Raw genomic sequence first — 57,671 nt, forward strand, 5'->3', positions numbered from 1 at the left:
ACACATCTTCTCAAACTGCTCGGTTCCGAGACCAAGTGTCACCGTAACAAACGGATAATCACCTCTGGAAGAACCGACGGTATTCAGCTTGTACTCAATTCCCTGCCAGCCCTGGTCATAATCCCTGCGGACCTTATCAAGAGCATACTCAATAGCTCTCTCCTCACGGCCACTCCAGCTCTCATCCGAGTATTTCATAAATTCGGAAATATATTTATCATAGCTCTTCTTTGCATACGGTGCCAGGATCTTATCAACCTCCGGCACTGTAAAGCCACCATACTGCTGTGCTGCTGTACTGAGAATGATATCCCCCATAACATCAAAGGCTGTATCCAGAGTCTTCGGCTCGTTATACCAGACATTGCCCATCTCAAAACCGCCACTTAAAACAGCTGCCACATCGAACAGACAGCAATTCATGGTATCCAGACGTGCAGACTGGTCATGAATATAAATGTAGCCGTCCTTACATGCCTGAAGCTCATTACGGTTCATAAAAAACTTCCGATAGAGTTCCTTGTTCAGCTCATTAAAGATCAGGCTTCGTTTCGTGGCAACAAGGGCGCTGTCTGTATTGGCATTACTTTTATCACCGATATAACGGATCGCCTGACTCTTGGTATAGACATCATCCATCATATGGATAAAATCCAGCTTGTAATTCCGATAATCACGGTAGCTCTTGGCAACTGCCGGATTCACACGCTCCAGAGCCCCCTCCACGATATTGTGCATCTCCTGGATCTCAATCTCATTCTTTCCAAGGGAATCCGCATGCTCCTGGGCAAAACGGCAGATAAAATCCTTCTCCTCGTCTGAAAAAGTATAAAGAATACGCTCTGCGGATTTGTTCACGGCAGCCACGATCTTCTGCGGATTAAACTCCTCTCTTGTCCCGTCTTTCTTGATCACATATAACATTGCTCATCCCTCCCTGTGCTATATATAAGTCGCTATGCAAAATACTATATATAGTACCTATATCTTCTATATATTGTTTTTCATCTATATGTTGTGCTAGGCATGAGTATAACACAGCTGAGGAGAAAAGAAAAGGGATATTTCTGTATACACGAAAATACAGACACTTAGCACTGCCTGATCTCACTGCAGAAATATTCTCACAAATTCGTTCCGATCCAGTCTGCAAGAAAATCCCATAATTTTGGAAGCAGAATGGCCAGTGTCACTATAAACCATATGATCCAGCCTGCCCCACTGCTTTTCTGATCTTTTTTTTGCTGTTTTTTTCCCTGATCTAAAACTTCTGCACGATTTCTGCCCACCGTTGTTTTATTCCTGGTATTAACTGCCGCTGCAGTCTTACGTCCGGCTGCTGCACCTGTATTCCGGCTTCCGGTTAGATTCCGATTCAAATCGGTATTGCGGCTTGCATTCGTATTCCGGTTTATGTTTGTATTCCGGTTCGCGTTCGTATTCCGGTTTACGTTCGTATTCCGGTTTACGTTTCCGTTATGTTGTGTTGTTTGATCAGCATCCTTTCCATACTGCCGCATCATATCCCTCACTTTGGCGGAAGCATGTTTATAATGTATCTCCCGGGGCTCATTCAGATGATATAACACCTCATCATTTCTGTAAGGCATCCCACATAATGAACACCTGCCATTTACAACCTTACCCCCACAAACCTGACACCTTTGACCTGCCATAAGCTCCCTCCATTCTATCCGTCAAAACGGATATTTATATTTCCATCGTAAACATAAGCATTCTTTTTTCAGTATATCACACTAGGCATTTAATACCCAGTATTTTTCTACGATACCTCAAAAGACTTCCCCTCTCATTATATTGCCACTCCACCCATTTTCTGCTATAATACCCCACAGAGCAATAAGCCTAAAAATCATCAGGAGGAGCCGATAATGAATACAATCACAATCCCCGCAACCTATCATGCAGACCTGAACCTCCATGACACACAGATTGCGATCAAAACAGTAAAAGATTTCTTCCAGCAGACACTCTCACAGAAGCTGAACCTTCTTCGAGTATCCGCTCCAACATTTGTAGCACCGGAATCCGGCCTTAACGACAACCTTAATGGTGTAGAGCGCCCGGTAAGCTTTGATATCAAGGCTATCGAAGGAAGCAACGCCGAGATCGTACACTCCCTTGCCAAATGGAAACGCTACGCACTGAAAAAATACGGATTTTCTCACGGAGAAGGTCTTTACACAGATATGGTAGCCATCCGCCGGGATGAAGATCTGGACAATATCCACTCTGTTTACGTAGACCAGTGGGACTGGGAAAAGATCATCTCCAAAGAAGAACGTTCCATGGAGACTCTCAAGGAAACCGTACGCACCATTTACAGTGTCCTTCGTAAAACTGAGAAATACATGGCTGTACAGTATGACTACATCGAGGAGATCCTTCCGAAGGATATCTTTTTTATCACAACTCAGGAGCTTCTTGACATGTATCCGGACTGCACACCGAAGGAACGTGAATATCGGATCACCCGTGAAAAGGGCGCTGTCTTCCTTATGAAAGTCGGCAAAACCCTCACCAACGGCGAGCGCCACGACGGACGTGCCCCGGACTATGATGACTGGGAACTGAACGGTGATATCCTCGTATACTATCCGGTACTTGACATTGCCCTTGAGCTTTCCTCAATGGGAATCCGTGTTGACGAGGACGCACTTGACCGCCAGCTTACCGAAGCAGGCTGTGATGACCGAAGAGAGCTTCCATTCCAGAAGGCCATCCTGAACAAAGAGCTTCCGTACACCATCGGTGGTGGTATCGGACAGTCCAGGATCTGTATGTTCTTCCTTCGTAAAGCACACATCGGAGAAGTACATGTCTCTCTCTGGCCGAAGGAGATCACAGATGCTGCAGAGACACACGGACTTCAGCTTCTCTAAAACAGCCTACAGATTTATTTATAATTTTCGCGGAAATGAGGTAATAACGTGAACATTCTGTTTTTTCTGATTCCCAAAAGCGAAGTAGCCTACATCTTTGAGGATGAAACTCTTCGCCAGACCCTCGAAAAAATGGAGCACCGCAAGTACTCCTGCATTCCTATCCTCACCATGGACGGCAAATATCTCGGCACCATCTCAGAGGGAGATCTCCTCTGGGGCATGCGCCGTGCAGATATCCACGACATCAAGGAAACAGAGGGAATCCCAATCATGGCGATTCCACGCCGTGCCACCTACAAACCGGTCCATGCAGATTCCAATATGGAAGATCTCCTGGATCGCGCCATTAATCAGAACTTCGTACCGGTGGTAGATGACCAGGGCTCCTTCATCGGAATCATAACCAGAAAATCTATCATCAAATACTGTTACAACGAAATAAAAGCCGCACAAAAAACTGCCGGTGAAGAAATCCACTGAGCAGCGGAAAGAAAAAGGATGGCTTCCGTTCCTGCACAGGTAGGAATCGGAAGCCATCCTTTTTTGATCCGGCAGTTGTATTCCGGATTTTTATTTTATTTTTTCGCGGATCATACTCAGTGCATCTTCATCTGCCACAACCGTGAGATCCGGGTGAAGCTGCAGGATAGATGCCGGAACCTTCGGTGTGATCGGTCCGTACAGGGAATTATACAGGGCTTCTGCCTTGGATGTTCCCGTTGCCACAAGAAGGATCTTTTTTGCAGCCATGATATTCCCGATTCCCATAGTGTAGGCCTGTTTCGGGACCTCATCCATGCTTTCAAAAAACCTTGAATTGGCCCTGATGGTACTTTCTGTCAGATCCACACAATGGGTTTCTTTTTCAAAGGCATCTCCTGGTTCATTGAAGCCGATGTGTCCGTTCCCGCCGATACCAAGCAGCTGCATATCCACACCTCCGGTTTGCCGGATGATTTCGTTATACTGTGCACATGCCTTATCGCTATCCTCTTCCAGTCCGTCAGGCACAAAGGTCCGTGCTTTGTCAATATTTACATGGTCAAAGAGATTATGATCCATAAAATAGCGGTAGCTCTGGTCATTGTCGCCGGAAAGTCCCTTGTACTCATCCAGATTCACACTTGTCACCCTGGAAAAATCCAGATCCCCTTTTTTGTACCATTCTACCAGTTGTGCATACATGCCCACAGGCGTGGAACCGGTAGCCAGTCCAAGAACTGCATCCGGTTTCATGATAATCTGTGCAGACATGATATTGGCTGCTTTTCTGCTTACATCCTGATAATCTTTTCCTGCGTAAATAATCATAGTTTTTTCCTCAGCTCTTATTCTGCGATCAGTTTATCCAGAAGCTCCTTGGCCATACGGATATCTTTTTTCTGTTCCTCACCGGAGATCTCACGCTCAATGGTAATATCTCCCTGATAACCGATCTCTTTCAGCTTTGCAATAAATGCAGAATAATTTACTTTACCCTGGCCAAGGGGAACCTCATCACCCAGATGATGTCCATCTGTTGGATATTTTCCATCTTTTCCGTGAATTCCCATGACATACTCACCGAAAACCTCCAGAGCATCTACCGGATTTGCCTTTCCGTACATGATCAGGTTTGCAGGATCAAGGTTAATTCCCACATTTCCTTTTCCGACAGCTTTCTCAATATCCTGGATCGCACGCTTTAATGTTACAGGAGTCTCCTGTCCTGTTTCAAACAGGAAGTTCTGACCATTTTCCTTACATTTTTCCACAATAGCCTTACATGCAACCAATACTTCCTCGTATTTCGGGTCGTATGGATTTTCCGGCATATAGCCAACGTGTGTTGCCAGGTCTGTCACATGGATCTTTTTCGCAAAGTCAGAACCTTCCATAAGCATCTTCAGTCTCTCAACTCTGTAATCAGACGGAATCAGGCCAAGTGTCAGCTGTCCTTCATAGAAATCCCATACTCTGCGGCCTTCCCATCCGCACCAGAATGCGGTTGCGTGGATCCCGTATTTCTCCAGACCTTTATTAATAGCCTCTGCCATAGCATCGTCCTGAAGTGTTGGACGATCCCAACATACCAGCTGGCAGCTATCCACACCCATTTCCTTCAGCTCCGCAAATTTTGCATCAATATCTGTATTGCTTGTAAATTCGATCAAAACTCCAACTTTCATAGGTTCTGTTCTCCTTCCAGTATTATCTCATATTATACTACTTATAACACCAAGATCAGCCTTTTACCGCACCGGCAGTAATACCACCTACAATATGCTTCTGCATCACAACAAAGAAGATAAGACTCGGTATCATGGACATTACGATTCCGGGAAGTGCATGCTCCCAGTCTGCTGTCTGTGCGGAAAACTGCATGTACAGTGCATTCTGGATATTCATTGCCACTGTGTTTCCGCCAACGATCAGCTGGTTGGTGATGATATCATTCCAGGTTGCCAGTGCATCCAAAACAACGACCGTCGTGAGGATCGGTTTCAGAAGCGGAAGTACAATGCTGAAATAGGTGCGGATCTTACCTGCGCCGTCAATACATGCACACTCTTCCAGATCGATAGGAACATTTTTTACAAATCCATGGATCATGTATACTGCCAGAGGCATACATAAGCCCACACTTACCAGAATATATCCGGTTCTTGTTCCAGTCAGTTTCACGTTGGAAACCAGTCTTGTCAAGGTGATCATGTAAGACTGGAACGGAACCATCATCGGCATGATGATCAGAACAAAGCATATTTTGCTGAGTCTGCTTTTTGTTCTTGCGAGCTTATAGGCTGCCATCGGCGCCATGAGCACTACCAGGATGACAGTGCAGAATGTATAGAGCAGTGTGTTAAAGATCAGAGACGGGAAACCGAATTTCGTCCAGGTCTCCATATACATCTTCAGGCTCCATGACTTGGGCAGAGCCAGAAAGTCCTGCAGCATATCATTATAGGGTTTAAATGAGTTTATAAAGATCAATACCAGCGGCATCAGCCAGAAGATCGCACATACAAAAATAATGATCGTCAGTGCATTCACCTGCCGCAGGTTCTTTGGTTTCTTCTTCATTATGCCTCAACCTCCTTACTCTTGGTAATCTTCATCTGAATTGCTGTAATGATCAGAACAAATACTACAAATACAAGAGATTTGGCAGTAGCAAGACCATATTTGCTGTTAACAAAAGCTTCCTTATAAATATTATACGCAACGGAAACAGTTGAATTCGCAGGTCCGCCCTTTGTAAATACCATGATAATATCGAATAACTTAAACGCAAATGTCATTGATGTCAGCATACAGATCGAGATCGCAGGCATGATCATCGGAATTGTGATCTTGCGGAATACCTGGAAAGAGGTTGCTCCGTCGATTCTTGCCGCTTCCAGAAGCTCTCCCGGAACTGCAATGATTCCTGCGATATAATTGACCATGTAAAAACCAAGATTCTGCCATACTGCCATGACAACAACTACATAAAAAGCAAGCTTCGGTGTTCCAAGCCAGCTCCAGTTAAAGAATTCCCATCCTGTAACACTGTAAAGAGCCTCAAAGCCAGGTCCCAGGATAAATTTCCAGATCAGACTGATCGCTGTCAGACTGATGATATAAGGAATATAATAAAAAGCACGACCAAGACTGTTCACTTTGTTCTCACGTGCCATTACGACAGCGACTGTGAGAGAAACAATGTTTACGATAACAACATAAAATACTGCAAATTTAAGAGTAAATCTAACACCTTTCCAGAAAAGCGGGTCAGCAGTAAAGATCTTCACATAGTTGGCAAGTCCTACAAATTCCATGTTCTTGCCGATTCCATTCCAATTAAATACCGAATAGTACAGATTCATTACAAATGGAATATCTGTGGCAAACAGTACAAAAACGACTGCCGGAAAGACAAACAATGCAAAAATTGCCAGATCCTTTGTTTTTTTGTTTTTCAATCCTATCCCCTCCAGAAATTCATTTTTTCTTTGGTTTATATTTGGGAAACAGGCAAAGCTGCTGCCTGTCTCCCTCTTTTGTCAGTTACATTCCGTCAGCCCAAAATCAACAAATCTGTTTCTCTTCGGCTCCTGGAGTTCCTTGTTACTCTGCTGATGTCCAGAAATCCTGGAAGAGCTGTGTTACTTCATCTGCGCTCATGTCTCCAAGCATGTAAGACTGGAGATACGGACCACACTCATCTGCGTAGCTGCCAGGAGCAATCGTGTGGATCCAGCCGTTTGTCTTTCCAGCGTCGATATAGGTCTTGGCATCATTTGCAAGAGCGCCGGTCACTTCCATATCAGACTTTGCACCAGGAACAGCTCCTACACCTTCTGCCATCCATTTCTGGCCTTCTTCGGATGTAAGGATAAACTCACAATACTCTTTTGCAAGATCCAGATTCTTGGAATCTTTATTTACAATATAAGTCCAGTTACAGGAGGATAATACAGTTGCATCATCTTCACCGGCGCCTACCGGGAATGGAAGAAATGCAAGATTTGCATCCGGATTAAAGGAATCCAGTGTAGACTGGCACCAGTCACCCATATGGATCATAGCTGCATCGCCGTTTGCAAGCATATTCTCTGATGTCTCCCAGTCAACCTCAAGCGGCTTGTCCGGACCATACTCTACAGCAAGATCAAGGAACTTGTAAAGGTTCTCCCAGTTAGGCATATCTGCAAATGCTGTCTCACCGGATTTGATCGCATCTACTGTCTCAGCAGCTGTTTTGTCTTTGTCGATCATGAAATGTGTTGCAACCTGTCCTAATACCCATGTTTCCTTTGCAGCAAGTGCAAACGGAGTGATGCCTGCATCCTTCAGCTTCTTGCATGCCTCTTCCAGCTCATCCATGTTTGTCGGAAGCTTGTCGATACCAGCTTTCTCAAAGCAGTCCTTGTTGTAGATCAGGCCCATGTTCTCATAGGTCCATGGAAGAGATTTTACATTTCCCTCGTCATCTTTTCCAAGGTTTACAGCGTCCTCATTGAACTTGTCCAGAACTTCTGTATCATTGCTCCAGTCGTAAGCATAATCATAGTACATTTTCGCTTTTGTTCCGGCCTCAGCATCAAATACGTCTGGTGTATCACCGGAGTTTACTCTGGACTGAAGCAGTGTGTCGTAATCGTTGGCTGCATGCTGTACATCAACAGTCACACCCGGATGTGATTTCTCGAAGGCTTTTACCATCTCGTCATATTCTTCCAGACCATAAGCATGTGCATCAAATACATTCAGTGTTACATTTTCTTCAGCATGTGCAGTTACCCCTCCTGCAACTACCATTGATGAGATCATTGCTGCTGATAACAGAATAGAAATCACTCTTTTTTTCATTTGCATATCCTCCTTTTGAATAGCTTTTTTTATTTTTCTCACTGCCTTTCAGTGAAAATTTCATTATTTGTTTTCGTGTGTGTTTACATACTCTTTTGCCGCATTCCACTCTTTAATCCCAAGCTGTACGGATCTTACTCCTTCGATCAAAGGAGCAACCTCTACAGGTTTATCTTCTCTGACGCATTCCTGGAAATATTTGATCTCTGTATAATATGGTCCCAGATTGGAGACATTGATTCCCGCCACATCACTCTCGCCTTCATATTCAGCTTTGAGCTCTGGCGTCTCCACAGTTCCGTCTTTCTTATATACTGTCAGGCTCGGTGACTGAGCACCGTTAAATTCTATCGTAGCATCCTCAAAATGTGCACGGAACGCTGCATGGAACTTCATTGCCGATGACTCATCCCAAATACCCTCTGCTGTAGCAAAAACATCTCCGAATTCATACTCCGTGATGATATGATTGATCATGCCACTTTCAAATCTGCTGGCTTTTACCTGGAAGCTGTCCGGCTCACCCAGCATATAACGCAGAAAATCAAGATCATGCACGTGAAGATCCAGCACAACGGAACCACTCTTTTCTTCATTATGGAACCAATCCTCAAATCCCCATTTCACATCTCCGCTGATACGCTCCATAGTAATGGATTTCAGCTTTCCGAATTTTTCTGTGTCGTAAGCTTCCTTCAGATATTTATATTCCTCAAAGGAACGTACTACCTGTCCTACCATAACCTTCTTCCCGGATCTTTTTTCTGCTTCAAGAAGCATCTGGCAATCCTCTTCGGTCAGACATACCGGTTTTTCCACCAGTACATTCATCCCTTTTTCCAGTGCCTTCACTGCATGTTCTGCATGCAGATAGCTTGGAAGACAGATATGTACAATATCCAGCTGCTCCTTTTCGATCAGTTCCATTCCGTATTCATATGTGGCAGCTTCCGGAAAATATGATGCCGCTTTGTCCAGAAATTCTTTTCTGCAGTCAGACAGGGCAACTACCTCAACATCATCCTCTTTTTCTGATAAGACTTTCAGGGATAAGTAATGAGTCGTTCCCATTCCGCCGCATCCAATCACGCCTATTCTCATCTCTCTACCTCTCTTTATTTGTCCAGTGGCCTAACTAATATTTCAAAAAATAAAAGTTTTTTGCAAAAACATCTGTGTTTCTTGTTACAAACTCTCTTTTTTGCTGTTCTTAGCTTGGATTTAGGATAGCATTCTTTGCCGTATCTGTCAACATTCTTTCCCGTTTTTTCGTCTTTCAATGTGCATTTCTTCTATAATAAACAATATCTCGAGTATTTTTTGTGCATTTTGCACATTTGTAATCAATTATTTCTATCACTGTACTATTTATCTCCGTTTTTTTACCAGTCTTCCGAAAAAATGCCTGTATTATATTGCTCTTCATTTTAGAATTGTCGTATTTTTATATTTTTCCTTCTATAAATAGTCAATATTTTCTTTGTACAGCCACATATTGATTATTTTCTGCATCTATGATAGGATATATTTAGTACGGAGACTTTACCATTTTTCGGTACCGTTTATTTTTAAAGGATTGGAGATGAAAAGAAACTATGAAACTTGTTAATCAGCAGGTTATTAAGAACACGAATATGAAACGGCTCTATACTTCCATCTATTCCAGTCCCGGAATATCCAGAGCACACCTTGCCAAGCAAACGAAGCTCAGCAAAACAACCGTATCTACTCTTGTAGATGAACTGATCGAACGGGGATTCATTGTGGACAACGGTATCGGAGAATCCGACAGCATCGGACGTAAGCCGAACTGCCTTCAGGTCCGGATGAACAGCTACTACGTTGTTGTCATGAACTGGCATGAAAATGCTGTCGAAGCTTATCTTGTGGACATTGCCGGTACTTCCGTCTTTCATGAATCACGGAAGCTTTCCGAAGACGAAAATCATGTCGCATGCTCCGGCTCCTGTTTCCAGGAATCCATTCTGGAACACTGTGCTCCTGACCGTATCCTTGGCATCTGCATAGTAATGTCCGCCATGATCGACGCCTCCAGCAATGAAGTATATTCCACGACCCTGAATCTGCCTTCCATGGAAAGCACTCAGATCATTAAATCTCTGAAGACTGCATTCCCGGGATACCCGGTTGATCTTCTCAATGATACCGCCTGCTATTCCTACGCGGAAAAGGTCTATGGCAATATAAAAGAGAAAAATTTTGCTTTTCTCAATTTCGGCCGCGGCATCGGTGCCACCCTTTTCACAGAAGGAAGCATGCTTGGAACTGCCAGTGGTTCCTCTACCCAGTTCGGCCATTATTCCATCGATCCTCACGGTCCGGAATGTATCTGCGGAAATCACGGATGTCTGGAAGTTATGATCTCGGAGCAGGCTCTGAAAAACAGGATCCCGGAATTCGGACAGATTCCATCCTTAAGCGCACTTTCAGAAATCACCTTCTCAGATCTGGGAAAGGCTGCCACCTTCCGCGATCCAACCGCTCTTGCTATGGTAAAGGAGATGGCATGGGAGCTGTCCATCGCCCTGAGTAATCTGATCAGTACCGTAAATCCATCTCTGATCGTTCTTGGCGAATATTTTCTCAATGAAGTACGGGAAGACCTGAAAAAAACCGGGTTCCGCAGGATGGTAGATAACGTGACTGTCCGTTACTCCCAGCTCCAGAGTGATTCGTTCCTGAACGGAGCCATGAAATACTTTTTTGATATCCACTATTCTTTTACAAATCAGGATCCGACGAATTTTTTTATCGGATGATATAAGGAGGAAGCCATGAAAAAACTGAAAGCTGCTATTGTAGGCTGCGGCCGTATTTCCGTCTCTTATGCGGATGCATTCCATCGTCTCAGCGATGAAGTAGAATTAGCATATGCCGTTGACAAAGATCCAGCTCTTGCCAAAGCCTTTGCAGAGGAATTTAACTGTTCCTGGACTACGGACTTTGATGAGATCCTGGATAAGGATATTGATGTGGTACATCTCTGTCTGCCGCATTTCCTGCACCCGGTCATGGCCATCAAAGCCATGAAAGCCGGCATTAACGTCCTTACCGAAAAGCCCATTGCCACCTGTCTTCAGGATGCAGACAGAATGATCCGTACCGCCGAAGAAACTCATGTAAAGCTGGGCGTTATCTTCCAGACCCGTTACACAAAAAGTGTAGAAAAGCTCCGCGAAATGATCCAGCGGGGTGATTTCGGAAAAATCCTTACCGCACGTTCCTATCTGACCTGGAACCGTCCGCTCGACTATTACAGCGGAAGTGACTGGAAGGGAACATGGGACAAAGAGGGCGGCGGTGTTCTCATCGACCAGGCGATCCACAGCATTGATCGTGTTCGATATATGCTGGATTCCGATGTGGAATGGATCGACGGAAGTGTTCATAATTATGTTCATCATTTTGTAAAAGTGGAGGATGCCGCAGACGCTGCTATCATGTTTAAAAACGGCTGTCTTTACAATCTCTATGCCTGCAACATTTACGGAGCCGATTCCCCGATCAATATTGAACTGATCGGAGAAAAAGGACGCCTGGGTCTTAAGCAGGACATGGGCTATTACGAGCTGGACGGCACCTATGCCGAGATCCGAAACACTTATGAGACCACAAATGTGGGCCCTGATTACTGGGGAAGCAGCCATCACCTGCAGATCCGTGACTTCTACCGTTCTGTCCGTGAGGATCTTCCTGTTGCCATCGACGGACTGGAAGGCAGAAAAACCCTTGAAATGGTAAAGGGCATCTACCTTTCCTCTGCCAGAAGAGAACGCATCTCTCTCCCCTTTGAGGATGTAACCTACAGTGATCTGAACCAGCCGGTGAAATAACTACGTCACTATTCTGTAACTATAAAAAACGGATGCTTTATCTCCTGCAGCATTTCCACAGGAGGATAAAGCATCCGTTTTTAATATTCTTATATTTATAATGTCTTTGAAAGAAACTCTCGAAGTCTCTTATTCTTTGGATTTGCAAAGAATTCCTTAGGAGAATTTTCTTCCTGGATCTTTCCTTCATCAATGAAGAGGACTCTGGTTGCCACCTCGCGGGCAAAGCCCATCTCATGAGTTACCACAACCATGGTCATGCCGGATCTTGCAAGCTCCTGCATCAGTTCCAGGACCTCTCCTACCATCTCCGGATCAAGAGCAGATGTAGGCTCATCAAACAGCATCACGTCCGGGTTCATGGCAAGAGATCTTGCAATGGCGATACGCTGCTTCTGACCGCCGGAAAGCATGTCCGGATAGGAATCTGCCTTATCCGGAAGACCTACTCGCTCCAGAAGCTCCAGTGCCGTTTTTTCAGCCTCTTCCTTACTCATAAGATTCAGAGTCACAGGTGCGAGCATAATGTTCTCTTTTACTGTCTTATGTGGAAAAAGATTAAACTGCTGGAATACCATTCCGATCTTCTGACGATGACGGTTGATATCCACCTTGGAATCTGTGATGTCGGTTCCCTCAAAGAGGATTTTTCCCCCGGTCGGCTCCTCAAGGAGATTCAGGGAACGGAGGAATGTAGATTTACCACAGCCGGATGGTCCGATAATGGCTACTACTTCACCTCTGCGGATCTGTGTGGTGATCCCGTTGAGAACCTGATTGCCGCCATAGGCCTTTTCAAGTCCCTGTACATCCAGAAGCACTTCATTACTTACGCTCATTGGTTCTCAGCCTCCTTTCAAGTCTTCCTACCAGATAGGTAAGGAAGCAAACGATCACAAGATAGATCGCAGCTACTACCAGCAGCGGGAACAGTGCACTGTAGGTCTGGCTTCGGATAATGTCTCCGCCACGGGTCAGATCCATAAGTCCGATATAACCACTGATGGATGTCTCCTTCAAAAGTACGATCAGCTCGTTTCCAAGGGCCGGCAGGATGTTCTTGACCGCCTGCGGAAGAATGATCTTGATCATAGTCTGTGTATAGTTAAGACCCAGGCTCCGTCCTGCCTCAAACTGTCCCTGATCAATAGACATGATACCGGAACGGACGATCTCAGCCACGTATGCAGCAGAGTTCATACCAAAGGCGATAATGGCAACAACTATCTTACCCGGATCTATGGTTGCAAAAATAACATAAAATACGATCAGCAGCTGTACCATCGTTGGGGTGCCACGGATCACAGTCAGATAAACACGACAGATCACATTAAGGATCTTAAGCTTACCTGTCTTATCATGTGTAGAACGGACAATAGCAATGACAAATCCCAGAAAAATACCAAGAAGTACAGCAAAAAAAGTAATGATGATGGTATTTTTCAGACCGGACAAAATGAACTGCCAGCGATTGTCGTCCAGAAAGTTAAACTGAAACTGTTCAATAAGACTCAAAATTTCCACCCTTTCCAAAACTACAGGTTCCGAAATCCGGAAAACATACCCGGATATCCGGAACCTGATCATTCGCTACTGAACCCTGCAACGAATATCTGTTTCTCAGCTTATCCGTTCAGAATCCTCTGATTTCTCTGTGCAAAATTATTTCTTTACAATAACAACCTGCTCTGCAGTTGTGTACGGATCAGTGAAATCAACGCTCTTTTTACGATCCTCTGTTACTGTCATTCCTGCAGCACCGAAATCAGCTTTTCCGGATTTAACAGAATTTACGATCGCATCAAACTCCATATCCTCGACCTTCAGCTCATATCCAAGCTTGTCGCAGACAGCCTGAGCGATATCAACATCAATACCTACGATCTTATCTCCGTCATAGTATTCGTATGGCTGGAAGGTTGCGTTTGTTGCCATGGTAAGAGTTCCCTTGGAGTGATCTGCATCCTTAGGAGTCTCATACGGTGTCTTACCTGCATCATCACCGATGTAGTTATCTCTGATGGAATCCAGAGTTCCGTCATCCTTCAGCTCCTTCAGCGCTTCGTTGAACTCTTTGGTAAGGTCTGCATTATCTTTGGAAAGACAGATTGCATACTCCTCTTTATCAAAAATATCCTCAACGATCTCAAGATCATCGTTTTTCTCAACAAATTTCTTAGCAGGCTCGCTGTCGATCACTACGCAGTCAATCTTACCCTGTTTCAGAGCCATAACAGCGTCATTACCTTTGTTGTATCTCTCTACTGTTGCGTCTTTAACCTCTGTAGCGTCTGCATCACCGGTTGTTCCAAGCTGAACACCGATCTTCTTACCCTCCAGATCATCTGCGCTCTTGATCTCATCTGCTGCAAAAACAGCGGATGTCATAGAAACTGTCATAGCTGCTGCAAGTGCAAGTGCCATAAATTTTCTCTTCATTTTTTCTTCCTCCTGAATTCTATGTACTTTACGTTAACTGTCTCTCTGCTTGTGTCAGTCCAATTCGTAATGTACAGCATAATTATACATCTCCATGCATATTACTTTGTTTTATGATACCATGTTTCTGACAAAATGCAAGCACATAAAATCCATAAATACGAAAATCCACTTCTAATTTACCGGAATTCCACAGGGAAAATTCACTTTTCGATAACAATTGTCCAATATACTATACTATTAAAGGCAACAAATGGAAAAAACCTGCGTGTTTTTTCCATGGGGTCTTGTGTTCCAACAGAAAAAACAAGTATAATATTCAGAAACAAGAGGAGGTTACTATTATGAAATTCACGAAAATGCACGGCATTGGAAACGATTATGTATATGTAAACTGTTTCGAGGAAACTGTTAAGGATCCGGCCGCAGTGGCAAAATTTGTCAGCGACCGTCATTTTGGCATTGGTTCCGATGGTCTGATCCTGATCCGCCCGTCTGAGATTGCAGACTGCGAGATGGATATGTACAATCTGGACGGCTCTCAGGGTGCCATGTGCGGAAACGGTATCCGCTGCGTTGCCAAATATGTCTATGACCACGGCATTGTGGACAAAACTTCTTTAAGCATCGCCACAAGAAGCGGTATCAAATATGTGGATCTTACTATCCGCGACGGCAAGGCCTCCATGGTAAAAGTCAACATGGGCTCCCCGATTCTCACTGCAAAAGAGATCCCGGTGGTTGCCGAAACCGAGCAGGTGATCGACGCTCCCATCACCGTCGACGGAAAAGAATATCACATGACCGCAGTTTCCATGGGTAATCCTCATGCCATCATCTACGTAGACGATGTGAACAGCCTTGACCTGGAAAAGATCGGCCCGTCCTTTGAAAATCACGTATGCTTCCCGGACAGAGTCAACACTGAGTTTGTTCAGGTGATCGACCGCCACACCGTAAAGATGCGTGTATGGGAGCGTGGCTCCGGAGAAACCCTTGCCTGCGGCACAGGCGCCTGCGCAGTTACGGTAGCTTCCATCCTCAATGACAAGGTTGACGGCAGCAAACCGGTTACTGTACAGCTTCTTGGCGGAGACTTAAACATCTCCTGGGAAAGAGATGAAAACCTTGTATATATGACAGGACCTGCAACTACGGTGTTTGACGGAGAGATCGATCTTGGATTTTTAGGTGAATAAATGAAAAAGGAGGGAGCTTTTCGAAGCTCCCTCCTGCATATTATACTTTTCAGATAAATACCAGAACCCTCTCCACGATAAACACCGCCGCACACGCCAGCAGGGCTACTGTGATCAGGCTTTTTTCCTTATATGCAGCAATAAGTGCTACCAGGAAACCTGCTGCACCGGAGATGATGCTGTCTGTGGCCTTCAGGATGGCCGGGAAGGTCATGGCTGCCAGACAGGCATATGGCACATAATACAGAAAGGACTTGATAAACGGGCTTCTGATCTCGTTTTTTGCAAGAGCAAGGGGCAGCATACGGATGAGATAGGTGACAATTGCCATCACCAGGATATAAAGATATACATTATGACTCATGAACGGCTTCCCCTTTCTCTTCCAGCGGGCAGAAATAAGCTGCCAGGCCTGCTACCAGAAGTGTTGTGATAATGATCATAAATCCGGATGATACCTGTTTTAACACCGGTGTCACCGCAAAAACAGTACTGACTGCCATGGATGCCACAACCACCCCAAGAACCGGTCTGCTCTTTTTGGACGGCGGGATGATGATGGCCAGGAACATTCCGTAAATGGCAACGCTCAACGCACTAAGCATAAAATCCGGCAAAAGGCTTCCGGAGATTCCTCCTGCCAGAGTTCCAAGAGTCCATCCGGGAATTGCCACGCACATGGCTCCGTAATTATAAAATACGCTGACCTTTCCCTCCTGGGCCGCACTGATCCCGAAAATTTCATCGGTGATACCAAAAGCAGCGATGTATTTCAGGATACCGGACTCCTCACGCCGGAATTTCTGGGACAGGGAAAATGACATCAGGCAGTATCTCAGGTTGATGATCAGCTGGGTCATTGCCATCTCCCACATGGAGCCTCCCGCAAAAATAATGTCCAGTCCCGCAAACTGACCGGCCGATGTCAGGTTGGTCAGGGAGATCAGAACTGCCTGCCAGATACGCAAGCCGCCGGCAACAGCCATCATGCCAAAGGTAAAGGATACCGCAAAATATCCAAGAGCGATGGGAACTCCATCCTTCATACCTTTTCTGAAACTTTCTCTTTTCATCGATTTCCTCCATTGTATGTACATTCCGTTATAAAACGCAACTATGAAAAGCACCTTTGCAGGCTTCTCCGATCTGTGCAGCGATCACCAGCGTCTCGTCTTACAGCGATCCAATAAATTAGTGCATCGCTATAGTTCGTTGTACATGTAAATAAGAGCGTGTCCGGAAACTTTTCTGCTTCCTGACACGCCCCTTTATTGTAGCATTGCCATATCAAAACTTCAATACTTCACAGCAAACACAGCTGTGCTTTTTCACCGATTTTATGCTTTTTCCACTATTTTATAGTAAGATCTGGCTGTCATGGAGTAGATCAGTCCATAGACCAGCGCAAAGGCCAGAACCGTTCCCGCAGTGCAGCCCACGTACAATTTTGTATTGGCCATTCCGAACAGCAGCAGGAGCCGGCGGATCAGCGGAAATGCCATGGAAATATGCACCATTGCCATCACAAGCGGGATAAAAAATACCAGAAGGATCTGTCTGCGGATAGCTCCTTTCACCTCTCTGCGGCTCATACCTACTTTCTGCATGATCTGGAACCTTCCCTGATCTTCGTAGCCCTCTGAGATCTGTTTGTAGTAAATGATCATCGCCGTTCCCATAAGGAACAGTGCTCCCAAAAAGATTCCAATAAACAGGATCGTTCCATTATCTACATAATACGTTTCGTACTCACTCTGGCGGACACCACCGATCACGATGGTATTCTCTGAAAAGCCACCGCTTCTGCAGTAATCTTTCAGTGCCTGATAAACAGCCTGGCCATACCGGATCTTTTCCTCCCCGCTGCCACGGATATCTACACCCAAATGAACTGTGAGATCTTTTCCAGCCTCGTAGGCATCAAGACCTTCATACATCTTTGTCCGAAGCCCGTCAATATACTCGAAATCGGAATCCGTCACAACAATTGCCGCCATATTGGATACCAGATTGTTCATGGCACTTAAAGGTGCTTTTTCCAGCCATTTTTTTACTGCAAAATCCCGGTCATCAATTTTTAATATGTCTTTTTCCTTTTCAGACGGATACCAGGCAAAGATCTCGCCGTCGTGAAGATCTGTTTTTTCACCGGTAAGTTTCTCATACTCAGACTGACGGATCGTATACAGATCTACGGATTTTCCATCTTCTGAGTAACTGTAAGCCTGTCCGATCATAATACCGTTTTTTTCCTGCCTGCAGCCGATCTCGAGATAAGTTTCGTCCACTGTTTTTTCTGCCGGCACCTGATCATTTTTGATTGCCTGTGCAAAAACTTTCTGAATCTGTTCACTCTGTTCCTGGCTGATGCCCGAAATCCTGGCATCCGTATCAAAAGGATACCGGTTCACCATGATGTCACCCATTCCAAAATACAGCGACACAGTCATAGAAAGAAGCAGGAGCACTCCTGTACTTAAAATACAGATGCTGGCCAGGCCTGCCGCATTTTGTTTCATACGATAGATCATGCCGGAGACACTGATAAAGTTGCCGGTTTTATAGTAGAACTTTTTGTTCTTTCGCAAAAGTTTCAGGATTACAATGCTTCCTGCGGTAAAAAGAAGATACGTTCCTGCCATAACCAGAATCACTGCCAGAAGAAAAATGAAAATTGCCTGGATTGGGGATTCCGTGGTTACTGCCAGATAATATCCCACTCCAAGAGAAATCATCCCCAGAAGTGCCATGAGCCATTTTGCCCGGGGCTCCTTCTCTCCTGTGTTTCCGCCTCTCAGAAGTTCTATGGGGTTATTCATCCTTACTCTGGTAAGATTCAGTGCCAGAATAACAAGAAAAATCCCTCCAAATCCTGCGATGCAAAACAGGATTCCTGTAATGGAAACATAAAATCCCAGCACTGCCGGAACATGAAGAAAACGGAAAAGCAAAAGCAGGGAGAGCTTGCTTCCAAGGATGCCAATCCCGATCCCTGCCGTCAGAGAAAGCAGCGAAGTCATGCTTGTTTCCAGAAACATCACTTTTCCGATATGGCCTTTTTCCAGTCCCAGAATGTTGTAAAGCCCGATTTCTTTCTGTCTGTGTTTCATGAGAAAACTGTTGCTGTAGATCAGAAAGATAACGCAGAAAATTCCAACAACCACTTCACCGGTTCCTACGATCATCCTCACTTCTGCTGCCTGGGGCACTGCTTTCTCCAATGTGGGACAGTCCCGCAGAAATTCCATCATATACATCATGGCAATGCAGAAAATGCAGGTAAGCATATAGGGAACATAGGTGCTCCGGTTATTCCGGATGTTCTGCACTGCCAGTTTTCCAAACATTCCTTTACGCATAGGTCTCACCGCCTGTCGTAAGGATCGTCAGGGTATCTGCAATCATCTGGTACATTTCCTGTCTTGTTTTTGTGCCACGGTAGATCTGGTGGAACACTTCGCCATCCTTGATAAAAAGTACTCTGGATGCGTGGCTGGCGGCCTGCGCGCTGTGAGTTACCATGAGAATGGTCTGGCCTTCCCGATTTACCTCATTGAACATGGAAAGAAGATCGGAGGCTGCACGGGAATCCAGGGCTCCGGTCGGTTCGTCCGCAAGGATCAGCTTCGGATCTGTGATCAGTGCCCTTGCAACTGCTGCTCTCTGCTTCTGTCCGCCGGAAACCTCGTAGGGGAATTTTTCCAGAAGCTGGTTGATGTGAAGGGCTTTTGCAATGGGACGGATCTTCTGCTCCATCTCCTGATAATCTTCCCCTGCCAGCACGAGAGGAAGATAAATATTGTCCCGGAGGCTGAAGGTGTCCAGAAGATTGAAATCCTGGAACACGAAGCCTAAGTTCTTCCGACGGAATGCGGAAATTTCTTTTTCTGTCAGGTGAGTAATGCTTTTTCCTTCCAGAAGCACTTCGCCGGATGTGGGGCGGTCCAGGGCTGCCAGAATATTCAGAAGTGTTGTTTTTCCGGAACCGGACTCTCCCATGATCGCCACATATTCTCCTTCTTCCACCGAAAATGTCACATTGAAAAGTGCCTGCACTTTATTTCCGCCGAAGCGGGTGCTGTATATCTTTTTTACATTTGTTACTTCCAGTAATGCCATACGCTAATTCCTTTCTTATCTGTATTTACAGCGATCCAGGGAGTCGTGCATCATGTTCTAAAGCGATCGAACCTGATGTAAGAATTACCCGAAACGCTATGTTATGGTTTCAGTATAAGAAAATTCTCCGGCGGCTGCCATCGAAGTGGCTTACATTTTACGGAGGAAGCTTACATTTGTGTAAGGTTAATACATCTCCAGATCTTTTTTCCACAGGCTCATCCGAACTTCCGTGCCTTTATCCACCTGGGAATCCACAGTGATCTCGTGACCCAGTTTTCTCAGGATCTTCCGGCTTAAATACAGACCGATCCCGGTAGCACGGTTGTCCTCCCGTCCATTGACGCCTGTGTAGCCTTTTTCGAAGATGCGCGGAAGATCCTCCGGCTGGATTCCGATGCCGGAGTCTGCGATGACCAGAGTTGCCGGGGCCGTATTACAAATCCCCGGAGCCGTATTCTGCTTCAAATTTGGATTCTCAGATACCCTGTTTCCACGCTCATCCTCCAGCCAGATTTCAATGCCGCCCGTTCTTGTATATTTCAACGCATTGGAAAGAATCTGTCCAATGACAAAACCAAGCCATTTTTCATCGGTAAGAACGATCGCATCTGTCCCCTCATATGATAACGAAAGCTTTTTTGACACAAAGATCCCTGCGTATTTATGGATCTGCTCCCGGATGATCCGATCCAGCGAGCATCGGGTCAGCTTCAGATCGGCGGACATGTCCTCCGTGCGAAGGTAGCCCAACACCATCTCCACATACTGTTCAATGCGAAAAAGCTGTGCCCCGGACTCCCGGTTCTCCTCCGGCTCCTCCCGAAGCAGCAGGCGTAGAGCAAAGATCGGCGTCTTGATCTGATGTGCCCACATAGTGTAGTAATCGGTCATTTCTTCCAGAGAACGCTGCCGTTCTGTCTCCGCACCCATCCGCATGCCGTCCAGTTTCCGGATGATATCCCTGTAAAGAAGCTCCACCTCATCGGTGGTCTCGCCCAGCCGGTCCAGATTAATCTCCGGAGCTTTTTCCACCAGGATTAAGTTCTGCACCTTCTGTCTGTAACAGGCATAACCGTATAAAAAAACGGCAGCTCCTGCTCCCAGCCACAGAACTGCCAGATAGACCGCCGCCTCCAGGGGAAGCTGGTACAGGCAGATCACTGCTGTCGACACAGCCGCCATAAAAACACAGGCGATGAAAAAAATTTTTGTCTGTTTTAAATATGCTCGAAATGATTCCATAAAAACCTCACACCATATATCCAAGACCTTTTCGCGTGATGATAAAATCCACAAGGCCTGCCGCCTCCAGTTTTTTGCGAAGGCGTGTAATGTTTACGGTCAGGGTGTTGTCATCCACAAAGCTGTCACTTTCCCACAGTTTTGTCATAATGGCATCTCTGGATACCGGTTTCCCTGCCTGGGAAAAAAGCAGTTCCAGGATACGCAGTTCATTTCTGGTCAGTTCCGTCTCCTCCCCGTTCCAGGTCAGTGTCGCTCTGGAAAGATTGAGAACCGCGCCTTTATGTTCCAGGACATTTCCCGGGTTTCCGAAGGAATAGGTTCTGCGGAGGATTGCCTGGATCTTGGCCACCAGTACGTCCATATCAAAAGGCTTGGCAATAAAGTCATCGGCTCCACGGCTCATGGCCATGACCATGTTCATGTTATCCGCTGCGGAGGAGATGAAGATCACCGGCACCTGGGAAACCTTTCGGATTTCCTCACACCAGTGAAAGCCATTATAAAATGGAAGTTTCAGATCCAGAAGAACAAGCTGAGGATCTTTCCCCGCAAATTCCTGCAGTATATTGGAAAAATCCTCAGCCAGAAAAACGTCATATCCCCAGGAACTGAGATGCTTTTTCAGAAGATTCGCGATTGTTTCGTCATCTTCTACAATAAAAATACGATACTTCATTCCTGTTTGTCCCTTTTATGCGATTGATTACGCCTCTGCTTCTCCATCCGGATCTACCAGGCGGTTCAGAACCTGGAATCCATTGTTACGGAGAACACTCTCTGCAACCAGAAGATCCTCACAGTGCATGATCGCTACCGGAACTTTCAGGCCTCTGTGGAAGAAGGTGTAGATGTAATGAAGGTTTACGTTGCTGTCGCCCATGACACTAAGAAGCTTGTCTAACCCACCGATCTCATCCTGAAGGTCTACCAGGATAGCCTGTGTGATACGAGTCATGTATCCATGCTCAGCCATGATCTCATCTGCTCTTTCCGGATTGTCGCATACCATACGGAAGTTTGCAAACTCCGGTGCGTCAAAGCAGCCGAAACCGTAGATATCGATCTGATTCTCTGCAAGAATCTTTGTAACTTTCTGAAGACTGCCTGGAGTGTTTTCTACGAAGACGATGTTCTGTTTTACCATAATAATTTTCCTCTTTTCTGTTATTCTTTTTTATTTTCTTTTTTTATTTTAGCATGAAATTTGGTGGAAGTGAATCCCTTCCCCAGCGGGGCCCTTCCGGGATGGAGCGTTTTGCGTATACATTCATACATTAAAGCGTAACGCTTTTAATCATTAAATTCAGGTATAAGTATACCCATCTCGACATGAAATGTCAACCATCTTTTCCAGGCCCCAAATCTCAAACATAAAATATCATAACATAAAATTCCCAATATAAAAAAGGCCAGACACACATCCAACAGACATGCGTCCAGCCATCCATTTTTTACTTACAGTTATTTTGGCAAAAAACTCAATCCAACTCTTCGTCTACATACTTCTGTATATTAGAAGCATTCACATACTTCCTAACCTTCGCCCCGTCAGTAATGACAAGCGTCGGGGCCTGACGGATCCCATACTGCTTGACAAGCTCGGGATTCTGCTCAGCATCGATAATCTCCAGCTCTTCGCCTTCCAGCATTTTCTTTGCCATACGGCAATTCGGACAAGTGCTAGTCGTAAAAAGATATTTATGAGATTCCACAGGCTGGATCTCCACCTCGTCACCCTTCATGGTCATCACACTGGTATGGACCTTTTTCAGATGGGAATGGGTAATATCATAGAGGGTACGGTTCTTGTACTCCTGGGTCTTACCATCGTTCCAGTTCTGTACAGGACGGTAATATCCTGTGATACGGCTGTAAACCTCAGCCTTCTTTCCACATTTCGGGCAGGTGAAATGCTCGCCGCTGATGTAGCCATGCTCCTGACATACGGAATAGGTCGGTGAGATGGTGTAATAGGGCAGGCGATAATTCTCTGCGATCTTACGTACCAGCGCTGCCGCTGCCTTCCAGTCCGGAAGCTTCTCCCCAAGGAATGCATGGAATACGGTTCCTGAAGTATACAGAGTCTGCAGATCGTCCTGAATATCCAGTGCGTCAAAAATATCCGCAGTGTAATCAACCGGCAGATGAGAGCTGTTTGTGTAATACGGAGTGTCGCCCTCTTTTCCCGCTGTTTTGATATCCGGATAACGGCTTCTGTCGTGTTTGGCAAGACGGTATGCAGTGGACTCTGCCGGTGTTGCCTCCAGGTTGAAAAGCTCTCCCGGATACTGCTCCTGATAGTCTGAAAGACGACTTCTCATATGCTCCAGAACCTCTTTTGTAAACTTCTGGGTTTCCGGATCTGTCATGTCTTTTTTCAGCCAGCAGGCATTTAAGCCCGCTTCGTTCATTCCCACAAGACCGATGGTGGAAAAATGATTGTCAAAGCTTCCAAGATATCTCTTCGTGTACGGATACAGTCCCTCATCCAGAAGCCTGCTGATCACATCTCTCTTGATATGAAGAGATCTTGCGGAAATATCCATCATGTGGTCCAGGTGCTGATAAAATTCCTTCGGCGTTCTGGAAAGGTATGCGATACGCGGCATATTGATGGTAACAACGCCTACAGAACCTGTACTCTCACCGGAGCCAAAGAATCCACCACTCTTTTTGCGGAGCTCACGGAGATCCAGACGGAGGCGACAGCACATGCTGCGGATGTCGCTTGGCTTCATATCACTGTTGATATAATTGGAAAAATACGGAGTACCGTACTTGGAAGTCATCTCAAAGAGAAGACGGTTGTTCTCGGTATCAGACCAGTCGAATTCCTTTGTGATGGAGTAGGTCGGGATCGGATACTGAAATCCACGTCCGTTGGCATCTCCCTCGATCATGGTCTCGATAAATGCCTTATTGACCATATCCATTTCTTTCTTACAGTCTTTGTATTTGAAATCCATGTCCTTGCCGCCTACGATAGCCGGAAGCTCTGCAAGGTCGTCCGGAACGGTCCAGTCCAGTGTAATGTTGGAAAATGGTGCCTGAGTGCCCCAGCGGCTTGGAGTATTTACGCCATATACAAAGGACTCAATGCATTTCTTAACCTCCGGATAGGAAAGGTTGTCTGCCTTTACAAAAGGTGCCAGATAAGTATCAAAGGATGAAAATGCCTGTGCGCCCGCCCATTCGTTCTGCATGATACCCAGGAAATTCACCATCTGGTTGCAGAGTACACTTAAATGCTTTGCAGGTGCAGAAGTGATCTTACCCTCAATACCACCAAGTCCCTCTCGAATCAGTTGCTTCAGGGACCAGCCTGCACAGTAACCGGTCAGCATGGACAGATCATGGATATGGATATCTGCATTTCTGTGTGCATCTGCGATCTCGTTGTCGTAGATCTCAGACAGCCAGTAGTTTGCGGTAACTGCTCCGGAGTTGCTTAAGATCAGACCTCCTACAGAATAAGTAACCGTTGAGTTCTCCTTTACACGCCAGTCCTCAACCTTTACATAGCTGTTTACGATTTCTTTATAGTCAAGGATGGTGGATTTCATATTGCGGATCTTCTCACGCTGCTTACGATAAAGGATATACGCCTTGGCAACATCAGAATATCCGGCCTGGATCAGTACGTTCTCCACACTGTCCTGGATATCCTCAACAGAAATCCGGTTGTTCTCGATCTTATTCTGAAAATCCGCTGTAACACGAAGTCCCAGAAGATCGATCATATCCGAACTGTAATTCTTACCTTTGGCATCAAATGCCTTATCAATTGCCGCAGTGATCTTCCCCATTTTAAATTCGTCTAATTCACCGTCTCTTTTTACTACCTGAAACATAAGAAAATGCCTCCCTCATGCATTTATTTATAAGCGGATATTTCATTCCGCCTCACTTGCCTGCTTACGAACACACTCCGTTTCACGATCTGTGTTCAAAGCGCTGTAGGCTTATTGTATCAGACACGCCTCTTTGCGTCAACATAAAAAGTACCATATATAGTGCCCGTTTTGTTCACGGTACTATATATGGTACTGAGTAGATATTTTAACATTATGTGACTTTCGGATAGATTTCCCGCGGAACTCTTGCTTTTACAGCAATCCCTCCTTCGGTATACTCTTCCGAAAGAAGCTGTCCATACTCACGGATCAGCTGGATCTGACCGGCCTCCGAATAAGGAAAAAGCCGTTCCATATAAATCTGTCCTTCTGCCAGTATCTCAGAAAGAAGCTGCTTAAATTCCTCAAGCCCCTCTCCTGTCCGTGCGGAAATCTTCAGCGTATGGTCTGCTCGGAGATCCCGAAAGCTCTCCCCGGAAACACGGTCCTGCTTGTTAAAAAGTGTGATCGTCTTTTTTCCAAGGGCACCAAGCTCTTTCAGGGTTTCATATACGATATGCATCTGCATCTCCGCCTGAGGATTGGATGCATCTACCACATGAATGATATAATCCGCATATTTGGCTTCCTCCAGGGTACTCTTGAAGGCTTCCACCAGATTGTGGGGAAGCTTGCGGATAAAGCCTACGGTATCCGTAAGAAGAAGCTGCTGTCCGTCATCCAGTGTCAGAAGACGGGTAGTCGGATCCAGTGTGGCAAACAGCTTATCCTCCGAAAGCACCGAAGCGCCTGTCAGTGTATTCAGAAGTGTTGACTTTCCTGCATTGGTATAGCCAACAATGGCTGCTGTCTTCAGATTTCCCACAGCTCTTCTGGAACGGATCAGCTCTCTGTGCTTTTCTACCTGGGAAAGCTCCTGCTTCAGTGCGGATATCCTGTTCCGGATCAGACGACGGTCTGTCTCCAGCTTTTTCTCACCAGGGCCTCTGGTTCCGATTCCTCCTCCAAGTCGCGAAAGAGAAGAACGTAGTCCCACAAGACGTGCAGACCGGTAACGAAGCTGTGCAAGCTCTACCTGGATCTTGCCTTCACTTGTGACGGCACGCTTCGCAAAAATGTCAAGGATCAGCAGGGTACGATCCATAACCTTACACTCCAGCTCCCGCTCCAGATTATTCATCTGGGCAGGAGAAAGCTCATCGTCACAGATCACACCATTGGCATCCAGGGCATAGAGAAGACCTTTTACCTCTTCGATCTTGCCTTTTCCGATATAGGTGCCCGGATGTACGGCCTCACGATTCTGAATGATCCTGCCTGCAACCGCCGCACCTGCCGTAGCCGCAAGTTCTCCAAGCTCATCCAGGGATTCCTCCATGTCATCCCCCCGATCTGCCTGGACACCGATCAGGATAACCCTGTCCTGTATTTCCTCAAAATATTCCATATCAGCCCTCCGAAGACGTTCTGGTTTTCAGGAAAGCCCGCTCTTTTTTTGCAGCGGAATCTTCAGGGAACATCTCAATATATTCCTGGACCTTGGTCAGTGCAGTAGCAAAATCCAGCTTTTTTTCATAGGCTACGATCTCATTGAACAGAAGACTCTGCATCTCGTCTGTGGTAGCTGTCGGAAGGCCTTTTGTGATGTTATCAAGAGCGGAATCATAATCTCCGCTTCGGATATCGCACAGTGCCAGACCATTATAGCCCTTGGCGGAATCACCCACTGCGGAAATATACTGTTTGTACATTGCCTGAGCATTTTCCACATCATCCTGGGCCAGATATACCATTCCCAGAAGAAGCAATGCTTCCGTATTATCCTTCTTGGTTGCTTCCAGAAGCTCTTTTTTTGCGTTGCTGTAGTCTTCCATATAGTAGTAGACACGGCCTCTGTCACAGTGGTCCTGGGCATCCTTGGCCTCAGAAGAAAGAGCAGCTTCCAGATATCTGGTTCCGTCCGCTTCCATATCCTTGTCCAGATATGCCTCATAGATCTCGATCGCCATATCATAGGTGGAATCTTCTCCATAGGCCTGTTTGAAGTTAGATGCGGCTTCTTCGTAGGAATCCATGGCAAGGGCAACCTTTCCGGTGAGGAAATAACTGCCTGCATCCATGGAAAAATCTTCTCCAAGTGTCTGGCAGTCTGCCATGGCATCCTCGTATTTTCCAGACTTCAGCTCTGCAGTAGCCCGGTAGGACAGGATATCCTTACGAAGGCTTTTGCTTACTTTATCGCAGTTCAGAGCTTCCGTGAAGCTATTCACCGCATCCTCATATTTACCAAGACGCAGGCTTGCGATACCTGCCCCGCGATAGGACTGTGCCAGCTTCACTCCGTTCTGGATCGAGCTCTGGTACTCCTCCAGGGCATACTTGTAGCTTCCCTGGGAAAGATCCTTTCCGGCCTGTTCATATATTTTTGTTTTTTCACTGCCACAGCCGCCCAGAAGCAAGGCTCCTGTAACGGCTGCAAGAATCAATACGGTCTTTGTTTTTTTCATGGAATTCCTTATTCTACAACAAGCCCTTCGGCTTCCATCACATCAACAACACTATCTACATATTTATGGCAGAGATCATCCGTTCCCGCTTCTACCATAACACGGATCAGCGGCTCTGTACCACTCTCACGTACCAGGATACGTCCGTCATCGTCAAGTGCCTCTGCGGCTGCCTCAATGGCTGCTTTTACCTTTTCGTTCTCCAGTGCTGTTTTCTTGTCGGAAACACGCACATTCCGGAGAAGCTGCGGATAAACCTTCATCTCCTTTGCAAGGTCGCAGAGTGTGGACTTCTGATCCACACATGCCTCCATGATCATAAGAGAAGTCAGTATCCCGTCACCGGTAGCGGAATAGCGGCTAAAGATGATATGTCCGGACTGTTCACCACCGATACTGTAATTGTTTTCCATCATGTTCTCGGCAACGTATTTGTCACCAACTGCAGTCTGCTCATAGTCAATGCCTTCACGCTCCAGAGACTTGTAAAGACCAAGATTGGACATAACGGTTGTTACAACTGTATTTCCGTTGAGCTGGCCTTTCTCTCTTAAATATTTGCCGCACACATACATGATCTTATCACCGTCAATGATGTTTCCGCGGTGGTCTACGGCGATACAGCGGTCTGCGTCACCATCGTATGCAAAACCGATATCCAGACCTTTATCTACCACGAACTGTCTCAGAACTTCAATGTGTGTGGAACCGCAGCCACGGTTGATGTTGATTCCGTTTGGCTCATTGTTGATCACATAGGTTTTTGCACGAAGTGCGTCAAAAACGCTCTTGGCAATGGCGGATGAGCTTCCGTTGGAGCAATCCAGCCCAACCTTGATATTTTTGAAATCATGGCATGGGATAGAGATCAGATGTCCGATATAACGGTTTCTTCCGGATGCAAAATCCACAGTACAGCCGATATCTTCTCCGGTTGCCAGCGGAAGCTCCTCGATCTCGCCGTCCAGATATGCCTCGATACGTGCTTCAATATCTGCGGAAATCTTCTGTCCGTTCTCATTAAGGACCTTGATTCCATTATCATTAAACGGATTATGGCTTGCGGAAATCATGATACCGCAGTCAAAATCTTCTGTACGTACCACATAGGATACACTTGGAGTTGTGGTTACATGAAGCAGATAGGCATCTGCTCCGGATGCGGTAAGTCCTGCCGCAAGGGCATACTCAAACATGTAACTGCTTCTTCTTGTATCCTTGCCGATCACGATCTTCGCCTTGTGATCTCTGCCGTAATACCAGCCGAGATAACGTCCCACACGAAATGCATGATCTGCTGTAAGTTTTACATTTGCTTCACCACGAAAACCATCTGTTCCGAAATATTTACCCATAATGTTCTCCTTTATTACTGATACAGTCCTTCCGGATAAACGCCGTCATCTGTAAGTTTTTTGAATGCAGCCTGTACAGATGCCTTATCCTCCTGATAGGTAACACCGAACCACTCGTCCTTTGTCTCAAGAACATCTACCGCTGCTTTTCCGGAATGGATCAGCTGGTCGATAAGCTCAGGAAGAAGATACTCTTTTTTGATGTCTCCCTCTTTGATCCCGCCAAGAAACTCAACGAAGCCTTTCTCAAGGATCTCCATAAATTCCGGTGTCAGTCCCCACATATTCATGGAAACAAGGCTCTTTGTATCCAGTGTTTCTGCTGTACCATCGTCATTTCTTGTCTCTGCGCCGCCTGCTGTCTTGAAGATGTTATGTGTCTCTGTAACGCCCACAAGCTTGCCGTCCTCAATATGGCACACTCCTCTTGTGACGCTTCCGTTGTCACTTAATGTATTTCCAAGGCGGAAACCTGCCATGCAGATGTGCATCGGGCCATCCTGCGGATGATCCTGTACCAGGTAGTCATGCACCTTTACGTAGGCTTCTTTTCCGTAGTAGTCATCTGCATTGATCACAGCGAATGGCTCGGAAAGGACTTTCTTTGCTGCCAGTACAGCATGTCCGGTTCCCCATGGCTTGGTACGGTCCGCCGGTTTTGTAAAATTGCCCGGAAGATCGTCGATCTCCTGGAATGCATAAGCAACTTCTGTAATGTTGGAGATACGGTCTCCGATCACTTTTTTGAATTCATCTTCAAGGTCTTTGCGGATGATAAATACGACCTTGTTGAATCCTGCCTCCAGTGCATCATGGATGGAATAGTCCATAATGATCTCGCCCTTCGGGCCTACCGGTGCAAGCTGCTTGATTCCTTTTCCAAAACGGCTGCCGATACCGGCTGCCATGATCACCAGTGCTGTCTTTTTCATTTTCGTTTCCTCCTGATTTATTATAATTTTTTGAACTCTGTAGCTGTAATCAGCGCTTACTCCTGTTCATTCAGCTTTGTCAGCTTTACTGCCTGGTCTGCTGCGATCAGACTGTCAATGATCTCATCCAGATCTCCGTTAAGGATATTCTCAAGACGATGAAGGGTAAGCTTGATCCTGTGGTCTGTTACACGTCCCTGAGGGAAGTTGTAGGTACGGATCTTCTCGGAGCGGTCACCTGTACCGATCTGGCTTCTCCTCGCCTCTGCCTCAGCGTCATGCTGTTTTGCAAGCTCCATCTCATACAGACGGGAACGGAGCACACGAAGTGCTTTATCCTTATTCTTAAGCTGAGACTTCTCATCCTGGCAGGAAATCACGATTCCTGTAGGGATATGAGTAAGACGTACTGCGGAGTCTGTGGTGTTGACACACTGACCACCGTTTCCGGATGCACGGAACACATCGAATTTACACTCATTGAGATCCAGATGGAAATCAATTTCTTCTGCCTCCGGCATGATTGCTACCGTACAGGTAGATGTATGGATTCTTCCGCCGGACTCTGTCTCCGGTACTCGCTGTACACGGTGAACACCGCTTTCGTATTTCAGTCTGGAATATGCACCCTCACCCTTGATCATGAAGGTAACCTCCTTAAAGCCGCCGATGCCGTTCTCATTGAGGCTGAGCATCTCGGTTTTCCAGCGGCGGGACTCCGCGTATTTCACATACATACGATAAATCTCTGCTGCAAAAAGTGCTGCCTCATCACCGCCTGCACCTCCACGGATCTCAACGATAACGTTCTTGCTGTCGTTAGGGTCCTTCGGAAGAAGAAGGATCTTCAGCTCATGCTCCAGCTCCTCCACTCTCTTTTTTGCATCGGAAAGCTCTTCCTTCAGCATTTCACGCATCTCTTCGTCCTTCTCGCTCTCCAGCATGGAAAGACTGTCCTCGATGGTTTCCTTATTTTTCTTATATTCTTTATATGCGTCAACGATTGGCTGCAGGTCGCTCTGCTCCTTCATCAGCTTCTGAAAATGTGCCGGATCGTCGGTTACTCCCGGTTCTCCCAGCTCATTGAGAAGCTCTTCAAAACGTACCAGCAGATCATCCAGTTTATCAAACATGTATTTCCTCCTGTTTCTGTCCAAGCACCACACGGTCAAGACCCGGCAGATCCTTTACGATCTGAACCCCGGTAAAACCGGCTGCTTTCATCATTGTACTGACCGCCTCCCCCTGGGTGCAGCCGATCTCATACAGAAGCCATCCGCCTGGTTTCAGGTACCTTCCGGCCTCTGCTGTGATCTTTCTGTAAAAATAGAGCCCGTCTTCCATTCCGTCAAGGGCCTTCCTCGGATCATGAAGGCGGACTTCTTCCATCAGTGTTTCAATTTCTTCTGTTGCGATATAAGGCGGGTTTGAAATAAGGATATCATATTTCCCACTATCTTTTCCACCTTTTTCACAAAAATACGGTGCTGAGAACAGATCGCTTTCCACAAAATCCGCCCGGTTCTCCACCTTTAGAATACCTGCATTCTTTTTTGCCACTTCCAGTGCTTCCGGCGAAACATCCACACCGGTCCCACAAGCATCCTGCCGTTCCAGAAGAAGGCTGAGCAGGATGCAGCCGGAGCCGGTACACATATCCAGGATCTCCGGTTTTTCCACATCCCCAAGGTGTTTCAATGCCTCTTCCACCAGAGTCTCCGTATCCTGTCTCGGGATCAGCACGTTTTCGTTTACATAAAACTCATAGCCCATAAAAAAAGCCTGATGAGTCAGCTGCTGTACAGGAATATGTCCTGCCCGCCTGTCGATCAGCGTAAGATACTCTGCTGCGGTCTCATCAGACACCGGTTCATCTCCATGCGCAAAATAATATGCCCGATTCTTTCCGGTCTTAAATTCCAGAAGGAGCCAGGCATCCAGCCCGGCTTCTTCCAATCCGTTATCTTTCAGTATTGTTGTACCTTTTTTCAGAAGGGACTCAAGAGTCTGCATTTTCTGTCTCCTCTGTCTCATATGGGATGTCCAGGTCAAATTCCTCTTTCAGATAGGCGCGCCAGTCAAAAACAGCCTCAACTGCTTTGATGGCTACCTCTGCCATATCTGCTGTAGGCTCCTTTGTTGTGAATTTCTGCATGGCAAGACCTGGTTTACTCATAATGTTCGCAAATTTACTGTCTGTTCTTCCTGCCCACTGGATGATCTCAAAGGAAATCCCCGCAACTACCGGCACCATGAGAAGTCTTCCCAGCAGTCTCACCCAGTAAAACGGCACCGCCACAAACACAAAATGCAGCACAATACTTACCAGCATGACCAGAAACAGAAAGCTTGTTCCACAGCGCTTATGAAGCCTGGAGCTCTTTAACACATTCTCTACCGTCAGAGGCAGACCATGCTCCACACAGTTGATACATTTGTGCTCCGCACCGTGATACATAAATGTCCTCTGGATATCCTTCATTCTGGAGATCAGGAACATATATCCTATAAACAATGCCAGCTTCACAAAGGCTTCCACTATGGTGACCAGAAATTCCGAAGCACCTACCTCTCGGATCAGACTGGCCAGTACATACGGAAGAAACATAAAAGCAGCCACAGAAACCACCATGGAGATAGCTACCGTAATGTAAAGAAGCCACTTGAACTGCTTATCCTCTTTGGCTTTCTTTGCAGAACGCTCTTCTTCTGTAAGCTGCTCATTCTTCCTGACTGTTTCCTCATCTTCCTCGTCTCCTGCGATCTCCGCAGAATACATCAGGCATTTCGTGCCTACCACAAGAGAATCCACAAAGCTTACCACACCACGGATGATCGGTTTCTTCAGAAATGCGTGATTTCCGAAGATACATTTATAATCCTCTACCTTCAGCTCGATCTCCTGGTCCGGGCGGCGCACTGCGATAGAATATTTGTCCTTGTGGCGCATCATGATGCCTTCCATGACCGCCTGTCCGCCGATATTCGATGATCTCATTCATTCTCTCCTGTGCAAATTAAAAATTTTTCAGTTAAAGAAAGGTTGAGATTTCCCAACCTCAACCTTCTCATTTCCTGTATTCGCAATAATTACTTATTCAGGCCGTATTTCTTGTTGAACTTATCGATACGTCCACGAGCCTGTGTAGCCTTCTGCTGTCCTGTGTAGAACGGATGGCATTTGGAACAGATCTCAACATGGATGTCCTCTTTAGTAGAACCTGTTACGAAAGTGTTTCCGCAGTTGCAGGTTACAGTTGCCTGATAGTAGTTCGGATGGATTCCTTCTCTCATGATTTTCACCTCTCTATATATTTAATATTATTCGTATTCAATTGACGAATTCCATTTTAAACAGCTTGCTAAGTATAACATAGCTTTCCGTAAAATGCAAGGACTTTATAAAAATTTCTGTTTCTTTACAGTCTGTACCAGTTCTGCATTGTTCCTGGTTCTGGCAAAGGTATTCAGGATCTGTTCTACTGCCTCATCCGCTTTCATTCCGTTAAGAGCTTTTCGCATAATATAAACCGCTTCCTGTTCATCCTTGCTGAGAAGCAGATCCTCTCTTCTGGTTCCGGATTTCTGGATATCAATGGCCGGGAATACCCGTTTCTCCTGTAATTTACGATCCAGGACAAGCTCCATATTACCGGTTCCCTTGAACTCCTCATAAATAACATCGTCCATCTTGCTTCCAGTATCCACAAGTGCGGTTGCCAGAATCGTCAGGCTTCCGCCCTCGCGCATATTACGGGCTGCGCCAAAAAATCTTTTGGGCATATGGAGAGCCGCCGGGTCAAGACCACCGGATAAGGTTCTTCCGCTTGGCGGGATGATCAGATTATAGGCTCTGGCAAGTCGTGTGATCGAATCCAGAAGAATAATCACATCCTGTTTATGCTCTACAAGACGGCGCGCACGCTCCACAACCATCTCGGAAACTCTCTTATGATGTTCCGGAAGTTCATCAAATGTAGAATAGATCACTTCCACATTCGGTCCCTGGATCGCCTCTCTGATATCGGTAACCTCCTCAGGACGCTCATCGATCAGAAGAATGATCAGATGCATATCTCTGTTATTCCTGAGGATAGACTTGGCAACGTCTTTCAGAAGGGTTGTCTTACCTGCCTTTGGCGGAGATACGATCATTCCTCGCTGGCCCTTTCCGATAGGACTGATCAGATCCACGATACGCATGGCCGTTGTACCGCCTGCACGCTCCATGACAAGTCTCTCATTCGGAAAGATCGGTGTCATATCTTCAAAATTATACCGTCTCTGTCCCTCACTCGGATGGAAACCGTTAATGGAAGATACGTAGAGAAGGGCACTGAACTTCTCTCCCTGGGTCTTGATGCGGATATTTCCCTGGATGATATCACCTGTCTTTAAATTAAAGCGGCGGATCTGGGAAGGAGAAACATAAATGTCGTTCTCACCCGGCATATAATTCTCACATCGGATAAAGCCATATCCATCCGGAAGGACCTCCAGGATCCCGTTAGCCTTTTCACCACTGTCCAGCTGGGTGGATTCTGACGGAACATTCCCGTTCTCCCTTGTAGCTTCCCGGTTATATTCACGGTTGTACTCTCTGCGGATATTTGTGCTTCTGTGTTCCTGCTCATTCTTATCACTACGATATTCCTTCCGCTGCTCCTGAAGTCCTTCCCCTGCCGGACGGGTACGATATTCTGTTTTTTCCGAATCATAGCTTTTTTCTTTTACAGTATTTTCTGCCGGTGTACTTTTGTGTACTTCTTCGGGATTTCCTCTGTCGGACTCTTTGGCGTCCTCCTCCAGCATCCGCTCAATCAGTGCCGGTTTTCTCAGAGTAGAAATTCCCTTCATCCCTCTCGCCTTTGCCAGATCCTTCAGCACCGCCAGAGATAATGATTCATACTTTTCTCTCATATTAAATCCTCTATTCTTAAATCTGATAAATTATATATTTGTTGTTTATGGAATCAGATACAACCTGACATGGCTGCACTTTTTTTGAATGAAAGCGTGTTTTCAGCTTATGTTTCATTATACACACCTTATAGAGTCTATTGCAAGAAATATTTATCGACATTTTTTTTATACTTTTCTCACAAAAAAGAAAAAATCTGCCCGGGAGATCTCTTCCCGGACAGATCCAACGTTCCTGTATGCTTCTTTTTTAGCTCCAGAACGGTCCGTATATATCCATGACCCTCTGGATACGTTCATCAGTAATTTTATTCAGAGCCGCCACGATCGCTGCATACGTTTTTGGTCTCTGTCTCTTAAGTGTTGACGGACTTGTTACATACTCAAGCACTGATTCTGCAAAATATTCTGAACTGTTCTGCGTTGCATAGCTTCTGTTGATACCTGTAAATTTGGATTTTTCGCTGTTATAAACTGCGGCAAAATCACTTGTTCTGTCTACGTTTCCCGCAACAAAAGCAAGGAAATGTCCCAGTTCATGGTAGATTGTCTCATTCTCAAAACGAAGGATGATGCTTCTTGAATGTGCGTTAAAGCAGCCTCCGTAGTTAACAGACGGATCGATCGTTACAGTAAATCCAAGCTTCTTGTAGGCTTTGAGCACCCTGCTGTCCATCTTCGGTGCAATGGAAGCAATATTGCTTACTGAATATTTGCTGTCCATGTTGATGCTTTCTACTTTTTTTGTGGAAGCTGCATTCGCTTTGCCGGCAGTAGCTGAAGCCGCCATGACTGTTGTGGTCGTCTGAATGGTTGTAGTTACTTTCCGTGTCTGAACGGCTGTTTTTGATTTCTTTGTGTATTTCTGTGTTGTTGCAGTCTTAACTGTCTTTAATGTTTTTACGGTTGTATTTCTGTTTGTTTTCTTTGTGGTCGTACTCTTCTTATTGGTAGTCGGAAGCTTCTTGGTATAAGTCTTGGTCGCCGCTTTTTTCAGCCTAACTTTTTTTCTGGTTGTCTTGGTATTTGAAGTCGTTTTGGTAGTCACCTTCGGTTTTGAAGCAAGTGGAGTGTCGTCCTCTGTGATGGTAGTCTCCACTACCGGATCTGTAAAATCCGGAAATTCCGGAACCTGTGACGACTGCCAGACATTAAAGCCACCTGCCAGTACAATAACAGCTGCAAGGCATCCTGCTAAAGCTTTTTTCCTGCCTGTAAAAATTTTACGGATATCTGTTCTTTTCATATCATTCACACCTTTCTGAAAGCCGACGTTTCAGTTTCCAACCTAAACCGGATTTTAGGCATCAAAAAAGCCGCTTATTCTAACGAAATAAACGGCCGCATTAACACACAGATTCTTGTTCATAGATGTTATCTGAATACGTCATTAAATCGGAATTTAATGCGGCAACCGGCTGTCATAGTCATCCTTCGGACCTCAGACCCATGGCTTTGCGTCCCTGTCTTTCAACAGGTTTGCCTTTATATATAGAGTATATGTTTTTTTCCCTGAAATGTCAACATTTTCCACTGCATTTTGAGCCCTGCTCCTGTCTTTTTTTCACGGAATCTGCTATACTGTTCAAAAAGAAAGCATGATATAACAGGAGAACGGAAACAATGTCAAAATTTTTACCAGTCCGTCTCTTTTTTGTATGGCTGCTTTTCGGAATCCTGCTGGCAGGCTGTGGAAATTCTCCTTCCTCCGATGAAGAACCTCCGGTATATTCTCCGGCCAGAGTCCTCACCCCGGAGGCCCCCGGCAAAAAAACACTGGGCAGTTCCCCTCTGATCCTGGATATTTCCAATCAGGATCAGGGATATCTGACTGCAGAATCCGATTCCGATGATTCCCGCATGAACATTCAGCTTACTGCTCCCTCCGGTGTGGTCTATTCCTATTTTCTGGAACCTGATGAACAGACGGTACTTCCTTTTTCCGAAGGCTCCGGTGAGTATCTCATCACCTGCTATCAGCAGGTTGATGGAAACCAGTATGCCGCCCTTTACACGGAAACGCTCACAATAAAGCTTCAGAATGAATTTCTTCCGTTTCTATATCCAAACCAGTACGTGGACTTTTCTTCCAAAAGTGAAGCCTGCAAACTGGCAGCCTCTCTTGTCAAAGAAGACATGACCGATATCGACATCCTGAAAACCTTCTATACATATGTTACCAGTCATATTTCCTACGATTATGACAAAGCTGATTCTGTCGAAGCCGGTTATCTTCCTGATGTAGATGATACGTTAAGCACCGGCACGGGGATCTGTTTTGATTACGCTGCACTGACTACTGCAATGCTCCGCAGCCAGGACATTCCCTGCAAGCTTCAGATCGGCTATTCCGGTGATGTAAAGCATGCATGGATCGATGTTTATATCCGTGGCAGAGGCTGGGTGACAAAGGCAGTATCTTTTGACGGCGACACCTGGAAGCTGATGGATCCCACCTTTGACGCCAACAGTGATGGTGATGAAGCGATCCAGGAATATATCGGTGATGAAAGCAATTATACGGTACAGTTCACGCGCTGACCAACTAAAGGAGACCTTATTATGAAAAACAAACTGACAGCCCGGGAATTATCCAGTTTCTGCGGGCAGATGGGAATGCTTCTGCATTCCGGCATATCCACAGCGGAAGGACTTCACATCCTCTGTGACGAAAGCAAGACCGATGTAGACCGGCAGATCCTCACACCCCTGATCCGTTCCGTGGAAGAAAACGGTTCTCTTTCCCGGGCTCTTGACGAATCCGGGATCTTTCCCACATCCATGACCGCCTATGTCCGGACCGGTGAGGAAACCGGCTGCCTGGATGAGATCATGGAAAGTCTCAGTTCCCACTATGAACAGGATGAAGAAATCTCAGGACAGATACGGTCTGCAGTCACTTACCCGCTGCTCATGCTTGGCATGATGGCTGTTGTGATCCTGGTCCTTCTGATAAAAGTCCTGCCGGTATTTCAACAGGTATTTAACCAGATGGGAATGGAAATGAACGGGGTTTCCCGGGGACTTCTGAATGCAGGCAACGTGATCAGCCGGTATTCCTCTGTTTTTCTGATCCTCGCCGCAGCCCTCATTGGCTGCATCCTGTTTTTCAGTCTTACGGAAAAAGGTCACAGCCTGCTGCGAAAAATGGCCATCCATCTCCCGTTTTTCCGTGAGATCCCGGTTGCCATGGATTACAGTCGTCTGGCCCAGGGCCTTTCCCTGGGGCTTCGGAGCGGACTTTCCCCGGAAACCAGCCTGGAGCTTACAAAGGATCTGATCTCACAGCCGGTGATACTCGAAAGACTCCGGAAGGCTTCCTCTATCCTGGATAGCGGAGAAACTTTTTCCAAGGCTCTTACAGAATCCGGTCTGTTCGGCGGCATGGAAGGCCGTCTCATCACGATATCCTTCTATTCCGGTTCCAGTGACGAAACCTTCCGCAGGCTTTCCCGGCAGTACACCGAAAGATCCATAGATCTGATCTCACAGGCAGTCTCCATTGTGGAGCCTACCATCGTGATCCTGCTGTCTCTTCTTGTGGGGCTGGTCCTTTTATCCGTCATGATGCCGCTTCTGGGGATCCTCTCAGATTTTGCAATGTAAGGTGGTGACCGCATGGAACTTTTCGAAAGCCGCAGAACAAAATTTCTCAGAGCATTTTTTCTTCTCTTTCCGGCGCTGCTTCTGGTTTTATCCTGCACCTTGTTTGTGGCAGGTGTCAGCAGCACCTCCGATCAGGCCGTACACAAAGAACAGGATGCTCTGGAACAGGCACTGAAAAACGGTGCCATCCGCACCTATGCCCTCACAGGCACATATCCCAAAAGCCTGTCCCAGCTTCTCTTGGATTATCATATTACTTATGACAAAACCAAATTCGTAGTAGAGTATGTTCCTAACGGTTCCAATCTCCTGCCGTCTATCAGCGTGATCGCTCTGTCCGGCAGTACGAAAGGAGGGAATGCCTCATGAATCACCGGAAGAACACCGGACATTCCGTTTCTTCTCTTTTTTCGCTTCTTCTTTTTGGTGTTTTTGTTCTGTTCCTTATACTGATGCTGCTATTTTCCGCCCGGATTTACCAGCAGACTGTGAAACAGACTGACTCCGATTCCGAGCTTGGGACCGCAGCAACTTATCTGACTACCAAATTCCGGCAGCACGACCGCGGCGATGAGATCTTTTCCGGTTCCCTGGATGATATTCCTGCCCTTTGTTTCCGGGATGATATCAAAGGAAAAGAATATATCACGTATATTTACCTGAAGAATGACAGTCTGATGGAGCTTTTCACTGCAAAAGGCTCTCAGGCCAGTTCCGATGCAGGAACCGTCATCTCACAGCTTTCCGATTTCCGGTTTTCGGAAATGGAAAATGGTTTTTACCACTTTTCCCTGGAAAGTACCACGGGAGTCTGCTCGGAATTCCTGCTTCATCGCACTGGCAAAAAGGAGGCATCATGAAAGAATCAAGACATAATTCCGGTACCAGCCTTTTTCTGATGGAAATGATCCTTGCCCTTTTGTTTCTGTCACTTTCCTCAGCTGCCTGCATCCAGATCTTCGCGGCAGCACGGAAAAACCGGCTCCAGGCAGAACAGTGGAACCAGATCCAGGCTCTCACAACCTCCGTGGGCGAGATACTGGAAGGCACTGACGGAACCGATGAACAGTTCCTCTCCCTGCTTCCGGGGGGTATCAAAAAGAACACCAACCTGATCTGGTATTATGACCGTAACTGGCAGAGCTGCTCTTCTGGAGAAGCCGCCTGTGAAATGATCCTGGAAACAGATATTTCTTCTTCAGAAAAATCCGGCGAGCTTTCTTTCCGGCAGCTTTCCAACTGCAGTGAGCTTTACCGGATCACCCTGCGTTTTCCTGTTGATGACTACAGAAGGGAGGCTGTACATTGAAACAGAAGCATACGTTTTTTGTAACTGTCGGCATTCCTTCCCTGTTTCTTATCTTCTCTGTGCTGTGTCTCTGTGTACTTGCTCTGCTTACTCTTGGAAGCTCCAGATCCAGTCTTAACACAGCCAGACATTCTATGAAACAGACCGAAAATTATTACACCGGCTGCGCAAGCGCCACAGAAACCGTTTCAGAAATCCGTGATGATCTGGAGCAATACAGGGAAAAAGCTTCCGATGAGACCAGATATTTTTCCATGATACAAACGCTTGCGGACACAAGGAACGATCTCAGCTGGGATTCCCACAGCCACACCCTTTCCTTTTCCGTTGGAATTTCCGAGACACAACAGCTTTCTGTAGTGCTTGAGATTTTTTATCCGCAGAAAAAAAGCTCTTCCGCTTATCAGATCCTGCAATGGAACACAGAGCTTACCGGATTCTGGCAACCTGACAACCACCAGAATGTATTTAAAGGAGAATAAACCTATGGATACCCCTATTCCTGAATTTTTAGCAGAAGCTGCCAACCGGCGTGTCTCTGATATCTTTATCATCGCAGGCCGCCCCCTGGCAGAAAAGATCGACGGTCATCTTTTGGACCGTGGTGACAGGCTGATGCCTGATCAGACAGAAAATTTACTCCGCACCATTTACGGCCTTGCGGAAAACCGCGATATATCCCGTCTTATGGAAACCGGTGATGATGACTTTTCTTTTTCCATTCCCGGTGTTTCCAGATTTCGTGTCAATGCCTACAAGCAGCGTGGTTCCCTGGCTGCCGTGATCCGCGTGATCGCCTTCCGGCTGCCGGATCCTGCAGAGCTTTCCATTCCGGAGGATGTGATGAATATCTCCGACTATACCCGTGGCATGGTCCTTGTTACCGGTTCTGCCGGAAGCGGTAAAACCACCACTATGGCCTGCCTGATCGACCGGATCAACCATACCCGGGAAGGCCACATCATCACTCTGGAGGATCCTCTGGAATATCTCCACCGCCATGATCGCTGTATCGTCAGCCAGCGCGAGATCTGTACCGACACCGAAAGCTATCTGACTTCTCTTCGTGCCACACTACGCCAGAGCCCGGATGTAATCCTTCTTGGAGAGATGCGTGATCATGAAACCATCCAGACTGCCATGACCGCTGCGGAAACCGGTCATCTTGTCCTTTCCAGCCTGCATACTCTGGGAGCAGCCAACACCATCGAACGCATCATGGACGTGTTTGAGCCATCCCAGCAGCATCAGATCGCCCTCCAGCTTTCCATGGTCCTTCAGGCTGTGATCTCCCAGCAGCTGATCCCGGATGTGGACGGACGCAACATTCCTGTTTTCGAGATCATGCGCCTGACTCCTGCCATCCGCAATATGATCCGCGACAATAAAGTACACCAAATCGAAGGCGTGATCTCCACATCCGGTCAGGAGCAGATGCGTTCTATGGACCAGAGCCTTCTGGAATTATATAAAAAAGGCCGTATCACCAGGGATACAGCTCTGAAATACGCTTTAAACGCGGACATGCTGAAGCGCAGATTTATGTAAGGATCTTCTCGGTATACCTCTGCCTGATATGTAAAAACACATAAAGAAATCCCTTACCGATCTCTGATATGTTTCCGGAATACAGAACACATATTATTTTACAGATCCGGTAAGGGATTTCTTTATTTTCAATCCGATCTCGATCAAAAAGACATTCCTTCTCTGCGATCGATCAATGCACTACATTTCCTACAATTCCATAAGAAACAATATACATAATGGCACTTGCCATAAAAAGTCCGCACAGGATCGCAATGGAGGATTTTTTGATATCCACCTCAAGAAGAGAGGCGATCAGTGCACCTGTCCAGGCTCCTGTGCCCGGAAGAGGGATTCCCACAAACAGCAAAAGTCCCAGAAATTCATATCTCTTGATCTGGTCACTCTTTCCCATAGCTCTGTTTTCCAGCTTTGTGATCAGACCTCTGAACGTCTTTGTTTTTTTCATCCATTTAAAGATCTGCCGGATAAAAAGCAGGATAAACGGAATCGGAATAATATTTCCCACGATACAGATCGGCAGTGCCTTCGCAGCCGATATCTTCAGCAAAGAAGCTGCCAGAAGGCCGCCGCGAAGCTCCAGTATCGGGATCATAGAAATGATGAACACAGCTCCCTCGGGAGAGATAAACTGTGCAAGGTGGTGTGAAAACCATTGTACCAGTACTTCCATAGTACCTCCTTAACTGTTATTTCTGCAGATATTCCGTCAGGAATTCTACCAGCTTTTTCATCTCCTCATCGGTACCGATGGTGATACGGAGATGATTGTCGATCCTGTCCTTCGGGAAATATCTTACATAGATATGTTTCTCCCTCAGTGCTGCGAAAAGCTCTTTGGCCGGACAGCTCTCATGTGTGGCAAAGATAAAGTTGGATCTGGAATCCTGGAAGGAAAATCCAAGCTTCCTGAGCTCTGCCTTTGTCCACTCTCTTGTTGTAATGATCTTATGGCAGCATTCCTCAAAATATGCCTTATCCTCCATAGATGCCACACCAGCCGCGATGGTAGTACGATCCATGGTATAGGAGTTAAAGGAATATTTCACATCATTGAGATATTTGATCAGCTCCGGATTTCCGAAGGCATATCCGATACGCATTCCTGCCAGGGATCTGGACTTGGAGAAGGTCTGCACAACAAGCAGATTATCATATTTTTCGATCAGCGGCAGTGCGGATGCTGCTCCGAAATCCACGTACGCCTCATCTACAATCACGATACTCTCCGGATTCTTTGCCACGATCTCCTCGATCTCAGAAAGAGGCATTTCCACGCCGGTCGGTGCATTGGGATTAGGGAATACGATTCCGCCGTTTTCACGGAAATAATCTTCCTTACGGATATGGAACTCCTCATCTAATGCCGGGCGCTCATATGGGATCCTTAAAAGATCTGCCCATACATCATAGAAAGAATAAGTGATGTCCGGGAACAGGATCGGTTTCTCTGAATTAAAAAATGTGAGAAAACACATAGCCAGTACGTCATCGGAACCAACGCCTGTAAATACCTGCTCGTCCTTCAGGCCGTAGAACGCGGCAATACTGTGTACCAGGTCTCCTGCTGTCGGATCCGGATAAAGTCTCAGGGTATCGGCATCAAGGGCCTTCAGCGCCTTCTCCACACCCGGAGCCGGTGAATATGGATTCTCGTTTGTATTCAGTTTGATCATGCCGCTCTCATTTGGCTGCTCGCCAGGAGTATACGGCACTACTTTTCGTATATTAGCTTCCCATGGTTTCATGCTGTGCTTAACCTCCTATCATATTCTTTTGCTATTGTACTCACTGCGAGGACATTTGTCAAAGGGTAATACCACCTGCTGGGAAACAAAAAGACACCCGTACCGGGTTACAGAGTACGGGTGTCTGATATATTCTTCTTAATGAAGGGCTGTTTTGGTTCGTATCAGGCGCTTAAGATCAGATACGTGCTACGCCTGTTGCTTTTGCTGCCTCTGCTACTGCTTTTGCGACAGCCGGTCCGACTCTCTTGTCGAATGCCTTCGGAATGATATACTCCGGAGAAAGCTCCTCATCTGTGATCAGATCTGCAAGAGCCTTGGAAGCTGCGATCTTCATCTCATCGTTGATATCACTTGCTCTTACATCAAATGCACCACGGAAGATTCCAGGGAATGCAAGAACGTTGTTGATCTGGTTCGGGAAGTCACTTCTTCCTGTGGAGATAACCTTTGCTCCGCCTGCTTTTGCGTCATCCGGGAAGATCTCCGGTGTCGGGTTTGCGCATGCGAAGATGATGGCATCTTTGTTCATGGTCTTAACCATCTCTGTTGTAACTGCTCCAGGAGCGGAAACACCGATAAATACATCCGCGCCAACCAGCATCTCTGCAAGAGATCCCTGTTTCTTCTGAAGGTTTGTGAGCTTGCTCATCTCTTCCTTAACCGGGTTCATTCCTTCTGTACGTCCCTCATAGATGGCACCCTTTCTATCGCAGAGTGTAACATCCTTGAAGCCTGCTTTCAGAAGAAGTCTGCAGATAGAGATAGCAGCTGCACCTGCACCGTTCATAACGATACGAACATCCTCTTTCTTCTTTCCGACAACCTTCAGAGCGTTTGTCAGACCTGCAAGTGTGATAACTGCAGTTCCGTGCTGATCATCGTGGAAGATCGGAATATCACATTTCTCTTTCAGTTTTTTCTCGATCTCAAAGCATCTCGGAGCGGAGATATCCTCAAGGTTAACACCACCGAAGGATCCGGAGATCATGTAAATAGTATTTACGATCTCGTCTACATCATGGCTCTTAATGCAAAGCGGGAATGCATCTACATCGCCGAATGCCTTGAACAGTACACATTTACCTTCCATTACAGGCATACCGGCTTCCGGTCCGATGTCACCAAGACCAAGAACTGCGGAACCGTCTGTTACAACAAGACACATATTCCATCTTCTTGTAAGCTCGTAGGATTTATTGATATCTTTCTGGATCTCAAGGCAAGGCTGAGCTACACCTGGTGTATATGCAAGAGAAAGGTCGTCTTTATTCTCAACCGGCACTCTTGTAACAACCTCGATCTTACCTTTCCAATCTCCGTGCAGTCTTAATGACTCTTTTGCATAATCCATTTTCTTTTCCTCCTTGGATAATTATGATATATTTCATTTCAAAAGGATTACCTGAATTAATAATTACCATTGAAGAATTTACTGTCCTTCGGAAGCTCATAGCCTTCAAAATAAGAGCCAAAATCAAGCTTCAGATAACTGCAGAGATCAGCAAGCTCTACCATGGTATTGTCGTTGACCGGAATGCCATTCTCTTTTCTGTCTTTTTCAGCAGCTACCTCTTTCTCGCCGTGTGTATAGATCCTGTCCTGACCGTCTGCCTTCGGACTCTCCCGAAGTGCCTCAAGATATTCTGAAAAATGCTTGCGGATCGCATCCGGATCTCCGAATGCCGCCGGGTTAATCGCCATAAATCCATGGCAGATACCGGTCTTATCCGGGAATGTACAGCATTTATCGGAGGTAACGCCCATGGAAAGAATAGAGCTGAACAGCTCACAGAGCATTCCATAGCCATATCCCTTATGGCTTCCGCTGACTTCCTCGTTTCCACCAAGAGGCATGATTCCGCCGCCCTTCTTGGCTACGATGTTTGCAAGTACATCCGGTGCATTATTGCTGGCATGACCGTTTTTGTCAAGTGCCCAGCCATTCGGAAGAGGCTTGCCCATCTTATTATACATTTCCAGTTTACCTCTGGTTACAACTGTTGTGGAACAGTCAAAGAAAAACGGATACGGGTCTGCAGGCATAGCGACTGCGATCGGGTTGGAGCCCAACATAGCCTTTCTTCCAAAAGTCGGTACCATGATCGCCTCGGAGTTGGTACATGCCATTCCAAGAAGGCCTTCATGGCAGGCCATGTTCGCATAATATCCTGCAATACCGAAATGGTTGGAATTTCGTACACTTACGATTCCCACACCAGTTGTCTTTGCCTTCTCAATTGCCTTTTCCATGGCAAAATGGCTGATCAGCTGGCCCATTCCATTATGTCCGTCTATCACAGCAGAAATCGGTGTCTCAAAAACAACTTCCGGTTTCGCCTGGGGATGAATAGTCCCCTTCTCGATTCCTTTATGGTAACGAACCATTCTCTGCATTCCGTGGCTCTCGATCCCATACAGATCAGCAGTCAGAAGAACATCTTTAATGATGCTTCCTTCTTCCTCAGAAAAGCCAAACGCTTTAAAAACGTCTCCGCAGAAATGGTTCAGTGTGTCATAACTCCATTTTACATATCCCATAATCGCAAGTCCTTTCTCCTGATATTTCCGGCAGGTTACCGCCCACGCTGTGGCCTGAAGCATATTTTATACGATACTGCAGGGGTACAGTAACCTTCATCCTGTGCTGTCTCGTCTTATGCTGTCCTGCCTCATGCTATCTTACCTTACGCTGTCTAGTCTCATGCTGTCCCAACTTACGCTGTCTCATCTTATGCTGTCTCGTCATGAAGCCTTCAGGATGCTGCCATAATATCAAACTTTTTTGGTATTACCAATACAGTCCCTATTATAGCACGCGGTCTTACCAAAATCAATAGTGGTCTTACCAGATTAACGGGATTTTTACTGAAATTTTATTTAATTTTTTCAGGTGGATCAGCGATGAAATACAAGGCTGTTCTCCCCCTGCTGCTGCGCAATCTCCAGTATATATTTCTCAATGGTTTCCATATGTTCGCGCATCAGCTTCTCCGCCTGGTTCCGGTCTCCGGAAATAATGGCTTCCACCAGCCTTCTGTGCTGCTCATCCACCTCCAGAGCGGAATTATGTTTCTGCATAATATAGGCTCGGGTGCCGGAAATGATCTCCTCAGTCAGCTGCGCTGCCGCATCCAGGACATTGTAGATCATAGGATTCCCTGCGATCCTGCCAATCTTCGTATGAAGCTTCTTATCAAGACCTGCACGGGCTTTCTCGTCCTCTGAGCTCTCCAGCTGTGCCAGGATGGAACGCAGATCTAATGCATCCTTCTCCGTACAATTCCCGGCTGCAAGAAGCGCAGCCTCCTGCTCCAGCGCAGAACGAAGTTCCTGTACCTGCTGTACATGGCTGTTATTCAGCTGAAAAAGAAGGGCCAGTGGTGCAGAAAGCCACTGATCCATATTCTCGGTAATATAGTTGGCCCCGCCGCGGACCGTTGTGACAATTCCCATCAGCTCCAGTGCCCGCAGGACTTCACGGACAGCAGGTCTGGAAACTCCCAGTGATTCTGCCATAACACGTTCCGCAGGTAAAGTGTCCCCCGGCTTCAGTTCTCCCCGCCGGATATTTTCTATGATCTGCGCTAATATTCCGTCAAATGCTCGTTCTTCTGTAATCTTTGTAAACATGTCGTCCGTTTCGGCCGCCTTCCTTTATTATTGTGTTGCCTTCCTTTACATAAAAATCCCGGAATATAGACAAGTGGATATTTACCATTCTCAGTCATCATGCAGTTCTGCAACAGCTGATCGCTCTGCAGCCATTCAGCCAGTCTGTGCATTTTGACTATTTGCCCTCTCTATTTTCCGGACTTTTATAGTAAATATTATACGATAATTCCCCAATTTAATCAATAGTAAATAATAAATTGGTAAGACATATTATTTTATTCCATTATTGAGAATGTTTTCCACTTCCTCCATCTGGCCCAGAAGCATTTTCTGGCGGTCGTCAAAAAGAAGACCTTTATTATGCCTGTAATACTGGTCAGAACCGTTCTCCCGAATGAACCAGAGACTATAATAGTTGGCATTCAGTTCTGTGATAAATGCCACCATTTCCTGGCTGTCCCCAAAAGCAGCTTCCATGAAGTCGAAGACGTTCTGAAGAGTAAGAGATATTTCATCGGTTCGATTTTCGTAGGCTTCGGTTTCGGATTCAAAGAGGGCTTTCACAAACTCATAGTTCCGGTTTGATGATGGAACTTCCGATTCTGCTGCGGCACTTCCGCCTCCTGCCAGCTCTGAACCTGATCCGGTTTTATCTGATCCGGTTGATTCCGATCCAATTGATCCCGAGGTTGATTTCAATCCGGACGCATTTTCAAAAAATGACACAACACGTTTCTGTATACGCTCCTGCTGTTTTGTAAGAAGCTCACTCTTTTTGTCCTTTTCAAGATCCGCCTCTGCTTTTTCCATGAGATTTTTTGCTGTGAGGCTGTCCTGATTTTCTCTGAAGTACACCATATAATCATACAGTTTCGTGAGGTAGGCATCGGTAAGATAGCATTCTGTAAAAAGCTCGCTGAGCTTTCCGTTGAGAAGGCTTACAATGCTCAAATGCTCGTCCAGAGAGGCTGTGCGGATCTTACCCAGAGTAATGGGATCCCACTTTCCTTTCAGGATGTCCTCCACTTTATAGTCCGTTCTGTACTTATAATAAAGAGCCAGATAGCCTGCAAAATCCTTCGCGATCATCCTGTGCTGAATGTACTGACTGACCACCTCACGGTCTACGGTTTTTCCAAGGATCTCATAAACCTGGATCAGACGGGAAAGATCCTCCCAGCCTCTGGCTGTGGCAAAGATTTTTCCGTCTACGGTATTCTCCACCCTGTAGAAATTTTTTCTGCGAAGCTCCAGATAGGAGATCACCGCCGGATGAATTCCCTGCTGATAGGCGTATTCCTTCCATACATCAAAGTCTGCCTCCACATCGATCTTCTTGATACGGTCCAGAGTGACCACATCGAATTCCCGGACGGATTTGTTATATTCTGGCGGGTTGCCTGCTGTGACGATCACCCAGCCTTCCGGCACCTTCTGGTTTCCGAAGGTTTTTCCCTGAAGGAACTGCAGCATCATCGGCGCTAGTGTTTCAGATACGCAGTTGATCTCATCAATGAACAGGATGCCTTCTTTCAGACCTGTTTTTTCCATTTTGTCGTAAACGGACGAAATGATCTCACTCATGGTATATTCCGTGACAGAAAATTCTTCCTCACCATAATTCTTTTTTACAATAAAAGGAAGTCCCACAGCACTCTGCCTGGTGTGGTGGGTAATGGTATAGGAAACAAGAGCAATCCCGCATTCCCTTGCTATCTGTTCCATAATCTGTGTCTTTCCGATTCCCGGAGGGCCCATAAGAAGGATCGGTCTCTGTCGGATCGCCGGGATCCGGTACTCACCGAATTCGTCCTTTGAAAGATATGCTTCTATGGAATCTCTGATCTCCTGCTTTGCTCGTTTTATATTCATGGTATTCTCCTTTTCACGGCATATAAAAAACTGCCTGCAGGATCCTCCGCCTAAAACGGGTTGCCTTGCGCGACATCTGCAAAAAATATGCCTGAATCCAATGATAAATCGAAAATTGAATTCAGGCAAGTTTTTCACTACTATATATTTTTTTTATTCTGCTGTCAGTGTGTGTATCAGGTTCAGAATACGTCCCGCACACATTCTGACAACTTCTTCCGAAAGCTTTCCGTCTTCAAAAGCTTTTCGGATATTTTCTGCGTCGGCTGCATTACCAGGCATGATAATATCATTTCCTGCTGTCACGCATTTCCACGGAATACTTCCATCTTCCGGAACCGTTGTATTCCAGTCTGACATGATCACACCGTCAAATCCCCATTCTTTTCGGGCAATGGCTGTACAGAGATCAACACTGTTTGCAGCATGGACACCATTCAGTAAATTATAGGAAGACATGATTGCCACCGGTCTGCTTTCTTTAACTGCAATCTCAAAACCACGCAGGTAAATTTCCCTCAGGGCACGTTCTGATACCTGTGCATCTACGCCCATACGATTATCTTCCTGATTGTTGCAGGCAAAATGCTTAACGGTAACACCGCAGCCAGGTCTGCTCTGCACTCCTTTTGTCATGGCTGCTGCCATGATTCCGGAAAGCAGCGGATCTTCGGAATAATACTCAAAATTTCTGCCGCACAGAGGGTTTCTCTGAATATTTAGACCAGGTGCTAGCCAGAGATCTATGTGGAATTCTTCCATTTCTTCTGCCACTGCTATTCCAACTTTTTCCACAAGGGCAGTATCCCAGGTCTGAGCCAGTGCAGTTCCAACCGGAAATGCCGTACAGAACTGATAATATCTGTCTGCGTTTTCGTGAGTCTCATCTGTTCTCAGGTATCCGTTTTCCAGAGATCCAAGGACACCGATTCCATATACTGTGTCTGTTTCTCTGTCTACTTCATAATTCTGCTGAAGTCTCAGTCCTGCCGGCCCATCGGCCATGATCAGTGGGGAAACACCATATTGCTCATAAAGAGCAGCCGTGGTCTCACCGGCAGAACCAGGAACACGGATTCCTGCCGCCCCCAGATTACTGGAGATTCCAGCAATATTTCCATAAAACAGCGGGAGCAGATCCTTTGCAGGAATCTTATTTTCCGGTTGGCAGGTGCATTCTGTTCTCTTCTCTGGTTCAGGATAATAGATATATCTTCCAATCTTCTCATTCTCTGCCTTCTCTTTCCATTTCAGAGTTCTGGCAGAAAGATTCTGGCGGTCATAAACTTCTTCAGTAATATCAGTCTGATTCTCAAGGATATTCGTTTTATCCAGGATCACACTCTCCGGCACTTCAAGCATTGCAGCCAGCGTAAGCGATGCAATGCTGTTTCCGACCCAGACAGCATAATAACCTTTTTCAGCAATCCAGGCATGCTGCTCTTCGGAAAAATATGCCAGTGTCTTTCTGTCGATCCCGATTTTCAGCAGTTCTTTTTCCCCCGGCTTCAGAAGTTTTGTTTTTGCAAAGCCAGCCAGCCGACGGTATTCCTTCCCTGATTCATCCTGTGGAAGAGACACATAGACCTGCACGACCTCTTTTCCCGAAAAAGTTTCTCCTGTATTCGTTACCTCTGCTTCAACTTCAACGCCATCCCCTGATGTTTTCATCCCATGGAAGCGTATCTGCATTTCTGTGTAAGAAAGTCCATATCCAAACGGAAACAGCGGTTTTACACCAAAAGTATCAAAATAACGATATCCTGTATAAATTCCTTCCTTGTACTCTTCTCTTTCAAGCTTGCCATTAAGATAGCTGTATTCCTCTGCACACGGATAATCCTCATACCTTCTGGCCCATGTTGCAGTCAGCTTGCCGCCTGGAGTTACCTTTCCCAGAAGGACATTGGCGAGGGCAAGTCCGCCTCTTTGTCCAAGCTGGGAAATATTCAGGACAGCACAGATATTTTCTGTTTCTTCCAGAATATCTGTCAGTTCTACCGGACCGCCGGAATTCAGGATAAGTACTGTAGGAATCTTCTGTGCATCAAGGAACCGGATATCCTCCCGCTCCCGTCTGCTCAGATAATAATCTCCCTCGACCCTGCGCCTATCCTTTCCCTCACCGGAAATCCTGCTTACCACATAGATTGCTGTCTGGGCATCGACAGTATCTTCTGCTGTGACTGCACGGCCTTCCGGCATTGCAAAGGGATTTTCCGCATAAGCATCAAAAGGATTTTCCACAAACTTTGCTTCTTCCAGTATTTTTTCTTTCCATGCCCGGCGTGCTTCTGCGTATATTGACTCATAATTGGCCAGCCATTTCTCGCTTACGATCTGAATACCGTTTTCTTTCAGTCCCTGATAAATAGAAATGTTACTTCTGTTATTCACATCACCGGAACCTGTTCCGCCTTTCACTGTCTTTCCCGCACCGGCGCCGTATAAACCTATTTTCGTGGAAATATTCAGAGGGAGTATTTTTTTATCATTTTTCAGCAGTACAATACCCTCCTCTGCTGCTTTTTCCGAAAGAAGACCGTTTCGTATTTCACGGTCTGACATGCTGTGTTTCTTTGTTCCGCTGTGTTTCCATTTCTTAACTGTCATATCTTACCTGCTACCTTTTGTTATTCTTTTACGCCTCCAAGTGTCACTCCTGCGATGATAAACTTGGAAAGAAGAAGATATACGATAATAATCGGCACAATGGCAACTGTGATCATCATGTAAATCTTACCCATATCAAAATTCATATAATCTGCTCCACGAAGTGTTGCAATCAGGATTGGAACAGTCATCTTGCTTTTAGACTGGATAACCAGAGCAGGAACGAAATAATTGTTCCAGGAGCCTACAAATGTAAAAATCGCCTGTACAGCGATTGCCGGCTTCATGATTGGCAGGACAATACTGTTGAAAGTACGGAATTCTCCGGAGCCGTCAATTCTGGCTGCTTCTACCAGTGACATCGGCAGTGAGGACTGCAGATAGCTGTACATAAAATAGAATACGGCCGGTGACGCAACAGATGGAATGATCAACGGAAGCAGGGAATCATATAATCCCATCTTTGTGATCAGACGAAGGAAGCCCATTGCAGTTACCTGTGTCGGCATGACGAGGATCGCCATGATAAATGTAAACGCTACATTCCTTGCCTTGAAATCATAGGCATAAAGACCATATGCTGTCAGTGAGGAAAAATATGTACATAATACTGCACTGCATCCGGACACGATAATACTGTTAAGAATTCCCCTGAACATCGGAAAGCTTCCGTCATTTGCAACATTCATCAGGTTTTTCCAGAAATATTTTCCAGGAAGAGCAGAAAATCCCTTCTGAAGCTCTGCATGAGAATGAGACGCATTCACGATCAGTACATAAAAGAAAAAGAGACACATAAAGGAAAGAATAATAAGTACCACATGTGCCACGATACTTCTGATCCTGCTGGCTGTCTTATCTTTCATCATTTTGTTTTTCTCCTTTCTGCTCTTGCTCTCTTTTTCGCTGCTTTCTTAGATCCGTCCGGATCATTGTCGTTAGTCATACGATATACAAAGAAGCAGAGGATTGCACTGATAATAAACAGGTATACAGACAATGCTCCGGCCATACCATAATTCTTGCTCTTCAGATGGCTGTTCAGGAACATAATCAGTGTCATGGATGTTCTGTCCGGATTACCCTGTCCGTTTGTGAGGATCTGCGGTACATCAAACATCTGAAGGCCACCGATGATGGAAGTGATCAGAGTATAGGAAAGAATCGGACGAATCAGTGGAAGCGTAATATAGACGAAACGCTGAATGCTGTTGCATCCGTCCAGATCCGATGCTTCAAAAATATCCATACTGATTCCCATTACTGCTGCCATCAGCATGATGGTCGTGTTTCCGAACCACATCAGGAAATTCATGAAACCTACTAATGATCTTGTTCCCAGAACAGAGCCCAGAAAATCAATCGGTTCCTTTATCCAGCCCAGTGAACACAAAATGGAGTTTACAGGTCCGTTTGTGGAAAACATGGTAAAAAACAGAAGTGCAAATGCTGATGCCATGATCAGATTCGGCAGATAAATTACAACCTTAAAAAACTGCTTGCCATGAAGCTTCAGCCTGGCATCAGTAAACCAGCATGCAAGCACCAGTGCAATAACGATCTGCGGAACAAATCCGATCACCCAAAGGATCAGTGTATTCAGTCCGTATTTCAGCATGTCAGAATGCAGAAGACTGACATAATTGGCAAGTCCTATAAAATTAGGACCAATCTGCTTGATTCCAGAACGGAAATATTCAAAAAAGCTGTATCTCACTGTATCAAACAGCGGAATCAGCGAAAAGATAAAATAGATCACAAAAAACGGAAGAATAAATATGTATCCCCATTTTCCGTAATTAACGCTCTTTTTCTTCATAATGCTCTTCCTTTCCAGCAAGCTGCAGGATCCAAAGATCCTGCAGCATCAACAATTATCCTCATGTGGTATTTATTCCGGCCACTGGATCTCTGTGATCTCCGGATAACGCTCCTGAATAGCTGTCTCAAAGTTGGCTTTTGCTTTGTCAAAGTCTACTTTACCCTGGAAGTAATCACTGAAAGCGTTCTGGATCAGCTCTACACAACCCTGGTCATATGCGGAAAGCGGTGCGATCTTGATATTCTCTGCAACCGGTGCAAAATACTCAAACGGGTTCTGTCCACCAAGGAAATCAGATGCGAAATCTGCATTTGTAGCTGCATCTTTCATACCGGATTTTGTATTTGTAAAATCAGAGTATTCTTTGGAAATCTTAAGAAGATTATCCTGATTTCCCGTCATTGCCAGGATAATATCTTTGACATGTTCCGGATTATCTGTTCCTGTTGCAGCCTGAATGTAAGAGCCACCCCAGTTGTATTCCTGCGGAGGATTTGTAACAGCCCAGTCACCTTCTGCTCCATCCCAGTTTGGTTTCAGAGTAAAGTCGATACCCCATGCCGGGAAGAGGAATGCGAATACCTTGGACTCAGAACTCATTGCCTTGTTCCAGTCATCGTTCCACTGACCTTTTACAGTTTTGTTAAGATAACCTGCATCCAGCCACTCTTTGGAATCTTTTACCCAGTCCATGATCTTTGAATCTACTTTGATCACAGAATCACCGGACTCTACCCACGGATTCTCAATGCTGTTTCCATATAAACGAAAAGTGTCTGCATAAGAAGCAAATGTATAATATCCTTTTTCTTTCAGCTGAGCTGCTGTTTCTTTAGCTGTATCCCAGTCTTTCATCTTCTCGCCAACTTCTTTCGGGTCATCAGTACCGAAAACATCTTTCGCAATGTCACGACGATATACAAGGACACCCGGGCAGCACTGCCATGTGGCGCCTCTCTGTACTCCATCCGCATCAGAAGCTGTTGTTTTCGTGAAATCATACTGATCTGCAAGATCCTTGTCCGGATCAATGCCAAGATCAGTAAGAGGCATTGCAACATCTGCATCTTTGTCTGTATATTTGAATACATAATCTGTCTCAGAAAGGAATATGTCTACCTTATCATCTGCACTTGCATCAGCCTGGTTGAGAAGTGCCTCATCCAGTTTCTGCTGATATACGCCATCCTGGTTCGGATTTACGATCCAGTGGATCTCTGTACCATCTTTCAGTTTTGTAACTGTACCATCTTTGGAAGTGGACTCTACTTCCGGATAAACAGCTTCCAGTCTCTGACGGAACTCATCATTCCAGGAATAAATATTGATCACTTTTCCCTCATCCGATCCTTTTGCAGATACACAGCTTACATTTGCTGTCATCATTCCACAAACCATTGCTGCTGCAAGGATCATAGATACCGCTCTTTTTTTCATAGTATAAATCCTCCTTTTTCTGTAGCATCCCCGATGCTTTACCTTTGATGATAAAAATATACCATTTTTTTATCTGCGATTATATTATTAATCTTAACAAAATGTCAGATTCATGTCATAATATAAGAAACCAATACATTCCTTAAACACCAACATATAAGGAGGATATCAATATGTCCATTTCCCAAGACTGGATTACTAATGAACTGGAAGATACAGAACTGGAAGCTCTTCATCGCTCTCCCTCTGTGGAATATTCTTTTTACAATGCCGTAAGAGCCGGTGATATGGAAGCTGTAAACAAAAACTGCGAGGAAGACTCTTTTCTTCATCTGAAGGGAACCGGTATCCTCTCCAAAAATCCTCTGACCAACCTGAAGTATCATTTCGTTGTCACTACTGCCATGCTCACCCGTTACTGTATTGACGGTGGACTGGAGTCTGAACAGGCATATCGTCTCAGCGATTTTTACATTCTGAAAATGGATTCCTGCACCACTGTACGCCAGATTGCAGATCTGCATCATATTATGGCCAGAGATTTTACCGGAAAAATGATCCTCCAGAAAAAAAGCTCTATTCTTTCCAGACCGGTCATGCAATGCGTGGACTATATTTACGGTCACATTAAGGAGCGTATCACCATTCAGGATCTGTCAGAACATACCGGACTCTCTCCCAGTTATCTGTCCAGAGTATTCAAACAGAATCTTGGAGTATCCATAAGTGATTACATCCGCGAGAAAAAAATCGAAAAAGCCACTCACCTGCTCCGATACTCTGATAAAGCAGTAGTTGATATCGCCAATTATCTGAATTTCTCTTCACAGAGTCATTTTATCCAGATCTTTGAAAACTTCACCGGCCTTACCCCAAAGAAGTACCGTGACAAATATTACAAATCCATGTGGTAAACATCCTTATTATTATGGCTGATATTTTTTATCAGCATCAAAAACGACATCCCGCAGCTTTTTACAACTGTGGGATGCCGTTTTCCTATTGATACTTCTGTTTCTGTAATTTAACAATTATGTATAACCGATTTCTGTTACATCAGTTCCACTTTGATCCTGTGTGTTTCTTTTACAGAAAGCTTTTCGAGCAGTTCCCGATCTATACGTACACAGGTACTCTGTTTGTTTTTCATTTCCTTTTCATCACACCATACTGTTTTTATTTTATATTCTGAAGGAAGTTTTTTCTCCGGATTGCAGATACAGATCTCCAGCTTTCTTCCGGCAAATTCCATAGTAAGAGATGCCTGTCCATTCTCATTATACTGCTCCGGCATCAGTGCCGGCGCGATCACCAGATCTCCAAGATCTCCTCTGACGCCAAATACCTCTGTGATCATAGTCAGCATATACCAGCTTGCAGCACCGGTAAGATATGCATACAATCCTCTTCCCTGATTATCAAAATATTCCGGAATTCCAGGATACATCCTGCTGTTCTCAAAATCCATGGCAGCGTCCAGAAGCGTTTCCAGAACCTTATGTCCTTCTTTTGCATAGCCGTTTTTATACAGTGCATTGCCATACATAACAGCCATATGGGAAAATACCGCTCCGTTTTCCTTTTCTCCATAAGCAAACCCGAACATTCTTCCCAGATCAAATTTTTCTTCATGGAAATTGGTATTCAGACGATATCCTCCTGCCTGACGGTCAAAAAGATATTTATCCACACTTTTACAGATAGACTCAATCTGATCTTTCTGTGCGGTTTTACTCATGATCGCAAATACCTGACTGGTAAGCATCATACGTACCTGGCTGCTTTCTGCCCTTTCCACAGGACGTTTATGATCATCATAATATCCGTTGAACCAGCCGTTTTCTCCGTCTTTTACCCATTCTCTTCTGCGGATGTTTTCCATCATCCAATCTGCCTTTTCATCCAGATTCCGGCTAAGCTGGTCCAGACGGATCACAATAGTATTTCCGCTGATATCATGTGCACATTTTTCTGTGTACTGTCTCAGAATCTGCTGCTTTTTCTCCGGGCTTTCATAAAGCTCACGGTCTCCGGTAAACAGGATTTCCATTTCTTCCGCAACTTCAATCCTGTCAAACATTTCCTTTTCCTGAAGTTTTCTCAGATATTCTGCGATGTTCTTCATATTTCCAGCATATGCACAGGTAAATGCCACACTCTCACCATTTTCCCATGCCATATCCATGGCATCGTTCCAGTCTGCCCCGTGAAGTTTCATCTCGTTGTGCTCTCCTACATCATAAAAAGCACAGAGATTTTCCAGCAAAATGTGTTCCAGAACCGTTCCGTAATAAACCTCACCGGATTCTGTTTTCTGATTTTCTCCATAGGCACTGCTCCATTTTTCATCATGCGCAGTTCCTCTTTTTGTCTGAAGATCCTTGAAATATGGAATCTTCTCAAAAAGGACATTCATATCCCCGGTCTGATCCATATAAAGCTTCGTTGTCACAAATGGCCAGAAAGCATGATCCATCCACACGCGGGCAATGTTGTTGCGGTCTGCGATAAATTCCCCCTGTCTGTTTCCGATGATCGTGGCATTGGTTCCATCGATGCGTACTCCACCGTAATTATCGACGATCATCTGACGTACAACAGAAGGCTCCATGATCAGAAGTGCCAGACAGTCCTGCCAGAGATCACGCCAGCCTCTTCCACCTTTTCCATAATCATGATACGGGAGGAATGAACAACCGTAAATTCTTCTTAATATCGGCTGGAAACAGATCCATTTCAGATAATTATCTCTGTCCTCATCACCTGTCTCAAAAGAAACATTCACTTTTTCTGTCCAGTGTTTTTTTACATGTTCAAATTCTCTTGCAACCTGTTTTTCAGTTCTGTAAAACCGTGCAGTCTCCTCCGGCAGCTGATTTTTTTCAGATATTCCCGCTGTCACAACATATACAGCTGTTTCATGTGGTCTCAGAACCCTGGATGCAAAACGAATACCACCGACAGCTTCCTTTCCTTCAATTTCTGTCCCTGCCGGAACACCTTTTTTCTCTTCTCTGACCACCTCCGGAATCAGGAAAGAACCGCCTTCTCCGATAAACATTTCCACATCAGGATAAAAGCTTTCCGGTTCCGTTCCCTCGCCTTCAGATCCATATACAAAATATGCAGTATTATTCTTCTGATGACCTCTTTCATCAAAAGAAAGCACCGGTTTTACTTCAACACCGTACTCCGTTGTTCTTATCCTGTGCAAAAGGGAAGTCACATGCCTGTGATCTCTGAGATTGTCTGCACTTCTTCCATATACAGGTATTACAGCAACCGGTGTGATCTCCTGTTCTTCCTCTTCAATATTGGTAATCTTTACAAGATGGACCTCCGCATCACCTTTCACTGTCACAAAAGACAAAATCTCTGACTGAAGTCCGTATTTCTCAGAAGTTCTGTGCAGCTTCTGCCACATAAATCCGGCT

53 protein-coding genes and 1 riboswitch (2 of these 54 cut by a window edge) are annotated in these 57,671 nt (G+C 45.7%); of the genes, 13 read left to right on the forward strand and 40 right to left on the reverse strand.

Annotated features, from left to right (window positions below; genetic code table 11):
• Together nrdD and NCY57_RS04950 are read right to left on the reverse strand one after the other, a co-directional pair.
• Positions 1–924 carry the start of an anaerobic ribonucleoside-triphosphate reductase gene (nrdD, locus tag NCY57_RS04945; RefSeq protein WP_250789527.1) on the reverse strand. Its footprint begins 1,212 nt before the window's first position, so the window shows 924 of its 2,136 coding nt (coding positions 1–924); it begins with the start codon at positions 922–924; the stop codon falls past the left edge of the window.
• A 200-nt stretch (positions 925–1,124) separates the two neighbouring features.
• Positions 1,125–1,676: a hypothetical protein gene (locus tag NCY57_RS04950; protein ID WP_139148835.1), complete on the reverse strand. Its 552-nt coding sequence runs from the start codon at positions 1,674–1,676 to the stop codon at positions 1,125–1,127.
• 216 nt (positions 1,677–1,892) lie between these two features.
• Between NCY57_RS04950 and asnA the strand changes: the two genes are divergently transcribed.
• Together asnA and NCY57_RS04960 are read left to right on the forward strand one after the other, a co-directional pair.
• Positions 1,893–2,903, forward strand: a complete 1,011-nt coding sequence (asnA, locus tag NCY57_RS04955) for an aspartate--ammonia ligase (protein WP_015526128.1) — start codon at positions 1,893–1,895, stop codon at positions 2,901–2,903.
• A 48-nt stretch (positions 2,904–2,951) separates the two neighbouring features.
• Complete coding sequence (locus tag NCY57_RS04960; protein ID WP_021651604.1) at positions 2,952–3,386, forward strand: CBS domain-containing protein; 435 nt, start codon at positions 2,952–2,954, stop codon at positions 3,384–3,386.
• Positions 3,387–3,476: 90 nt separating this feature from the next.
• On the opposite strand, the gene nagB is transcribed toward NCY57_RS04960, so the two are convergent.
• From nagB to NCY57_RS04990, 6 genes are all read right to left on the reverse strand, one after another.
• Positions 3,477–4,217, reverse strand: a complete 741-nt coding sequence (nagB, locus tag NCY57_RS04965; protein WP_022426874.1) for a glucosamine-6-phosphate deaminase — start codon at positions 4,215–4,217, stop codon at positions 3,477–3,479.
• A 17-nt stretch (positions 4,218–4,234) separates the two neighbouring features.
• On the reverse strand, positions 4,235–5,074 hold the full coding sequence (locus NCY57_RS04970; RefSeq protein ID WP_022426873.1) for a sugar phosphate isomerase/epimerase family protein: 840 nt from the start codon (positions 5,072–5,074) through the stop codon (positions 4,235–4,237).
• A gap of 55 nt (positions 5,075–5,129) precedes the next feature.
• Entirely contained in the window at positions 5,130–5,969 is an 840-nt protein-coding gene (locus NCY57_RS04975; RefSeq protein WP_022426872.1) for a carbohydrate ABC transporter permease, read from the reverse strand.
• Entirely contained in the window at positions 5,969–6,850 is an 882-nt protein-coding gene (locus NCY57_RS04980) for a carbohydrate ABC transporter permease (RefSeq protein ID WP_022426871.1), read from the reverse strand. The genes NCY57_RS04975 and NCY57_RS04980 overlap by 1 nt, the downstream gene beginning before the upstream one ends.
• 145 nt (positions 6,851–6,995) lie before the next feature.
• Positions 6,996–8,240 (reverse strand): ABC transporter substrate-binding protein, encoded by a 1,245-nt coding sequence (locus NCY57_RS04985; protein ID WP_022426870.1) that lies wholly within the window; start codon positions 8,238–8,240, stop codon positions 6,996–6,998.
• Between the two features lie 63 nt (positions 8,241–8,303).
• The gene (locus NCY57_RS04990) at positions 8,304–9,341 is read right to left on the reverse strand and encodes a Gfo/Idh/MocA family protein (protein WP_022426869.1); all 1,038 of its coding nucleotides are present in this window, start codon (positions 9,339–9,341) and stop codon (positions 8,304–8,306) included.
• A 494-nt stretch (positions 9,342–9,835) separates the two neighbouring features.
• On the opposite strand from NCY57_RS04990, the gene NCY57_RS04995 reads away from it, so the two are divergent.
• Both NCY57_RS04995 and NCY57_RS05000 read left to right on the forward strand, forming a co-directional pair.
• Entirely contained in the window at positions 9,836–11,020 is a 1,185-nt protein-coding gene (locus NCY57_RS04995) for an ROK family transcriptional regulator (protein ID WP_250789528.1), read from the forward strand.
• Between the two features lie 15 nt (positions 11,021–11,035).
• Positions 11,036–12,094: a Gfo/Idh/MocA family protein gene (locus NCY57_RS05000; protein WP_022426867.1), complete on the forward strand. Its 1,059-nt coding sequence runs from the start codon at positions 11,036–11,038 to the stop codon at positions 12,092–12,094.
• Between the two features lie 95 nt (positions 12,095–12,189).
• On the opposite strand, the gene NCY57_RS05005 is transcribed toward NCY57_RS05000, so the two are convergent.
• The 3 genes from NCY57_RS05005 to NCY57_RS05015 all read right to left on the reverse strand — a co-directional run bounded on the left by NCY57_RS05005 (position 12,190) and on the right by NCY57_RS05015 (position 14,533).
• A complete protein-coding gene (locus NCY57_RS05005) occupies positions 12,190–12,933 on the reverse strand; it encodes an amino acid ABC transporter ATP-binding protein (RefSeq protein ID WP_021651603.1) in 744 nt (247 codons plus the stop codon).
• Positions 12,920–13,612: an amino acid ABC transporter permease gene (locus NCY57_RS05010; protein ID WP_059086976.1), complete on the reverse strand. Its 693-nt coding sequence runs from the start codon at positions 13,610–13,612 to the stop codon at positions 12,920–12,922. The genes NCY57_RS05005 and NCY57_RS05010 overlap by 14 nt, the downstream gene beginning before the upstream one ends.
• Positions 13,613–13,756: 144 nt before the next feature.
• Positions 13,757–14,533 (reverse strand): transporter substrate-binding domain-containing protein, encoded by a 777-nt coding sequence (locus tag NCY57_RS05015; RefSeq protein WP_015526132.1) that lies wholly within the window; start codon positions 14,531–14,533, stop codon positions 13,757–13,759.
• A 344-nt stretch (positions 14,534–14,877) separates the two neighbouring features.
• Here NCY57_RS05015 and dapF point away from each other — a divergent pair, with 344 nt between their 5' ends.
• Positions 14,878–15,732, forward strand: a complete 855-nt coding sequence (gene dapF, locus NCY57_RS05020) for a diaminopimelate epimerase (RefSeq protein ID WP_015526134.1) — start codon at positions 14,878–14,880, stop codon at positions 15,730–15,732.
• Between the two features lie 49 nt (positions 15,733–15,781).
• Here the strand turns inward: dapF and NCY57_RS05025 are convergent, their stop codons facing one another.
• From NCY57_RS05025 to NCY57_RS05110, 18 genes are all read right to left on the reverse strand, one after another.
• On the reverse strand, positions 15,782–16,096 hold the full coding sequence (locus NCY57_RS05025; RefSeq protein ID WP_015526135.1) for an AzlD domain-containing protein: 315 nt from the start codon (positions 16,094–16,096) through the stop codon (positions 15,782–15,784).
• Entirely contained in the window at positions 16,086–16,805 is a 720-nt protein-coding gene (locus tag NCY57_RS05030; RefSeq protein ID WP_015526136.1) for an AzlC family ABC transporter permease, read from the reverse strand. Before NCY57_RS05030 ends, NCY57_RS05025 begins: the two co-directional genes overlap by 11 nt.
• Before the next feature lie 264 nt (positions 16,806–17,069).
• On the reverse strand, positions 17,070–19,091 hold the full coding sequence (locus tag NCY57_RS05035) for an ABC transporter permease (protein ID WP_022426865.1): 2,022 nt from the start codon (positions 19,089–19,091) through the stop codon (positions 17,070–17,072).
• Positions 19,084–19,851 carry an ABC transporter ATP-binding protein gene (locus tag NCY57_RS05040; RefSeq protein ID WP_015526139.1) on the reverse strand — a complete coding sequence of 256 codons (768 nt, stop codon included), beginning with the start codon at positions 19,849–19,851 and terminating at the stop codon, positions 19,084–19,086. The genes NCY57_RS05035 and NCY57_RS05040 overlap by 8 nt, the downstream gene beginning before the upstream one ends.
• Before the next feature lie 186 nt (positions 19,852–20,037).
• Positions 20,038–21,096 (reverse strand): sensor histidine kinase, encoded by a 1,059-nt coding sequence (locus NCY57_RS05045; protein ID WP_022426864.1) that lies wholly within the window; start codon positions 21,094–21,096, stop codon positions 20,038–20,040.
• Positions 21,097–21,103: 7 nt separating this feature from the next.
• On the reverse strand, positions 21,104–21,775 hold the full coding sequence (locus NCY57_RS05050) for a response regulator transcription factor (RefSeq protein ID WP_022426863.1): 672 nt from the start codon (positions 21,773–21,775) through the stop codon (positions 21,104–21,106).
• Between the two features lie 27 nt (positions 21,776–21,802).
• Entirely contained in the window at positions 21,803–22,243 is a 441-nt protein-coding gene (locus tag NCY57_RS05055; RefSeq protein ID WP_015526141.1) for an ACT domain-containing protein, read from the reverse strand.
• A 334-nt stretch (positions 22,244–22,577) separates the two neighbouring features.
• The gene (locus NCY57_RS05060) at positions 22,578–24,950 is read right to left on the reverse strand and encodes a ribonucleoside triphosphate reductase (RefSeq protein WP_250789529.1); all 2,373 of its coding nucleotides are present in this window, start codon (positions 24,948–24,950) and stop codon (positions 22,578–22,580) included.
• A gap of 214 nt (positions 24,951–25,164) precedes the next feature.
• On the reverse strand, positions 25,165–26,400 hold the full coding sequence (gene hflX, locus NCY57_RS05065; protein ID WP_022426861.1) for a GTPase HflX: 1,236 nt from the start codon (positions 26,398–26,400) through the stop codon (positions 25,165–25,167).
• A gap of 1 nt (position 26,401) precedes the next feature.
• On the reverse strand, positions 26,402–27,460 hold the full coding sequence (locus tag NCY57_RS05070) for a tetratricopeptide repeat protein (RefSeq protein ID WP_022426860.1): 1,059 nt from the start codon (positions 27,458–27,460) through the stop codon (positions 26,402–26,404).
• Positions 27,461–27,468: 8 nt separating this feature from the next.
• On the reverse strand, positions 27,469–28,815 hold the full coding sequence (glmM, locus tag NCY57_RS05075; protein ID WP_173739746.1) for a phosphoglucosamine mutase: 1,347 nt from the start codon (positions 28,813–28,815) through the stop codon (positions 27,469–27,471).
• 14 nt (positions 28,816–28,829) lie between these two features.
• Entirely contained in the window at positions 28,830–29,747 is a 918-nt protein-coding gene (locus tag NCY57_RS05080) for a nucleotidyltransferase family protein (RefSeq protein ID WP_173739747.1), read from the reverse strand.
• Positions 29,748–29,803: 56 nt separating this feature from the next.
• Positions 29,804–30,880, reverse strand: a complete 1,077-nt coding sequence (gene prfA / locus NCY57_RS05085) for a peptide chain release factor 1 (protein WP_015526148.1) — start codon at positions 30,878–30,880, stop codon at positions 29,804–29,806.
• Positions 30,873–31,760, reverse strand: coding sequence for a peptide chain release factor N(5)-glutamine methyltransferase (prmC, locus tag NCY57_RS05090; protein WP_022426857.1), 888 nt, complete (start codon positions 31,758–31,760; stop codon positions 30,873–30,875). The genes prfA and prmC overlap by 8 nt, the downstream gene beginning before the upstream one ends.
• On the reverse strand, positions 31,747–32,745 hold the full coding sequence (locus NCY57_RS05095; RefSeq protein WP_173739748.1) for a DUF1385 domain-containing protein: 999 nt from the start codon (positions 32,743–32,745) through the stop codon (positions 31,747–31,749). The genes prmC and NCY57_RS05095 overlap by 14 nt, the downstream gene beginning before the upstream one ends.
• Positions 32,746–32,837: 92 nt before the next feature.
• The gene (rpmE, locus tag NCY57_RS05100) at positions 32,838–33,041 is read right to left on the reverse strand and encodes a 50S ribosomal protein L31 (protein ID WP_015526151.1); all 204 of its coding nucleotides are present in this window, start codon (positions 33,039–33,041) and stop codon (positions 32,838–32,840) included.
• Positions 33,042–33,146: 105 nt separating this feature from the next.
• A complete protein-coding gene (gene rho / locus NCY57_RS05105) occupies positions 33,147–34,667 on the reverse strand; it encodes a transcription termination factor Rho (RefSeq protein WP_021652109.1) in 1,521 nt (506 codons plus the stop codon).
• A gap of 250 nt (positions 34,668–34,917) precedes the next feature.
• Positions 34,918–35,913, reverse strand: coding sequence for an anthrax toxin lethal factor-related metalloendopeptidase (locus tag NCY57_RS05110; protein WP_235812401.1), 996 nt, complete (start codon positions 35,911–35,913; stop codon positions 34,918–34,920).
• A gap of 160 nt (positions 35,914–36,073) precedes the next feature.
• A riboswitch (cyclic di-GMP riboswitch) is annotated at positions 36,074–36,161 on the reverse strand.
• 129 nt (positions 36,162–36,290) lie between these two features.
• On the opposite strand from NCY57_RS05110, the gene NCY57_RS05115 reads away from it, so the two are divergent.
• Genes NCY57_RS05115 through NCY57_RS05145 form a run of 7 tightly spaced genes read left to right on the forward strand, consistent with a single transcriptional unit; the run spans position 36,291 to position 41,130 of the window.
• A complete protein-coding gene (locus tag NCY57_RS05115; RefSeq protein WP_059086730.1) occupies positions 36,291–37,208 on the forward strand; it encodes a transglutaminase-like domain-containing protein in 918 nt (305 codons plus the stop codon).
• Between the two features lie 21 nt (positions 37,209–37,229).
• The gene (locus NCY57_RS05120) at positions 37,230–38,273 is read left to right on the forward strand and encodes a type II secretion system F family protein (protein WP_173739749.1); all 1,044 of its coding nucleotides are present in this window, start codon (positions 37,230–37,232) and stop codon (positions 38,271–38,273) included.
• A 12-nt stretch (positions 38,274–38,285) separates the two neighbouring features.
• Positions 38,286–38,642, forward strand: coding sequence for a hypothetical protein (locus NCY57_RS05125; RefSeq protein ID WP_250789530.1), 357 nt, complete (start codon positions 38,286–38,288; stop codon positions 38,640–38,642).
• Complete coding sequence (locus NCY57_RS05130) at positions 38,639–39,133, forward strand: DUF4860 domain-containing protein (RefSeq protein WP_022426851.1); 495 nt, start codon at positions 38,639–38,641, stop codon at positions 39,131–39,133. Before NCY57_RS05125 ends, NCY57_RS05130 begins: the two co-directional genes overlap by 4 nt.
• On the forward strand, positions 39,130–39,582 hold the full coding sequence (locus tag NCY57_RS05135) for a hypothetical protein (protein WP_015526159.1): 453 nt from the start codon (positions 39,130–39,132) through the stop codon (positions 39,580–39,582). The genes NCY57_RS05130 and NCY57_RS05135 overlap by 4 nt, the downstream gene beginning before the upstream one ends.
• Complete coding sequence (locus NCY57_RS05140; protein WP_059086727.1) at positions 39,579–40,064, forward strand: hypothetical protein; 486 nt, start codon at positions 39,579–39,581, stop codon at positions 40,062–40,064. The genes NCY57_RS05135 and NCY57_RS05140 overlap by 4 nt, the downstream gene beginning before the upstream one ends.
• Positions 40,065–40,068: 4 nt before the next feature.
• The gene (locus tag NCY57_RS05145) at positions 40,069–41,130 is read left to right on the forward strand and encodes a type IV pilus twitching motility protein PilT (RefSeq protein ID WP_250789531.1); all 1,062 of its coding nucleotides are present in this window, start codon (positions 40,069–40,071) and stop codon (positions 41,128–41,130) included.
• Positions 41,131–41,302: 172 nt separating this feature from the next.
• Here NCY57_RS05145 and NCY57_RS05150 read toward each other — a convergent pair whose 3' ends face one another.
• The 10 genes from NCY57_RS05150 to NCY57_RS05195 form a co-directional block, all read right to left on the reverse strand.
• On the reverse strand, positions 41,303–41,803 hold the full coding sequence (locus tag NCY57_RS05150) for a COG2426 family protein (RefSeq protein ID WP_059086725.1): 501 nt from the start codon (positions 41,801–41,803) through the stop codon (positions 41,303–41,305).
• A gap of 16 nt (positions 41,804–41,819) precedes the next feature.
• Positions 41,820–42,878, reverse strand: a complete 1,059-nt coding sequence (gene hisC / locus NCY57_RS05155; protein WP_022426847.1) for a histidinol-phosphate transaminase — start codon at positions 42,876–42,878, stop codon at positions 41,820–41,822.
• A 178-nt stretch (positions 42,879–43,056) separates the two neighbouring features.
• Positions 43,057–44,232, reverse strand: a complete 1,176-nt coding sequence (locus NCY57_RS05160; protein ID WP_015526165.1) for an NAD(P)-dependent malic enzyme — start codon at positions 44,230–44,232, stop codon at positions 43,057–43,059.
• A 56-nt stretch (positions 44,233–44,288) separates the two neighbouring features.
• On the reverse strand, positions 44,289–45,419 hold the full coding sequence (locus NCY57_RS05165; protein WP_059086975.1) for an Ldh family oxidoreductase: 1,131 nt from the start codon (positions 45,417–45,419) through the stop codon (positions 44,289–44,291).
• A 357-nt stretch (positions 45,420–45,776) separates the two neighbouring features.
• The gene (locus NCY57_RS05170) at positions 45,777–46,511 is read right to left on the reverse strand and encodes a FadR/GntR family transcriptional regulator (protein ID WP_015526167.1); all 735 of its coding nucleotides are present in this window, start codon (positions 46,509–46,511) and stop codon (positions 45,777–45,779) included.
• A 252-nt stretch (positions 46,512–46,763) separates the two neighbouring features.
• The gene (locus NCY57_RS05175; RefSeq protein WP_059086724.1) at positions 46,764–48,365 is read right to left on the reverse strand and encodes an ATP-binding protein; all 1,602 of its coding nucleotides are present in this window, start codon (positions 48,363–48,365) and stop codon (positions 46,764–46,766) included.
• A gap of 153 nt (positions 48,366–48,518) precedes the next feature.
• A complete protein-coding gene (locus NCY57_RS05180; RefSeq protein ID WP_250789532.1) occupies positions 48,519–50,978 on the reverse strand; it encodes a glycoside hydrolase family 3 protein in 2,460 nt (819 codons plus the stop codon).
• A 20-nt stretch (positions 50,979–50,998) separates the two neighbouring features.
• The gene (locus NCY57_RS05185; RefSeq protein ID WP_044961860.1) at positions 50,999–51,844 is read right to left on the reverse strand and encodes a carbohydrate ABC transporter permease; all 846 of its coding nucleotides are present in this window, start codon (positions 51,842–51,844) and stop codon (positions 50,999–51,001) included.
• Entirely contained in the window at positions 51,844–52,797 is a 954-nt protein-coding gene (locus NCY57_RS05190; protein WP_015526171.1) for a carbohydrate ABC transporter permease, read from the reverse strand. The genes NCY57_RS05185 and NCY57_RS05190 overlap by 1 nt, the downstream gene beginning before the upstream one ends.
• Before the next feature lie 72 nt (positions 52,798–52,869).
• Positions 52,870–54,237 (reverse strand): ABC transporter substrate-binding protein, encoded by a 1,368-nt coding sequence (locus tag NCY57_RS05195; RefSeq protein WP_147603305.1) that lies wholly within the window; start codon positions 54,235–54,237, stop codon positions 52,870–52,872.
• A gap of 173 nt (positions 54,238–54,410) precedes the next feature.
• On the opposite strand from NCY57_RS05195, the gene NCY57_RS05200 reads away from it, so the two are divergent.
• The gene (locus NCY57_RS05200; RefSeq protein WP_118608163.1) at positions 54,411–55,151 is read left to right on the forward strand and encodes a helix-turn-helix domain-containing protein; all 741 of its coding nucleotides are present in this window, start codon (positions 54,411–54,413) and stop codon (positions 55,149–55,151) included.
• A gap of 137 nt (positions 55,152–55,288) precedes the next feature.
• On the opposite strand, the gene NCY57_RS05205 is transcribed toward NCY57_RS05200, so the two are convergent.
• Positions 55,289–57,671, reverse strand: the 3' portion of a protein-coding gene (locus NCY57_RS05205) for a GH36-type glycosyl hydrolase domain-containing protein (protein ID WP_044961853.1). The gene runs 317 nt beyond the window's last position; only the last 2,383 of its 2,700 coding nucleotides appear in the window; the start codon falls outside the window, past its right edge; it ends in the stop codon at positions 55,289–55,291.

It is taken from the genome of Blautia sp. MB18-30 (assembly GCF_023669475.1).
Lineage (GTDB): Bacteria > Bacillota > Clostridia > Lachnospirales > Lachnospiraceae > Blautia_A > Blautia_A fusiformis.

Excerpts from the sequence above, each read along its gene's own strand:
- nagB (WP_022426874.1), bottom strand. The coding sequence starts at position 4,217 with ATGATTATTTACGCAGGAAAAGATTATCAGGATGTAAGCAGAAAAGCA.
- NCY57_RS05180 (WP_250789532.1), bottom strand. The coding sequence starts at position 50,978 with ATGACAGTTAAGAAATGGAAACACAGCGGAACAAAGAAACACAGCATG.
- NCY57_RS05125 (WP_250789530.1), top strand. The coding sequence starts at position 38,286 with ATGGAACTTTTCGAAAGCCGCAGAACAAAATTTCTCAGAGCATTTTTT.
- NCY57_RS05070 (WP_022426860.1), bottom strand. The coding sequence starts at position 27,460 with ATGAAAAAAACAAAGACCGTATTGATTCTTGCAGCCGTTACAGGAGCC.
- NCY57_RS05055 (WP_015526141.1), bottom strand. The coding sequence starts at position 22,243 with ATGGTAAAACAGAACATCGTCTTCGTAGAAAACACTCCAGGCAGTCTT.
- NCY57_RS05110 (WP_235812401.1), bottom strand. The coding sequence starts at position 35,913 with ATGAAAAGAACAGATATCCGTAAAATTTTTACAGGCAGGAAAAAAGCT.
- hflX (WP_022426861.1), bottom strand. The coding sequence starts at position 26,400 with ATGGAATATTTTGAGGAAATACAGGACAGGGTTATCCTGATCGGTGTC.
- rpmE (WP_015526151.1), bottom strand. The coding sequence starts at position 33,041 with ATGAGAGAAGGAATCCATCCGAACTACTATCAGGCAACTGTAACCTGC.
- NCY57_RS04990 (WP_022426869.1), bottom strand. The coding sequence starts at position 9,341 with ATGAGAATAGGCGTGATTGGATGCGGCGGAATGGGAACGACTCATTAC.
- NCY57_RS05015 (WP_015526132.1), bottom strand. The coding sequence starts at position 14,533 with ATGAAGAGAAAATTTATGGCACTTGCACTTGCAGCAGCTATGACAGTT.
- NCY57_RS05160 (WP_015526165.1), bottom strand. The coding sequence starts at position 44,232 with ATGGATTATGCAAAAGAGTCATTAAGACTGCACGGAGATTGGAAAGGT.
- NCY57_RS05170 (WP_015526167.1), bottom strand. The coding sequence starts at position 46,511 with ATGTTTACAAAGATTACAGAAGAACGAGCATTTGACGGAATATTAGCG.
- NCY57_RS05030 (WP_015526136.1), bottom strand. The coding sequence starts at position 16,805 with ATGAAAAGAGAAAGTTTCAGAAAAGGTATGAAGGATGGAGTTCCCATC.
- NCY57_RS05195 (WP_147603305.1), bottom strand. The coding sequence starts at position 54,237 with ATGAAAAAAAGAGCGGTATCTATGATCCTTGCAGCAGCAATGGTTTGT.
- NCY57_RS05145 (WP_250789531.1), top strand. The coding sequence starts at position 40,069 with ATGGATACCCCTATTCCTGAATTTTTAGCAGAAGCTGCCAACCGGCGT.
- NCY57_RS05005 (WP_021651603.1), bottom strand. The coding sequence starts at position 12,933 with ATGAGCGTAAGTAATGAAGTGCTTCTGGATGTACAGGGACTTGAAAAG.
- NCY57_RS05200 (WP_118608163.1), top strand. The coding sequence starts at position 54,411 with ATGTCCATTTCCCAAGACTGGATTACTAATGAACTGGAAGATACAGAA.
- NCY57_RS05135 (WP_015526159.1), top strand. The coding sequence starts at position 39,130 with ATGAAAGAATCAAGACATAATTCCGGTACCAGCCTTTTTCTGATGGAA.
- NCY57_RS05060 (WP_250789529.1), bottom strand. The coding sequence starts at position 24,950 with ATGTTTCAGGTAGTAAAAAGAGACGGTGAATTAGACGAATTTAAAATG.
- NCY57_RS05000 (WP_022426867.1), top strand. The coding sequence starts at position 11,036 with ATGAAAAAACTGAAAGCTGCTATTGTAGGCTGCGGCCGTATTTCCGTC.
- NCY57_RS05045 (WP_022426864.1), bottom strand. The coding sequence starts at position 21,096 with ATGGAATCATTTCGAGCATATTTAAAACAGACAAAAATTTTTTTCATC.
- NCY57_RS05130 (WP_022426851.1), top strand. The coding sequence starts at position 38,639 with ATGAATCACCGGAAGAACACCGGACATTCCGTTTCTTCTCTTTTTTCG.
- NCY57_RS05025 (WP_015526135.1), bottom strand. The coding sequence starts at position 16,096 with ATGAGTCATAATGTATATCTTTATATCCTGGTGATGGCAATTGTCACC.
- NCY57_RS05095 (WP_173739748.1), bottom strand. The coding sequence starts at position 32,745 with ATGAGATCATCGAATATCGGCGGACAGGCGGTCATGGAAGGCATCATG.
- NCY57_RS05035 (WP_022426865.1), bottom strand. The coding sequence starts at position 19,091 with ATGCGTAAAGGAATGTTTGGAAAACTGGCAGTGCAGAACATCCGGAAT.
- NCY57_RS04995 (WP_250789528.1), top strand. The coding sequence starts at position 9,836 with ATGAAACTTGTTAATCAGCAGGTTATTAAGAACACGAATATGAAACGG.
- rho (WP_021652109.1), bottom strand. The coding sequence starts at position 34,667 with ATGAGAGAAAAGTATGAATCATTATCTCTGGCGGTGCTGAAGGATCTG.
- prmC (WP_022426857.1), bottom strand. The coding sequence starts at position 31,760 with ATGCAGACTCTTGAGTCCCTTCTGAAAAAAGGTACAACAATACTGAAA.
- asnA (WP_015526128.1), top strand. The coding sequence starts at position 1,893 with ATGAATACAATCACAATCCCCGCAACCTATCATGCAGACCTGAACCTC.
- NCY57_RS05050 (WP_022426863.1), bottom strand. The coding sequence starts at position 21,775 with ATGAAGTATCGTATTTTTATTGTAGAAGATGACGAAACAATCGCGAAT.
- NCY57_RS05115 (WP_059086730.1), top strand. The coding sequence starts at position 36,291 with ATGTCAAAATTTTTACCAGTCCGTCTCTTTTTTGTATGGCTGCTTTTC.
- NCY57_RS05185 (WP_044961860.1), bottom strand. The coding sequence starts at position 51,844 with ATGAAAGATAAGACAGCCAGCAGGATCAGAAGTATCGTGGCACATGTG.
- NCY57_RS04970 (WP_022426873.1), bottom strand. The coding sequence starts at position 5,074 with ATGAAAGTTGGAGTTTTGATCGAATTTACAAGCAATACAGATATTGAT.
- NCY57_RS05120 (WP_173739749.1), top strand. The coding sequence starts at position 37,230 with ATGAAAAACAAACTGACAGCCCGGGAATTATCCAGTTTCTGCGGGCAG.
- NCY57_RS04975 (WP_022426872.1), bottom strand. The coding sequence starts at position 5,969 with ATGAAGAAGAAACCAAAGAACCTGCGGCAGGTGAATGCACTGACGATC.
- NCY57_RS05080 (WP_173739747.1), bottom strand. The coding sequence starts at position 29,747 with ATGAAAAAGACAGCACTGGTGATCATGGCAGCCGGTATCGGCAGCCGT.
- NCY57_RS05190 (WP_015526171.1), bottom strand. The coding sequence starts at position 52,797 with ATGAAGAAAAAGAGCGTTAATTACGGAAAATGGGGATACATATTTATT.
- NCY57_RS04950 (WP_139148835.1), bottom strand. The coding sequence starts at position 1,676 with ATGGCAGGTCAAAGGTGTCAGGTTTGTGGGGGTAAGGTTGTAAATGGC.
- dapF (WP_015526134.1), top strand. The coding sequence starts at position 14,878 with ATGAAATTCACGAAAATGCACGGCATTGGAAACGATTATGTATATGTA.
- NCY57_RS05175 (WP_059086724.1), bottom strand. The coding sequence starts at position 48,365 with ATGAATATAAAACGAGCAAAGCAGGAGATCAGAGATTCCATAGAAGCA.
- hisC (WP_022426847.1), bottom strand. The coding sequence starts at position 42,878 with ATGAAACCATGGGAAGCTAATATACGAAAAGTAGTGCCGTATACTCCT.
- NCY57_RS05165 (WP_059086975.1), bottom strand. The coding sequence starts at position 45,419 with ATGGGATATGTAAAATGGAGTTATGACACACTGAACCATTTCTGCGGA.
- NCY57_RS04985 (WP_022426870.1), bottom strand. The coding sequence starts at position 8,240 with ATGAAAAAAAGAGTGATTTCTATTCTGTTATCAGCAGCAATGATCTCA.
- prfA (WP_015526148.1), bottom strand. The coding sequence starts at position 30,880 with ATGTTTGATAAACTGGATGATCTGCTGGTACGTTTTGAAGAGCTTCTC.
- NCY57_RS05150 (WP_059086725.1), bottom strand. The coding sequence starts at position 41,803 with ATGGAAGTACTGGTACAATGGTTTTCACACCACCTTGCACAGTTTATC.
- glmM (WP_173739746.1), bottom strand. The coding sequence starts at position 28,815 with ATGGGTAAATATTTCGGAACAGATGGTTTTCGTGGTGAAGCAAATGTA.
- NCY57_RS05040 (WP_015526139.1), bottom strand. The coding sequence starts at position 19,851 with ATGGCATTACTGGAAGTAACAAATGTAAAAAAGATATACAGCACCCGC.